Origin of the sequence: Salinisphaera sp. S4-8 (assembly GCF_040361235.1) — a bacterium.
In the GTDB taxonomy this organism is placed as follows: Bacteria; Pseudomonadota; Gammaproteobacteria; order Nevskiales; family Salinisphaeraceae; genus Salinisphaera.
The window spans coordinates 262,725-320,395 of the sequence record NZ_APNF01000003.1 but is presented as its reverse complement, the minus strand read 5'-3'; the positions used below and the strand labels follow the sequence as shown (position 1 = coordinate 320,395).

Here is a 57,671-nt window from a genome sequence, read left to right as displayed (position 1 = left end):
AGGAGGACGAGGCGTCGCCGTCTGCGTTGGCGTCAGACGGCTCGGAAGATTCGGACTGTTCCGGGCTTGCCGGCTCCGAATCAGCCTGTTCCGGATCGGCCTGTTCCGAGCCCGAAACGCTGCCGCTTCCATCCTCGACTTGCGTGTTCGCGTCGTCGCGTGTGACACGCCAGATGGCGTTTGTCAGGTCGTCGGCAACGAGGACTGCGCCATCCGGGGTGACGGTAACGCCGACGGGGCGGCCGCGGGTCTTGTTGTCTTCGGTGAGAAAGCCGGAAACGAAGTCGACCGGGTCGCCCGCGGGCTTCCCGTTCTCGAACGGGATGAACACGACGCGATAGCCCACCGGGTCGCCGCGGTTCCAGCTGCCGTGTTCGCCCACGAACACGCCGTTGGCGAATTCGCCGCCGACCTGCGCATTCGAGAAGTCGACACCCAGCGGTGCGTGGTGCGAGCCAAGGCTGTAATCGGGCGCGATGGCGGCTTTGACCTTGTCCGGGTTTTCGGGTTTGACGCGCGTGTCGACGTGTTGGCCCCAGTAGCTGTACGGCCAGCCATAGAAGCCGCCTTCCTGCACGGTCGTCAGGTAATCGGGCACCAGATTCGGGCCGAGTTCGTCGCGCTCGTTGACCACGGCCCAGAGCTGGTTGCTATCCGGCTGGATGGCCAGATCGGTGGGGTTGCGCAGACCGGTGGCGTAGGCGCGATGGGCGCCGGTTTCGCGGTCGATCTCCCAGATTTCGGCGCGATCGACCTCGGCTTCCATACCGCGCTCGGTGATGTTGCTGTTGGAGCCGATTCCCACATACAGATGCTGGCCATCCGCGCTGGCGGTCATCGCCTTGGTCCAGTGGTGATTGATCTCGGCCGGCAAGGGCGTGATCAGTTCCGGCGCGCCACTGGCCTCAAGCTGGCCCTCCTCGTAGTCGAAACGAACGAGCGCGTCCTGATTGGCCACGTAGAGGTCGTTTCCGACCAGCGCGAGGCCATAGGGCGCGTTGAGGTTGCGGGCGAACACGGTCTGTTTTTCGTAGGTACCGTCGCCGTCGGCGTCGCGCAGCAGGGTCAGCCGGTCGCCGCTGTCGACCGAGGTGGTGCCCTGGGATTTGATGATGCCGGCGATGAAGTCCTTCGGCCGTTTCTTGGGCGCTTTGCCGCCGCCCTTGCCCTCGGCGACCAGAATATCGCCATTGGGCAGCACGATCGTCTGGCGCGGCACCTTGAGATCGGTCGCGATGGCGTTGATCGTGTAGCCGTCCGGCACGGTGGGCTTTTCGTCGCCCCAGGGGGCCGGCTCGGGAATCGTCATGTTGGGCAGCAGGCCGCGCTGCGGTTCGGGCAGGTTCGGGTTGGGGCCGAACTGTTGGGCGGTGTCCGCGGCCTGCATGCTACCGGCGGCCAGCGCCATGGCCACCGCGGTGCTGTAGAGAATGGCTTGCGTTTTCATGAGCGGACTCCGCGACCGAGACGAGAAAAGCCGAGCAGCGTGGCGGCGCAGGAAAGCACGGCGACGGCGATCGACAGCACGAAACCTGTGGGCATCATCGCCCAGGCATCGCGCGCATGGACCAGGGCGTTGATGAAGCCCAGGATCCAGGTCACCAGAAGTAACCCGAAATACAGAAGGTACGTGCCGCGCTTGTCTGCGCGGAACAGGCCGATCAGCGCGCACAGCATGGCGAAGCCTGTGAATACGAGCGCGCCGGCAATCAGCCAGGAGGCGAACGTGCTCCAGGTGATGAGGTAGGACGTGGCGTAGCCGTAGTCGGCCAGCGCGGCGCCGAGAAAGAGCGGGAAGCTCCCGGACAGTATCAGCGCATGAAGCGGATGAATGCCGCTTCGATACGGTTGGTGGGCGGTCGTCAAGACAGACTCCTGTGGGCGCAACCCAGAACGCGCTGCTGCGTCGGGTCTTGGTTACGCAAGTGGTTTCGGACCAGTGTATTAGGCGTGGCAAACCCCGCATAAAGTATTTCTACCTACGAGGGTGGCTGCGATCGCGATGCTGGACGGCTTGGTGTGTGAACGACACGCCCCGTCGTGCGGAGCCCTGGCCGCGAAGCACCGGCTGGGAAATCCGAGCAGGCCGGGGACGCCTCAGTGCATTTAATTCAAGCGGCGGATTGACGCGCTTGGTACGGGGCGCGTTTTAGATGCGGCGTTACATAATACTGTGCCCAAATCGCGAGCCGACTTGGACCGGGCGTCGCTAATACAAGGCTGAGTTGCCACGAAAACGGGGATTTCGATGAGAATTGTATGGGTGGTAGTTACGGCGCTCGTCATGACCGGGTGCGCGAGCCTCGATTCCTTGCCGCAGAGCGCGGACGAGGCGGCGTTCGATGGCGAGCGTGGCAAGACGGGATGGTCCGAATACCAGGATGGTGATGTCTTTCAAGGCTATAACGGCGACCAGGTTTTCGAAGCCGCGAAGGTCGGGCTCAAGCAGACGGGGTTTGCGCTCAAGAAGGTGGATCGTTCGCGGGGTATGGTGTTGGGCGAGCACGGTATTACCCCATTCGACTGGAACGTCGTGGCTGGCGTCTATCTCAAGCAAGTGGGGGCTGATACTCGCGTCCACGTGGTCGCCGAAGGGTCGAAGGATGTCGGTTTCTTCGGCGACACGACATCGGCTGACTGGCCTCGCAATATCTTGAGGAATATGCGCGAGTATCTTTACGCGACGTATTGATCGCCAGGCTCGCGGCGGCATCTGTATATGAGCACGGGGTCCGAGGCGTCTGGCGCGCCGCTCCGGTCTGGGCATCCAGACTCGCTCAGGTCGAATGGATAGGTCGATCCAGCAATTGGGCCGCCATCCGGCCTGCTTCCTGAATCGGCCCGGCGTGGCCTTCCCGCATGGCGGTGACGACAGCGCCGTCGAGTAGCAATATCCACCGGCTTGCCTGCGTTTCGGCATCCGCGTGGCCGGCGGCGCGTAGTGATTCGGCGATTCGTTCGATCAGCGCGTGTTTGTGTTCGACGGCGATCTGGTGCCAGGGGCTGTTCCGGTCTGCGGCTTCCACCATGGCGTTGATGAACGCACAGCCACGAAAATCGTTCTCGGCGTAGCGCGTGGCCATAGCGTCGAACAGCGCCAGCGGCTCGCCGTCGCAGGCCTCGAGGATGTCATCGAACATCTCTAGCCACGCGGCATCACGCCGGGCCAGTACCGCGGTAACCAGCGCATCCTTGCTTTCGAAATGGCGATAGAACGACGCGCGTCCGACGCCGGAGTCTTCCAGCAGGCGATCGATCCCGACCGCCTGAATACCGTGGCGATAAAACAAGGCCTCGGCGGAATCGAGCAGGCGTTCCCTGGCTTGCGTGGGCATGCCAGCCAGATTAGTCCAACAGCGAGCCTGTTGGAACCGATCGGTTCCATCTTGTATAAACGGTACTGAATGGTTCCATTTTGCTTTGGATGGACAACAGCCCATGGCCACGGCGATCGCTTCGCTCGCGCTAACCGCCGCACTCATCCTCGGTTCGCCGGGGCCGGCGCCCATAGCGCTTGCGGCGTCGAGCGCCACGTTCGGCCTGCGCCGTGCGCTGCCGTTTTACCTTGGCATCATGACCGGCCTTGCACTCGTGGCCTTGGCTGCGGCGGCCGGGCTCGGGGCGTTGTTCAGCCAGTTTCCCAACTTTCGGCGTGTTTTGGAGGCGGTCGCTGCGCTTTATATCGTTTATCTCGCCTACCGGATCGCCACGGCTTCGCCACCAGGCGATCCGGCGAATGCCGGCGGTGCGCCGCGCTTTCGAGACGGCGTATTGCTCAACGTGCTCAATCCGAAGAGCTACGCGGCGTTTGTTGCCATCTTTTCGCAGTCGCTACTGCCGATTGAGTCGCCGCTCTGGGCGTACGGCCTGACCGCTGGGACATGCCTTGGAGTGGCGGCATCGACCAACCTCGTGTGGATGGCGAGCGGCCAGCTGCTAACGTCCTGGCTGCGCCGCCCACGCGCGGCACGCGTGATACGTAGCGTGCTCGCCACGGCCATGGTCGCGGCGGTGTTTTGGGCGATGTTCGGTTAATACGAGCGATGAATGGATTGGCGACCGCTTTGCGTCATATGCAGAATACAACGCTTGGCCGCGAACGCCCGTTGGCGCGCTTCGGCCGGTCACGGCGCTTTTAGGGTTCGCACTCAGCGCCTTGCGCTTCACATTGCCTGGTATCTGTGATGTCCATTGCTTTGACCGTATTTCAGGGCCGCGCGGGTGATCGTAATGATCTCGCCATCCCCGGCGCCCAATCGATCGGCGAGGTATTGGCTACAGAACTCGGCATCCGTGCGACCCCCATCGGAACGCCGGAGAAAGCGCTCGGCGCCGATTGGCGTATCGAGCTTGACCAGGCGATGGCGGCCTTGCGAGACATCCAGACTCATTTCGAGCGGGTGATGGTCGAAGGCCGCAGGCCCTTGTCCGCCACAAGTCGGTGCGCGGTGTCGCTGGCGACTATTCCGGTTATTGCAAAGCATCGACCGGACGCCTGCATTGTCTGGTTCGACGCGCATGGCGATCTGAATATCCCGGAGACATCCGACAGCGGCTATTTAGGTGGCCTGGCTTTGGCAGGGCCCGCCGGTTTATGGGATTCGGGCCTCGGTGCGGGGCTGGCGCTTCACAACATCATCCTCGTGGGACAACGAGACCTCGATCCCTATGAGATCGAGTTGATCGATACGGGGCGTGTCACGCATATCAGGCCCGGGCCCGCGTTTGTCGCGCAACTCGAAGCCGCAGTCGCCGGACGCCCGGTTTATATTCATCTGGATTGCGATGTGCTTGAGCCAGGCATTGTTCCAACGGACTATGTGTGTCCGGAAGGGCTATCCCTGCAAGATATTCACGAGACCTGTGTTGCCTTGGCGCGCAGCGAGGTGATTGGCGTCGAGATCGCGGAATTCCAGCATGCGTGGCACCCCGAGCAAAGCCCCGTCTCGCCAGCGCCGTTAATCGAAGCACTCGAGCCGGTGGTCAATGGACTCAAAAGCGAGCCGACGCAGACTCGCTAGCTATTCGTTAATGCCAGCGCTGCTGCGTGACGTGGCCGTGCCGGGCGTTCGGCGAATCAGGCAGTGCCTGGCGCTTGGCGCGTGATGCGGCGAAGATCGGGCTGCCATACGCGGCTACGCAATGGGGTATCTTTGCTATTCGGGCGGGCGGATGTTGGGGGCGGGGATGGTTGGACGGGCGCAATGGGCGGTGGCATTTGCGGTATGGGCGATCGGTGGCTGGATGCCGCTTGGCGCGCAGCAAACGGATGCAGAATTCGAAACCCGTCTCGACGGGGTGATTCGCAGCGCCTGCCATGGCTACATGATCGACGCGTTGCCGGATATGCTTTCGGGCGCACGGGATTGGCTCGACGAGAATTCGCCGTTTTGTCGAGAGGTACGCAGCTTGCCTGACGACCAGCCGCTGGTACCGACGATCGAGGCATACGATGCCCTGGACGATCGGTCTATCAGCGCGTTGCGTCGTTATATGAGTGCGGATAACGAGATCGTGGTCGAATGCGGGGACTGGATGTGTCAACACGTGCGTATCGAGGCGCGTGATGCCGGCCATCCCGTCGATCAGGCTGCCTATCGCCGGGTGGCAGCGTATTGCGATGAAAACTACGAGTGCATCGAGCGCTGGTTCGACAGCTGGCCGCGGGCGTTGCCGGCGCCACAGGATTCGACCCAGGCGCAGGCGCCGATGAGCCTGGAACAGGCACGCGCGGTGGCACAGGAAAAATATATCGTGATCGATATGGCCTGCCAGTGTTCACTCGAGGCCTGGGGCTGTTATGTCGCGCCGGCAGGGCAAGCCTCGCGTATTGCATCCGAAGTGGAAGCGGCCCGCCGTCGCACCTGTATCACGTGGCATAACGAAGAAATGATGGCTGCGGAACCGACAACTGCGGCCCAGGCGCAGGCGAGCGCACAAGGGTACGCACACGCGCTGGCGGCCGTTCGACAACACGACGCGCGTGCGCTGGCCCACGGCGCCTCGATGGCCGGGCAGGGGGGTACACGACGTGGGGCCGCGACCACACAGTCGGCGCCTCAATCGGCCCAGCGCGGCGGCGCCAGCGACAATTCGCTGAGCTGTTACGACCCGCGTGCCGAAGTCTGTGTCGACTACCGTCTTGCCGGCAGCCAGGATGTGGCGCGCTTTCGCGACCAGTGCGTACGCGGCGGCAACCGGGTTCTGCCCGGCGGCTGCGATCAAAGCGGGCCCAGCTGCAGCATGCGCAGTGGCGCGCGTAGCCAAACCACCTACACGTACGCAACAGACCCCGCGCTCGTCCAGCGGGCGTGTATCGCAAACGGTGGCCGGTTTTCGCGATAGCGTGTGAACAAACGGCGGGCGGTTTTGACGCGTTCGCAGAGATTCGTGCACTGACGCCGGACGGGATCGGTCGCGTTTCGATTGCGACTTAGTGATCGGCGGCCGACGGCGCCAGCCGGAAGTGATCGAAAATCCAGTGTTTGACCGTTGTGGCGGCAGCACTTAACGGCGACTGGCGGTTGTGCACCAGAAACAGGTGGCGTCTGGCCGGCAGGGTGGTTTCGAATACCCGGCAAAGACGCCCGGCCCCCAGCGCCGGACCGCCCAGGACCGGGTCCGTAAGCCAGATGCCCAGATCGCTTTCGGCGGCCTGCATGGCGAGCATGGAATGGTCCGAGTACAGATTGTCTGTCGGCTGACCGGTCAGCCCGGCCTGCTGGATCATCCGCTGCCAGTCCGGGTGCAGGTGGTCGTGCAAGAGCGTCGTGCCGGTGAGGTCTGCTTGCGCAAGCCGAGGGAAGCGCTGACGATACGCGGGGCTGCATACGGCCATGACCTGCAGTGTTGCCAGACAGCTGCTGTGGAAAATCGGATCGGCTTCGGGCAGGTAGCGGATGGCCAGATCATGGTCCGTGCCGTCGAGCGTGGACAGCAGCGATGAGGCATGCAGTTGCAGTTCGATGTCCGGGTGGTCCTGGCGAAAGGCGGCCAGTTTGGGCCCGAACCGGATCATGGCGAAGCCCGGCGGCAGGGTGAGCCGGACGGTCCGGCTGCGATTGATACGCTGCATGGACACCGTCACCCCGAGCACCTCCGACAACGGCGGGTAAATACGTCGGTAGAACGAGTTGCCGGCCTCCGTAAGCGTGACCTGACGTGCACTACGCACAAACAGCGGCAAGCCGAGCCATTCTTCCAGCGTCTTGATCTGTTGGCTGACAGCCCCCGGCGTGACGGACAATTCGTCGGCCGCCTGCTTGAAGCTCAGCGAGCGGGCGGCGACGCAGAAGTAATACAGGGCTTTCAGGGGCGGCTGGCTCATGGCTTAGAAAACCTTATTCAAGCAGGTAAAAAATATCGTTTGTCCGTCGATTCGGGCCTGTTGAGAATAGATCAATTGATTCTGGAACGGACAGGAGCCTGGCATGCGTTTCCCCCGCCTGAGCGCATCAGCATGGATCACCCTGGGCGCGGCCTCGCTGCTGCTGATGTTTGCCTTTGGTTTTCGTGCCAGCTTCGGTCTGTTCGTCGAGCCGATCGCGCACGCCAACCAGTGGGGGCGGGATGTGATCAGCCTGGCGCTGGCCATCCAGAACCTCGCCTGGGGCGTGATCGCCGTGCTGGCCGGTGGCCTGGCGGATCGTTTCGGCAATACGAAGGTGCTGGTTAGCGGCGCGCTGCTCTATGCCCTGGGGCTCTGGTTGACCGCGGGCGTGGACTCGGTCTGGACCCTGCAGATGGGGGCGGGCGTACTCGTGGGCGCGGGTATCGCCGGGACCGGTTTCGGCATCGTGCTGCCGTTGATGGCCAAGGCGGTGAGCGAGGACGATCGGCAGTGGGTTCTGGGTGTCGGCACGGCGGCAGGTTCCATGGGGCAGTTTCTGATCGTGCCGATGGCACAGCAGCTGATCGATCTGTTCGGCTGGATCGGGGCGCTGAATGCCATGTCGCTAATGGCCATGGGGATGGTCATCCTGATCATGCCGCTGGCCCGACGGGTACGGCCCGAGCCGACAGCACCGGTGAGCGCGGTCAGCGCACAGGATTCCTTCGCCGCCACCGTGGGCCTGGCTCGCGGGCATCTGTCCTACTGGTTGCTGACGCTGGGATTTTTTGTCTGCGGGTTCCATCTGGCTTTCATCACCGTGCATTTTCCGGGCTACCTCACGGACAACGGTTTCGATCCGGATGTGGCGGCCTGGGCGATCGGGCTGATCGGGCTGTGTAACGTGGTCGGGGCGATGGTGTCGGGTTACATCTCCGGTCGGGTGTCGATGAAACGCCTGCTGATGTTCATCTATATCGCCCGCGGCATCGTGACCGTGGCCCTGCTGGTGTTGCCGCTATCGCTGACCTCCGTGCTCACCTTCAGTTGTCTGACCGGCTTTCTCTGGCTGGCGACCGTGCCACCCACGACCGGACTGGTGGCGACCATGTTCGGCACCCGCTACATGGCCACGCTGTACGGCGTGGTGTTCCTCGGCCACCAGCTGGGCAGCTTTACCGGCGTCTGGCTGGGCGGCTGGATCTACGAACGCACCGGCCATTACGACGCCATCTGGTGGACCAGTGTGGTACTGAGCCTGGTCGCGGTGGCGATGCATTGGCCGATCCGCGAGCACCGGGTGGCCAACCTGGCCCCGACCGCGGCCTGAGGTCTAGCCCGGGCGGCGCGTCCGGTCGCCGTGTTCGGCCGGTCGTGGGATTGCACGATCGCTGACACGAGGGCGCGGATGCCGAGTTGCGCCCGGCCCGCCGTCGAGAACGGTCAATCGGATAACCGATGAGTACGCCGGTTCGTCTTCCCGGTCATGTTCGGCAACGGCCGTTCCACGTTTTGGTTAGCGAACGGCTCGGAGGCTGATCCAGGTCAATTCGATGGATAGCCAGACTTCATACGATAGTTAAGTCTGAGCCCTGGATCGTGCCGCCAAGACAGGAGTGTTCGCGCCATGCCGAAAAAGACAGTGCCCGGTTTCGATATCCCGACGACTGCGCCGGACGGTTTCGAGCACGAGCCGGATGCCACGGCGGGCTACTGGCATCATCGCCCCGACAATACCTTGCCGCCGCCCGATTTCATTGGGCCCTATGCACGACATCGCCCGTTGCCCACGCCGGGCGTCGAGGACAGAAAGGCGTGGATCATAGGCGGCGGGATTGGTGGCCTCGCGGCAGCCTTCTATCTGATCCGCGACGGCCATATGCCGGCTTCCAACATCACGGTGCTGGAAGAGATGGATATCGAAGGCGGCTCCATGGACGGCGCCGGCGATGCGCGGCACGGCTACATCATCCGCGGCGGGCGTGAAATGAACTGGAACTACGACACGCTGTGGGACGTGTTCCAGGACGTGCCGGCAGCGGAACTGCCGGCAGGCTATTCGGTACTCGATGAGTACCGGCTCGTCAACGACAACGATCCGAACTACTCGAAGGCGCGGCTCATGCGCAATCGGGGCGAGATTCTGGACTTTACCGATTTCGGTCTGTCCACCGCGCAGCAGTGGGAAATGATTCGCCTGATGCTCAAGCGCAAGGAAGACCTCGATGACATCACCATCGAGGACTACTTCAGCGCCGGTTTTCTACAGAGCAATTTCTGGGCGCTCTTTCGCACCATGTTCGCCTTCAAGAACTGCCACAGCCTGCTCGAAGTCAAACTCTACATGCACCGGTTCCTGGATTCGGTGGACGGTTTTGGTGATATGTCGGTTCTGGTGTTTCCCAAGTACAACCAGTACGACACCTTCATCAAACCGCTGGCCGATATGCTGCGTGAGAAGGGCGTGCAATTTCAGTTCTCAACGCGCGTGCACGATCTGGAATTCGACATGGCCGGCACGCGCAAGACCGTGACCGGTATTGATTGCCGCGTTGCCGGCGAGCCACGCCGGATTGGTATCGGCGCAAACGATCTCGTTTTCGCCTTGACCGGGTCGATGACCGAAAACACGGCCTATGGCGAGCTCGATACGGTGCCGCAGCTGGATGTCGGCCGACACGAGCCGGGCGAGCACAGTGGCTGGGCGCTGTGGCGTAATCTGGCCAAGAAATCACCGGTTTTCGGCCGTCCCGAGAAATTCTATGGCGACACCGACCGCTCCATCTGGGAATCGGCCACGCTGACCTGCAAGCCCTCGCCGCTGGTCGATAAAATCAAGACGCTTTGTGTCAACGACCCGTGTACGGGGCGCACGGCGACAGGCGGCATCATCACCTTCACGGATTCGAACTGGCTGCTGAGCGTTACCTGTAATCGGCAGCCGCATTTTCCGGATCAGCCCAAGAACACGCTCGTGCTGTGGGTATACGGCCTGTTGATGGACCAGCCCGGTAACTACGTCGAAAAGGCCATGCCGCAATGCACCGGCCGAGAGATTCTCGCCGAGCTGTGCTATCACCTGGGTATCGAAACGCAGCTCGAGGAAATCGTGGCCCACACGAAAGTGCGCACCGCCTTGATGCCCTATATCACCGCGCAGTTCATGCCGCGCGCCGCAGGCGACCGGCCGGCGGTGGTGCCGCAGGGCTGCACGAACCTGGGCCTGATCGGACAATTCGTCGAAACCCGGAACGACATCATCTTCACCATGGAGGCGTCGGTACGCACGGCCAGAATTGGCGTCTACAAGCTGCTCAACATCCCCAAACAGGCGCCGGACATCAGCCCCACCCAGTACGACATCCGCAACCTGATCAAGGGCGCGCGTGCCTTGAACAGTGGTCAGCCATTTCCCGGCGAGCGGCTGTTGCATCGGTTACTCGAGCGGACCTACTACGCCCATATTCTGCCGCCGCTTCCCGAGAAGAATGCATCCAAATACGATGCGGTCGAAGGCGAAATCGACGCGCTGACAGCCAAGGCCGGCGACGCACTCAAGGGCGTGGCGTCGTGGGTGACGAGCTTCCGAAAGCACTTCGACAAAAAACGGGAATGAGCCTGGGGGCGCGTTGAATTGAAACGCACTCGAGGCTGCTCTTGGGCGATGCACTCAAGCGCGATCGCGTGGATAAGGCAATCGAAGACGCTGCCAGCGCCGCCGTGGCGGCGTTGCGGCCCCACGGGCGGCCACTGAATTGCGTGAGTACGAGGCGGGCATCGCCACGCACATCCCGCCGCGCGCCGAGCAGTAGACGCGACACGACACCAACGTCAGTCCGACGGCGACCGGGACGTTCGCTGCACCGCCCGGGTGCGTGACGCATAATTCGCGGCTTTGCTGTGCGTGCGTTGGTCCGTGCCTCGCGTATGGAATCGCGCACTGCAGGGCGGGGATATCGGTTTCAGGTCGGCACACCGGGCCGGCGTGTCGCCCCCGGTATCGATATTGGCCTCGCAATGCCCAACAACTACCGCGGAGAGTCGCTCGTGTCTGCTTCACGTATTCGTCTGCTGTGCTTCGTACTGCTGGCCATCGGCCTGGCGTATTGGTTGCTGCCGATACTGAGTGCCTCGGCTGCCTCGCCAGATATTAAATCGCTGTCCGAAGTGCCCGATGGCAAGCGCCATCCGCAGTGTCTGCCGTTTAAGGACCAGGAGCGTCTGGGCGGGCGGTGTTACAACCTGCACGATGTCGGCGCGCCCACGCGCCAGCAGGCCGAGCGCTTCGACATGCAACTGGACGAAGAGGGCAAAAACATCACTGCCTCCGGCTTTTCCGATATCACCGGTTACTTTCGCGATATTCAGGTGATGCCGTCCGGCGAACTGGTCGCTGTCGGCGGGCGTGGCCTGAAACTGGCGCATAGCGATGCCGAGGCGCGCCATTGGACCGTGGATTCGTTTTCGGGCTTTGCCGATGGCGTGCTCGGTCTGGCGATGCGCCCGGATGGCCACGGCTATGCCGTCGGCCAGAATGGGGGACTGATTTTCGAAACCCGTAACGGCGGTCGCGACTGGGAGCCGTTCAACCGTGTGTTCGACGATCCGCGCGCGCCCGAGATTGAACAGCTGAACGTGCCGATGGGGCTGTTCGACGTCGCCTACGCCGACGATACCACCGTGGTTGCGGTCGGCTACGAAAGCCTGTTGCGCACCACCGACGACGGCCAAGACTGGCAGCGTGTCGAGCTACCCGTGCCCATGGACGACGTCAATCTGCAGGAGGTCTTGTTCACCGGCCCCGAGGTGGGCTGGACCGTCGGCAGCGGCGGTACCGTGTTGCGCAGCGAGGATGCCGGCGCGAGCTGGCAGGCCGTGGATATCGGCGCCGAGGACGCCCACCTGACCACGGTCGACTTCGTCGATGCCCAGCACGGCTGTATCGGCGGCGGGGTGAGCGTGTGGTGTACGCGCGACGCGGGCAAGACCTGGCAGGCCACCAAACTCGAGTTGCCCCGGCCGGTCATGTACGAGCCCGAGGTTGGTGTCTTTCGCCTGCGTTTTCGCGATGCGAAGCGGGGCTGGCTGATTACCAACGATGGGCTGGTCTATCGCAGCGACGACGGCGGCCAGAACTGGACGCTATGGCTGGATCTGACCCGGCCGGGGCGCACCGATACCGGCAGCGTCAAGCTCGCGGGCCTGGCCCTGGGCAAGAAACGCGTCTGGGTGGTGGGCTCGGGCACCCTCAAGCCCGGGCCGGACGCCGATCCGCGATGGGATACGCAACGCTCGCCGATTCTGCTGTCGTGGCCGCTGGATCCCTGAGCTCCGCTTGGGCGTAGCGCCGAGGTGATCAGCCGGCTGGCGATCCGTATGGGCGCATCAGCGATCGGCTAGCCTTGCGCGCCCGGCAGCGGCAGCTCGGCGATGTGTCGGGCCTGCTCGTCGGGTACGCCCAGCGCCTGTAGCACCATCTTTGCGGCGATACGGTCGGCGTGTTCCACCGGGCCTTGTTCGACCAGCAGGTTCATCGCGCCCAGGGTGGCGGAGATGACGATGCTCATGGCCATTTCCTCGTTGGCGTAGTGGAAATCGCCCTGTCGATGGCCGGCCTGGAGGTCGGCGCGCAGATAGCTGCCCAGCGCCGAGCGCATGCCTTCGGCGTAGCGCACCACGCTGATGAGCGCGCGCGTCCAGTCCGGGTCGCTGAGTGCTTTGTTCATGAAGGTGCGTACGGCGATGCACAGGCGTTCGGCGCCGCTGTCCACGGCTTCGCTGGCGACCAGGATCTGTTCCGATAGCTGGATCGCCAGCTCCAGGCCGACCGCTTCGAGCACCTGCTCGCGCGAGCGGAAGTAGTTGTAGATGGTGCCGTTGGACACCCCGGCTTCTTCGGCCAGGGCGTTGAGTGCCAGACCGCCCACGCCGGCCCGGGCATAGATGCGCAGGGCCGCATCGAGCAGTTGTTGCCGGGTGCGGGCTTTTTTCTTGTGGCCGCGGGTCAGCTGCGACTTTTTGCGCGTATTGGAATGGGCGTTAGTGGCCATGAAACGGTTCGGTGAACGGCTCGGAAAACGCCATGATACTGGGAACGTTTCAATATTGAGTAGCCGTCAGCGTCAGCGCTTGCAGGCACTGCTCCACGATACGGTTAGCCTGCGTTGCCGGGCCGTCATGCAGGATGACGCGATCAGGGCGGCAGACGAGCACATGGCCGCGGGCACTGCCCTGGACCAGGCAGTCGGAGAGGTCTTCGGCAAAGGCGATGTCGCTTGTCGCGTGCTGGCCGCGCAGGCCCACATGCACAAAGGCGCCGCCGTGGGCTTGCCAGCGGGCCTGGGTGGCAGCGTCGAGCCCGGCACGGGGGTCGATGCCGAGGCCGATGAGGGTGAGATGGTCGCCGAGCACGTCGTCGCTGAGCCGTACTCACGACCGAAATCGAACGCGCGGGCGATCCGCACGCAGCACAGGCCCTGTCCGAGCTGGATCTCGACGCAGACCAACTGCCCGAACGCACCGCTGCCATGGTGCTGGGCATCCTCGGCATGGACCCCGAAGAAGCGCGACGCCTGTCCCAGCGGCCGCTGCCGCCCATCGACGGCTTTCTGAAGCCTTTTTCCAGCCGCTGATTCGCCGCCGCATCGTGTCTCGCGAGGGCCGCCGCCTCGAAGACGCTGCCGAGCTCGGTACCGGCCTCGCCAACGTCGATGTGCCTGTCGGGTGGGGCGAGCGTGGCAGCGGGGCCGCTGCATCGCTATCGCGTCAACTCGGGTGATTTATGCCCATTGGGCGGCTTGCACGAGATCGCAAGTCGACCGGCACGCCTGGACACGAACTCGGATCGGCGCACGTCCGGATGCGCGTGCTTTTACGCGTGGCTAATCAGTCGCGGGTGAGAATCTTTTCTGCCGGCCGGGACATGAGCTCGTTGAGTAGCGGGTTCTGGAAGCGTCGGTCGGCAGTGATGATGTAGAAATCCTCGTAGAGGCCGGGCAGGGCGTAGTACTCCTGCAGGGTTTCGTTCTTGAGCTCGTCGCGGACTACCACAGGTGGTAGCAGGGCGATCGCGCCGGTATCGCGAGCGAGCAGGCGCATCATCGCCATATCGTCGACTTCGGCGATGATGTCCGGGCGGCGCTGCAGCTGTTCGCAGAGCAGATCGAAGCCGGTGCGGATGCTGCTGCTGGGCCCCGGCACGACCAGCGGGCAGTGATCCAGGTCGGCAGGGAAATCGAATTGCTTGCCATCTCCCAGCGGCGGGCCGACGAGGCTGATCGGCTGACGGGCGATCCGTCGGCAGCGTACCGGGTTGCGGGTATCGCCCTGAATCGCCTGATTGGAAAGAATGGCATCCAGGTCGTGCACATAGAGCCGGCGGGTGAGTTCGTCGAGCGTGCCCGATTGCAGCACCAACTCGACGTCCGCGTTGCCCATCAACGGCTGAATCAGGTTTTCCTGAAAGTTGCGCGACAGGGTGGCGACGCTGCCCAGACGCAGGGCTTGCCGATGGCTGGTCTGGCCGTCGCGCAGCATGGCCTGCATTTCGCTGCCGGTGCGAAAGATGGTTTCTGCATAGTTCATGGCCACGTGGCCGGCCTCGGTGAGTACCAGCTTTCGGCCTTCCCGGGTAAACAGCGGCTGGCCGAGCTGTTCTTCCAGTTGTTTGATCTGCGCGGACAGCGACGACTGCGACACATGCAGACGCTCGGCGGCTCGGGTCAGATGCTGTTCGCGGGCCACGGCCCAGAAGTAGTACAGGTGGTTATAGTTGAGCCGCGACATGACTGTTCGTTTTAAGAGAACGGTTTGTTATCTATTTTGTATTTTACCGAACATCGTCCCGGCGGCAAGATAGCCTGTATTACCGCACAGGAGGATTCATGGACGCGTTCACCGGCTTGTTCGGGCCCGGGCTCGAATGGAGCATTCCGGGCCTCTATGTGCTCGCCGCGCTGATGACCCGCGTTGTGTCTGCGCCGGAACCGGCCTGGCGAATGGCACGGGTGGCGTCGCTTGCGGCCATGCTGATCGCCCTGGTCGCGGCGATCATGGCTGTATTCACGGCCTCTGCCTCGGCCCCGGTGCAGCTCGCCGGTACGGCCGGTCTGGTGCTGGTGACCTTCCTGGGCTGGGTGATCGTTCGCTTCGCCGCGCCGTATCTGGCCGGCGAGCCTTGTCAGAAACGTTTTTTGTGTGGGGTATCGATCACGCTGGCCAGTGCCGCGCTGGTGAGCACCACCGACAATCTCGCCGTGCTCGCCCTGGCCTGGAGTGCGACCAGCCTGGGCCTGCAGCCGTTATTGACGCTCTATCCGCGTCGCCCGCGTGCCGAACGGGCAGCCCACAAGCACTTCATGAGCGCCCGACTGGCCGATATCACCATGCTGGGGGCGGTGGTGTTGATCGCCTGGCAAAGCGGGTCGCTATCGCTGACCGCGCTGTCGGCCGCGCCCGCGCTCACGCCGTTACCAACGGGCCTGACGATCGCGGCCATGCTGCTGGCGATCACCGCGATCGTACGCTGCGCGATGTTGCCCTTGCACGGTTGGGTGCTGCAGGTCATGGAGGCCCCGACGCCGGTATCGGCATTGCTGCACGCGGGCGTGGTCAATCTCGGCGGCCTGGTGCTGATCAAGATGGCCTGGCTGATCAATGAATCGTGGGCCGCACAGTGGCTGTTGCTGCTCGCCGGCGGGCTGTCCACGGCGATTGCCGCGGTGGCGATGATCGCGCAGTCGAACATCAAGGTTCGGCTGGCCTGGTCCACCTGTGCCCAGATGGGCTTCATGCTGGTCGAATGTGCTCTGGGCGCCTGGCATCTGGCCCTGCTGCATCTGCTCGGCCACTCGCTCTACAAGGCCTTTGCGTTTCTCAATGCCGGTGATCGCGTGGTGCGTGCCCGCCGGGCCCGGCTGTGCCCGAATGTGTCGGGGGCGATGTCGCCCTGGCTGGTCGCGCCGCTGGTGGCCGCTGCATTGCTGGTGCCGATACTGCACGGGTTGAACCGGCTCGAAGGCAGCTGGGCGGTGTTTGCCCTGATCAGCCTGATTGCTCTGGCACCCTTGCTGACCGGTATGCGCCCGCAGCATGGTGGGGCCGCGCTGCGCAGCGGCCTGACCGCGGCCGCGATCGTCGCGCTCGGCCTGTTATGGCATCTGCTGTTCGACTCCTTCATGGCGCCGCTGCTGCACAGCGAGCGCACCACGGGCCAGATCCTGTGGATCAGCGGCCTGTTTACGCTTCTGCTGCTGTTCCAGGGTTGGCTGCGCGCGGGCCGGCGTAGCCGCTGGCTGCACCAGGCGCTGGCCAATGGGCTCTATCTCGATGATCTGATCAACCGGCTGCCCGGCCTGCGCCGGCCGCGATTCGGCGAACACCGGCCGGTCGGCCCCACGTTGCAGGAACAGGAACGCACCTCATGAACACGCCCGCCGATTACGCCGAGGACCGGCTGCTGCCGATCGCCGAGGCGGCCTGCGATGCCATCGCTCCGATCTGGCCGCTGGACAGCTTCATCGCGGTCAATCCGTACTGGAGTCATCGCTACCGGCCGATCGCCGACGTTGCCGCGCGGCTGGCTGCGCTGAGTGGCACCTCGTTGCTGATGCGCCCTGATTACTACCGCCAGGCCTGGCAGGCGGGGCGTATCGGCCGGGCCGAGCTGGCGCGCGCCATCGACGCCACCGGTTACGACGGCGACACCGACACCCTGTTGCAGGCGCTGGATGCGCCAGGGGCGCAGCCGGCGTCGCTGCCCACGCTGGCACGTATGGCGTCGATGCGCGGCGAGCCGCTGCCGGCCCGCAGCTGGGAAGCGCATGTGCGCGATCAGATCAGTCTGTTTTGTGCTGCATTCTTCGATGATGCCGAGGCCGAGTGGGGTGTCGACCAGGACGGCGGCCTGTTTGCCCAATGGCGGGCCGACTTTCTCACCCATCCGGGTACCGGCCCATTCGGGCATGCGGCGCTGGGCGAGCGCGCCCAGGCCCTGCCCGAGCAGGCGGCCGCGGTGTTCACGCAAATGCTCGCCGAGCTCGATCTACCCGAAGATCGCGTACCCGCCTATCTGCTGACGTTGTTGCTGGACATCAACGGCTGGGCGTCCTGGTGTGCCGGCGAGCGCTGGCGTGCCCGCCAGGCCGGGGATGACGACGCGCGTATCGTCGATCTGTTGGCCATCCGGCTGGCCTGGGACTGGCTGCTGGATGACGGCCAGCGCGGCCCGGGCAGCTGGCATGAACAATGGTTGCAACAGTGGCAGGCGCTGCCCGAACGCGAGCAGCAGCTACAGGCGCATTTCGACGCGCTGTGGACCTGGCAATACGCCAGCGAACTCGCCTATCAGACGCATCTGGAAGCGGTATTGCGCGAACCCGGCGCGGGCGCGACCGCGCCCACGGTCCAGGCGATTTTCTGTATCGATGTGCGCTCCGAGGTCATCCGGCGGGCGCTGGAAAGCACCGACCCGGATTTCGAAACCCGGGGCTTTGCCGGCTTTTTCGGGCTGCCGATTCAGTACCGGCCCGTCGGTACCGATGCACCACGCGCGCAGCTGCCGGGGTTGCTTGCGCCGGCGCTGGAAGTCTCCGATGCGGGTAGCAATGCCGCGAGTGTGGGTGAGCAGCGGCGCGAGCGTCTGACCGCCGCGGTGCACTGGAAACAATTCGAATATGCGCCCACGTCCATCTTCACGCTGGTGGAAACCCTGGGGTTTTTCTACGCCGGCAAACTGATACGCCGCACCCTCGGCCTGGCGGACGCGGAGCAGCCGGACAAGGCCGGGCTGGGGCCGACCGAGCGCGCCCGCCTGCACCCGGCGCTGACCAACCTGTCGTCAGAACAAGGCGCCGAACTGGCCGCCGGCATTCTTACCGCCATGGGGCTGACCGACAACTTCGCCTCGCTGGTACTACTCACCGGCCACGGCAGTCAGAGCGCCAACAACCCGCACGCGGCCGGGCTCGATTGCGGCGCCTGCTGCGGCCAGACCGGCGAGGTCAACGCCCGCGCGCTGGCCAGCCTGCTCAACGACGACGCGGTGCGCGACGGGCTATGCGCGCACGATATCCATGTGCCGCAGGGCACCTGGTTCATGGCTGCGTTGCACAACACCACCACCGAAGAGATCGAGCTGTTCGATGCCGATCAGGTGCCCGATGCCTTGCAACCGGTGCTCAAAGATCTCTACGTCACGCTGGCGAGCGCCGGTGAGCGCGCCCGGGCCGAGCGGGCACCGGCACTCGGCTTGAATGCATTGACACAAAAGCCCACTGCGCTGCACAAGGCCATGCGCCGGCGCGCCCGCGACTGGGGCCAGGTACGTCCGGAATGGGGGCTGGCCAACAACGCCGCCTTCATTGCCGCGCCCGGCCACTGGACCCGAGGCCGCGACCTGGCCGGCCGGGTGTTTCTGCACAACTACGACTGGCAACAGGACGACGACTTCCAGACCCTGCGCCAGATCATGACCGCCCCGATGGTCGTCGCGCACTGGATCAACATGCAGTACTACGCCTCGGTGGTGGACAACCAGCGCTACGGCAGCGGCAACAAGGTGCTGCACAATGTGGTCGGCGGGCATGTGGGCGTGCTCGAAGGCAATGCCGGCGATCTGCGGATCGGCCTGCCCTGGCAATCCGTGCACGACGGCGAAAAACTCATGCACGAACCGCTGCGCCTGAGCGTATGTCTGGCCGCGCCGGCACACGCCATCGATCGGATACTGGAAACCGAAGCCACCGTGCGCGATCTGGTGGTCAATGGCTGGCTGCATCTGTTTCGCATCGACGACGACTCACGCACGCTGATCCGGCGTGATGGCCAGGGTTGGCACGCCCGTTAGCGACCAGTGGTCGCCACGATGCGCCCGGGCCGCGCGTCAGGACGCCGCGTCCGTGGCCGGGGCGACGAGCGCTTGCAGCAGTATGCGACGCATGATCGGTATTTCGATTTCCACGCGCTGATGGCGGCCGTCCGCGTCGAGCATGGAGTGGTAGCCGATGTCGTGTTCCAGCCGATCGCCGTCGACTTCGATGCCGGCCAGCGCGAGCTGTTCGCTCAGCGGCCCGAGTCGTGCGAGCCGGTCCTGGGGCCAGCGCGACGAGATATAGGCACGACAGACGTACGTTTCGGGCGCGTCTTCGCCCGGCTCGTTCATCTGTTCAATTCGGCTGAGCCGAACGCCGCTGATATCCACCGATTGCGCATTAATGCCGTTGAGGGTGGCCTGCAGATCGGGGCTGCGCTGTTTGCGATACTGGCCGAGCATACGGTCCATATCGCTTTGCGGGGTAGCGCTTTCCTCGAGCTTGAGCGTATAGAGGCGCTTGACCAGATCCTGTGTCTGCGAGGCGTCACAACTATAGTCGGCACTGCTGCAGCCGGCCAGCAACAAAAGCGCGAGCGACCCGACGATCTGTCTCATGGCAACCCTGTCCCTGATTGAGAGCGCGGTAATATAGCAGGGGGCTTGCCGATAAAAATCCTTTCAAGGCATACAGTTGTGCCCAATTTAATGGCTTGGAAAACACCTGCCGGCGCCAGCGCCCCGTGGGGGCGCTGGCATTGGGGCCATGGTTCAGGCAGCCGCGCGTATCAGCGGCGCGGGGGTGGCCTCGTAGCTATCCACGAGTGCCTGCCAGCGCTGTCGTTCGGCGGCCAGGTCACAATCGCCCGTGGCGATGACTGTGTCGACGATCTGACGAAACAGATCGGCAAATGCGGGCAGGCCGGCCGCCATTTCGGGGGTGTCGGGATGCATGAAGTTCAGATTGGTGCCATGGCCCACCCGGTTGACCCAGTAATGTACCGACTTGGCGTTACGCCGGGTACCGATCACGGTATAGGCATGAGCGGACAGATCGCGAAAGGTCGGGATCAGGCGCGTATCGATGAACGACAGGCTGGTCATCTCCGGGGGCATGCTCGATAGCGTGGGATCGATGACCTTCTGTGCCGGATAGATCGGTACACCCACCATGAAACGCACCGCCTTGTTGGCCTGCCGTGCGGCGGCGACGGTATCGGCAAAGCGATCCGCGATCGGAAACTCGAGCGGCACCGGGTGGGCGAACCAGCCCATCGTGTAGTGTTCCGCCGGCGTGCTGCGGGTCGAGCGCGGGGTGCAGATCGTGAATGTGTCCGAGCCCCGCACGAGACGGTCGATGAGGGCCGCCACGGCCATGAAGCCGGCGCTGAGCGATCCATAGCGCGGCGACCACACTCACCATGCAGGCGCCTGCGGCCAATACGACGAAATGCTTTATCGAGGAAAAATGCTTCATGCCCGGCCCGGTCGTTGAATATTGCGATGTGGCATAGCGCCAGGAGGCTTGGGTAAACATCCGATTCGACCCGGCGTATATCCTCAGCTAACGACAGGCGTTGGAATAACTTTAAAAATATCCGTCGGTAAAAATTCGCGGACGGTCTGTCTTCTCATTGCAACAATTTGGTGCAGTGAGATGGCGTGGCTCAATACGGTTATTGCGTGTTTGTTGGCAGAGGTCGGCGTCCGCGTGGCAGGGCAGATGCCCGCGTTGACCAGGGCGCTTGCACGCGGCCGGTTTTGTGCGGGGGCGCGTTTCCAGGCGTTTTTGCACACGTACTAAACAGCACAGAGGCTGCACTTCGCGTGCTGGCGGCTGCCGTGCATTGGCGGCTAAAGCGTGGTGTTCGACCGCCTTTGCGCGGTCGTCGCTGGCAGGCGCGGAAATCGCGATTGTCAGGTGGCGGCCTGCGGATTTGCGGCTGATGCTATCGGGCCAGGCTCACCCACCGGTCATCGCAGAGGGTTTGTGCCAGCCAGTCGGCGACCACGCGCACGCGTGGCAGATAGGCCATGTCCTGATGAACCACGAGCCAGAGCTCGCGGGTGGCGGTCTGGCCGCCCAGACAGACGAGGTCGGGCACGCTATCGCCCACGCAACGTGGCATCAGACAGCAGGCGTCGGCCGCCCGGGTGAGCTGCGCGAGGATACCGTTGCGGTTGGCACGGGCGATGGTGTGTCGGTCGGGAAAATGCGTGGCCAGCCAGCGCTGTTCGGGCTTGTCGATGAATTGCTCGTCCAGATCGACCCAGGGCGCGGTATACGGGTCGGCATCGGGCCGTGTGGAATAGATGCCATAGGTGAGATTGCCCAGCCGCCGGGTATCGAAGGCACCGCTGGTGGGGCAGGCCAGACGCAAGGCGATATCGGCTTCGCGTTGGGCCACGCGCAGGTTGCGATTGCCGCCGATCAGATCCAGTCGCAGGCCGGGATGATCGGCCAGCAGGGCGGGGATACGCGGTGCCACGGCGTGTTCGAGCACGCCGTGTACGCCGGTTAGCCGTACCACGCCCGAGACTTCGCGACGACCCGGCGGGCGCTGGGCATCGACCAGTGCGTCCGCGAGTTGATCTTCCATGGCGCCGGCCGTTGCTAGCAAAGACGCGGCGCCTGCCGTGGCGCGCAGCGTCTGGCCATCGCGGCGCAGCAGGGGATAGCCCAGATAGTCTTCGAGCCGCTGCAGCCGCCGTGCCACGGTGGTTTGATTGACGCCGAGCTCGCGTGCCGCGGCACTCATGGTCCCGCCCCGGCAGACCAGCGCGAATGTTTTCAGGCCTTCCCAGTCGAGTGTGCTGATGGGCATCTTGGTTGGTCGGGTTCTGCGTTTATGCAGAATATACCTGCAAAGTAACCGATTTTAATTGCGAATTGGCAGGCTCATGCTGTGCGCACACTTTCCAAGGAGCGCCGAAATGACCGCCCAGACCATGTTGCAAATTGCCGAGGCCAACCTCCCCACGGGCACGCCCAGGGATGCGGCGCTGATCGTGATCGATGCCCAGGAGGAATATCGCGAGGGCGCCTTGAAGCTGTCGGGGCTTGCGCCCGCACTCGCCAACGTTGCCCGCCTGATCGCCCACTGGCGCGAACAAAACGGCACGATCATTCATATTCGCCATCACGGTGAGCCCGGGGCTGCGATGTTCGATCCGGATGGCCCGTATGTATCGATCATGCCGGAAGTCGCGCCGGGCGAAGGTGAGCCGGTACTGGTCAAACATGTGCCCAGCGCCTTCGGCGGGACCGATCTGCAGGCCCGGCTCGAGGCACAGGGCATCGACCATGTGGTGCTCAGCGGCTTCATGAGCCATGTCTGTGTGTCGACCACTGCCCGCGTGGGCAACGAGCTGGGCTATCGGGTCACGATCGCCGATGACGCGGTCACCACCCGCGATCTGCCCGCCGCCGATGGGCAGGGCGTGATCAAGGCTGCGGATCTGCATCGCGCGGAGATGACCATGCTCTCCGACATCTTCGCCCGGCTCTTGCGCACCGAGACCATCCTCGCGGGCTGAGTCGGTGTGCGCTACGCAACACGCCCCGTGCACGTATGGCTCGTGTGCGGGGTGTTTCGACGCGATAGTGGCCGCGCCGGTAAACCGGCTATGCTCGCTCGACCGGCGCGCCGCGCCGGGCCAAACACGCGGGGTGGGCTATGCCATATCTGAGTTTTCATGTGTCCCAGGATGTGTCGCGGTCACAGGCCCAGGCGGTTCCCGACACGCTCACCGAGCTGACCGCCACGCTGCTCGGCAAAAAGCGTGAGCTGACCGCGGTCGAAATCACCTGTGCAAAAGCCGGGCGCTGGTATGTGGGTGCACAGGATGTGGCCAGCCAGTCGCAGGTGGGCTTTTATCTGGAGATAAAAGTGACCGAAGGCACCAATACCAAGGGCGAAAAAGCGCAGTACATCGATGCCGTATTCGCCGCCGTGGCCGAGATCTTCGGCGACGTGGCCCCGGCCAGCTATATCGTCATCCACGAAGTGCATGCCGATGCCTGGGGTTATGCCGGCCAGACCCAGGAGTATCGCTATATCCGCGGTAAATCGCTATGAATCCTGCCTTCGTATAGGCGATCGGCCGGCCGCGCTCAGCCGCGTTCGCGCCATCGGCGCGGGTCCAGCCGGCCCTCGTACATGGGCAGCTCCAGGGCCGGGTCGTCTTCGCGCCATTGCGACCACAGCCGGTTGAGTCCGGCGGTGCCGAAGCGACGAACGCGGCTGACCTCGTCGAGGTTGAGCACGTCGGTGAGCGTGCCGGCCGTGGCGCCGGGCAGCTGTGCGCGCACACGGCCTTCCGGGTCGATGATGGCGCTTTCGCCCACACCGGCCGGCGTGCTCGCGTTCACGCTCACCATGAACACCTGATTGAAGATCGCATTCGCGCGAATGAGTACCTGCTCCTGGGCCCGGTCGCTGGTGGTGGTGGCCACCGGGTTGATGATCACCTCGGCGCCCAGCCAGGCCAGCTGACGACAGACTTCGGGAAACCAGATGTCGTAACAGATCGCCAGGCCGATACGCCCGACGCCCGGTATTTCGAACACGCTGAATTGCGAGCCGGGGCGATAGGGTTCGAACGGTCGCCAGGGGAAACACTTGCGATACGCGGCCACACATTCGCCCGCGGGCGAGAACACGGGCGCAGTGTTGTAGAGATGACCGTCCGCGCCACGCTCGCACAGGCTGCCCGGCTGCAACCAGATGCCCTGGCGACGCGCGATATCGCCAAGCGCGCGCATACGCGGGCCGTCGATGGGTTCGGCGGCGGCTTCGAGCTGGGCCTGGCGCTGTTCGGGCGTGCCCGCGCTCGGGCAGCAATGCATTTCCGGGTAGACCACCAGACGCGGCGTGTCCTTATCCTCGGGCCCGAAATTGGGGCCGAAGTCGCTCAGATGCACCTGCAGCTGTTGCTCGAAACGGGCGGTATCGTCGGCATCGCGCATCGACTGCGCAGGCGCCTGGATCGCCAGTACGGGAAGAAAACGCGTCATGGATTGCTCCACTGCGGGCTCATTCAGCCTCGCTGAATTGCACTTGCGGCGGTTGCCGGGTAAAGCCGCGGGTGAGATAGGCCAGTTGCGCGACGCCCAGCGCCAGCCAGATCAGGCCCAAAACCACCGCATGGCTGTCGAGCTGGGTCAGCAGGGCGAGGTTGACCAGCGCGCCGATGCCGGGAATCACAAGCCCGCCGATCACGCCGTAACGATCGCGTGTCGGCCGGTCGCGACGGTACATGAACAGCACCGATACGTTGACCATGGTAAAGGCGATGAACGCACCGAAGTTGATGAACGAGGCCGCCGAAAGCACGTCCAGGAATACGGCCACGATGCCGATTGCCCCGGTCAGCACGATATTGAATACCGGCGTATGAAAGTTCGGATGCAAGGCGCCGAACAGCCGCCGCGGCAGCACGGCGTCGCGACCCATGGCATAGAGCAGGCGCGAGGCGCTGGCCTGAGCAGCGATGCCGGAGGTGAACTGGGCCAGGACCATGCCGGCCAGAAAGATCGCCCCGAACAGGTCGGCGCCGATGGTACGCGCGATCTCGAAGGCGGCGGAGTCGGTATCGTTGAAATTCGCGCCCGGGTGGACCAGCTGGGTGGTATAGCCGACGGCCACATAGATACCGCCGCCGATGAGCGCGGTCAGCAGGATCGCGCGCGGGATATTGCGGCGCGGCTCGATGGTTTCCTCGGTGAGCGTGGTGACCGCATCAAACCCGAGAAAGGAATAGGCCGCGATGGCCGCGCCCGCGGCGATGCTCGACATGCTCGACTGGTCGTTGAAAAACGGCGTGGTGCTCAACAGCGCATCGGCACCGTCGACGGCGAATACATGGCGCAGCGACAGCAGCACGAAAAATGCGATGACCAGCACCTGAAACACCATCAGCAGCGAGTTCACCCGCGCGGCGAGCTTGATCCCATAGGCATTGAGCGCGGTGGTCAGACCGATGAAGCCCAGCAGGAACACCCAGCTCGGCACCTCCGGGAAGCGCGCGTTCAGATAGGCGGCGCCGATGAGCCAGATCACCATCGGCAGGAAGAAATAATCCAGCAGTACGCCCCAGCCGACCATGAAGCCCACGCGGTCGTCGATAGCGTTGCGCACGTAGGTGTAGGCCGATCCGGACGCGGGAAAGCGCCGCGACATGATGCCGTAGCTGTAGGCCGTAAACAGCATGGCCAGCGTGGTCAGCAGATAGGCCGTGGGCACCGCGCCGTGGGTGGCATCGGCGACCACACCGAAGGTGCCGAGCACGATCAGCGGTGTCATGTAGGCCAGGCCGAACAGGACGACGGCCTTGAGCGTCAGGGTGCGTTCGAGTTGTGTATCGGTTTGTGACATGTCAGTTGGTATGCGTGATTGTCCGGCGCGGCAACGAAGCGTTAACCTCGCGCGCCGGCGGGCCTGCGGTTGGCAGAACCCGTCCAAACCATGCCCGAGGCGCGATACACCGCTTTTGCAGATGGTCGGCGACGATCGATCCCAGGCCCCCTAAGATTCCTCAATGACCATAGCCACGGCACGCGCTCATCGTATATAACCCCTCGGGGGTACGTAATCGCGGCGCAGAGAGTGTTCAGGCATGCGTGATACGCACACGCGGGCGGCTATCGCCACGGCGATCCGGGCGTTGAATACCCCGCAGTTCATGCCGCGATTTACGGCGCTGCTGCGCTGCGTGGCCGCATTCGACAACCTCATCGTCATCGCCTACTGCGGCGAGCAGCGCCCGGAGGCGCTCTATCGCGAATATGTCGATCCGGTGGTCTATCTGCCGATGGATAGCGAATACCTGCAGGGCGCCTATCTGCTCGACCCGTTCTATCTGCAACACCGTGCCGGCCGCGATGCGGGCGTGGAACGACTGGCCGATATCGCCCCGGATCGGTTCCGGCGCAGCGAGTACTACCGCAGCTACTATCGCCAGACCACGCTGATCGACGAAGTCGCAGTGTTTGCGCGGGTTTCGCCGGGGGTGACGCTGACGGCCTGCCTGGGCAAGGATCGATCGAGCGGTACCCGTTTTCTGCCGCGCGAAATCAATGCGCTTAAGCGCTACGAGGCCACGCTCAGCGCGCTCATGGAAACCCACTGGCGCGACTACCAACCGGCGCCGGGCCAGCCGAAGCAGGCGCTGCCGCTGAGCCGTCGCCTGCAGCACGTACTCTGGCGTGAGCACGGCATCCAGTTGAGTCCGCGCCAGGCCGAGGTCGCGCTGTATATTCTGCGCGGGCATTCCTCGCGCTCCATCGCGCGGGCGCTGGGTATCAGCGCCCAGACGGTGAAGGTGTTTCGACGCCAGCTCTATAGCCGATGTGCCGTGTCTTCCCAGGCGCAGTTGTTTGCCCTGTTGTTGCCCTTGTTGACCCGGCTGACCGACGCCCAGTGAGCGCGTCATCAACGAATGTCCTGGCGTCTGGTATAAAAAACGGGTCGCGATGGTTTCGGGCGGGGGATTACCGCCAGCGGCTAGCCAAAGGGGGAAGGACAATGGTCGACGAGGCGTCGCTCGAACCGGTATGTCGGGTCGGGCAAGCACATCGGGTGAGCGCGGGCCAGGGCGGGGTCTGGTGGCGTGAGGCCATCGAGCTGTTGTCGACGGATACCGAGCACTGGATCTTGGCAACGCTGATTCTGCTGGCCTGTGGCCTGCTGGTTGGTTTGGCGTGTGCCTTCGTGCCTTATATCGGCGACTTGCTGACCGGGCTGTTCGTGCCGGTATTTTCGGTCGGGCTGCTGTATCTGGCCTACCGGGTGACCTATGGCCATGCCCTGGTCTATCGCGATGTGCTCATCGGACTGCGCCAGCGCACCAAGGCACTCCTTCTGGCAGGCGCGGCCCAGGTCGCATTGCAGGTGATCGGGTCGCTGGCGCTGTTGATCGTGATCGGGATGTCGCAATCGAGCGTCAGCATGGCCGATTTCCGCATGCCCGCCGAGCAGGTCGATATTTCCGGATCGCTGGGCGTGATCCTGTTCTTGGTCATGCTGCTGGCCATGTTTTTCTATGTCGCGGCGACCTGGTTTCAGCCGGCGCTGGTGTTTTTCGGCGAGCGCGGGCCGGTACAGGCACTCAAGCAGAGTCTGCATGCGGTTTTGATCAACTGGCGGGCATTCACGCTCTACGGCCTGGTCAGTGCCGGCCTGAGCATCGTGCTTGTCGGGGTCTTCGCGGTCCTGTTCTCGCTCATCAACCTGTGGTTGGGCGGCATGCTCGGTGTGCTGGCGCATATCCTGGTCGGCATTGCCGCGCTCGCCACCTCGCTGTTTTTCATCGCCTTGATGTCGTTGACGATCTATACCTCGTTTCGCGATATCTTCGGCCTGGAAGCCGATACGGGTTACGTGCTCTAGGCAAGTGGGGCGGCGCGGTAGTGCCCCTGGGCATCGCGGGCTAAAGTTTTTCCGTATCGCGGCCGATTGATCGTCATGGCGTATCAGTACCGTCGAGTGGTCGGATGTCGGAAATAACCCCCAGTGCAGCGAGTGGGGCGTTGTCGCATGCGGCGTCTCAGCCCCCAGCTGCGCCCGCGTCGCGTGGCGAAGAATCCGCGGCCGGCGCCACGCCCGCCCCCGTGCGGGTTGAACCCGTGGCCAAGACAGAGGCTTCGGCCGAGCAGGATTCGAAAGTCGGGCGGGTGCGCTCGCAGATCGAGGCGCTCGAACAACGACTGCGTTGGGAAATGCAGGCGCTCGAGGCCGCGCACACGGCTCAAGCGCGCGCGGCCAATGCAGTACTGGCCGGGGAAACCACGGACAAGCACAGCAGTCTGACCGCCGCCGTGCAATCGGCGCGCTCGCGTATCGCCGGTACCGAGGGTGAGCTGCAGGTCGCAAAAACCGAGTTGACCCAGTTGTTGATTGATTCCGGCCGGAATCTCGCCGGCAGCGCGGTCGACGTGCGGGTATAGACCGCCAGCAACCCCAAGTAGGGCCAGGGTTTTCGACAGCTGACGCGCTTACGCGTCCAGCAGTTCGGGCAGCAAGCGCAGCACCTGCTTGGAAAACCCCAGCCCGACATGGCTGCCCGTCACCTGGATATGCTCGACATCGTCGCTGAAGCGATCGATACAGGCCTGCCAGGCCACCACGCCATCGGCTTCGCTATAGATGGCATGGACAGGCCGTTCGATGGGGCGGGTATAGCGTTCCAGGGTGGCGGCTTCGAGTGCGTCCATCGACAGGCCGCGGCGTTCGTAGACATGGCTGACCGCGGTGTACTTGGGCCCGCCGACGACCGGGCTGCCGAGCGTGACGACGCGGCTGACCAGTTCCGGGTGCTCGCGGGCGATTTCGCGTGCGATATAGCCGCCCAGACTCCAGCCGACCAGGGCGATGGGTGTGTTCAGGCGATCGACCAGCGACCGCAGGCACTCGATCACCGATGGCGTCAGTTGGTCGACATCGCCGTGGTTCTTGCCCTGGCCCCAATCCCAGGTACGAAAGCCGCAGCGGCGCAGGTAGCGGCGGATGAGCCACATCGACGCCGGGCCAGCGCCCAGGCCGGGCAGCAGCATGACCGGTCGGTCCCGGCCGTCGATATGGCGCGGCAGGCGTTTGTACTGAGCCGGGTCGAGCGCGAGCCGAAGCGGGGTCAGCAGCTCGCCGGCGAGCAGACGCCGGCTGGGCGGCGTCATGCCGGTGCCGTAACGACGCTGAAATTCGGTAGTGTTCATGCCTGCGTAGGACAATTGTTCGGCCGGATCATGGTCGGAGTGTAACCGCTGCACGGGGCCATGGTGTGGGCTGCGCCTGCCCCGTTTGGGCTATCGCCAGCCGGTCTGCCAGTGCTCGTCGTCGTTCAGATCACGCCAGGCGAGTGTAATGCGTCGCCGGGTGAGCACGGCTTCGAGCACGGCCTGGGCCACATGGTCGTGCTCGTCACGCAGCAGTTCGACGACGATGAAGTGTTTTTCTTTCGCCCTCGGCCGGGTCGCCGTCCACTTGCTGTGATGGAGCTTGTCGGGATTGATGCGATTCATGGCGCTGTTCTACGCAGCGGCGTCGCTCGCCGACGCGTTCACGGTGCGGCTGACGCGCATGCCACCGATAAACCGCCCCGACGCCCACGATGGCGCCGGGATGCCGGCAGCAGCCATGCGATATCAGGTCGCTGCGGAACCCGATTCATCGAATCTACGCTCGAAACCGCCGATACGTTCAGCAATGTATTGCGCGAAGTCGTAGACAGGGCGCTCCAGGTAGCTGATATTGCCGGGGCGTGCCGCGGGCGAGCTCAAGCCTCGGTAGACACGCTCGGTGCAGCAGCGGTCCTCGACATTCACCTCGTCGAGCAGGTTCTTGAGCGTTGTCTGGTATTCCTGGGCCTTCGGGTCGGCCATGAATTCGGGTGACAAGCCGCCGCCGTAGGTGATGTGCACCTGGTCGACACCCCGGGGGTGCAGCGTGAGATACCAGAAATAACCGGGCGTAAGCGTGATGAAATGGTTGGGATAGATCGCGATCAGCGCGGTCGTCTTTCGCCAGTCCCCGGTGAGCCGGTCATTGTCTGGATGGGCGTTGCCGATCGCGAGCGACGCTTCCTTGGTGATCCAGTGATAGTTGAAATGGGCGAAACCTGGCGGGCAGTCCATGTCCTTGATCGCCGAGTGCGGGCCCACGGTCGCCTCGTGACAGGCAGGCAGGTGATAGCTCTCCATGAAGTTCTCGGCCAGTACCTTCCAGTTCGTGTTCCAGACGTGCGTTTCGTAGAAGGTCTGCCGGTAATCTTCGACATGATAATGCGCGATCAGCGATTCCAGATCGCCTAGCCGCTCGCGCACACTGGGGATCTCGTCATTGAGGGTGATATAGATCCAGCCCATCCACTGCTCGCAGCGGATCTCCGGCAGGCGGTATTCGGGTTGCTTGAAGCCCGCTGTTTCCTTCATGAACGGGGCTGCGCGCAGTTCGCCGTTCAGGCTGTAGGTCCAGGCGTGATAAGGGCATTTGATGCGCTGGACGTTGCCGCAGCCTTCGAGCAGTACCGACATGCGGTGCAGGCATACGTTGGATAGCGCGCGCAGTTCCCCGTGCTCGTCACGCAGGATCACGACCGGCTGATCGACCAGGTCGTAGGTTATGAAATCGCCGGGTTCGGCCAACGCTTCGGCGCGACCAACGCAGATCCACTCGCTGCGAAACAGGTCATTGAGCTCGTGTTCCAGAAAGGCATCGCTGGTATAGACACTCGGGGGCATGGCGATCGCATTCGAGAACGGACGCGCAACCGTGTCCATCAGGTTTAGCGTGGCAGTGTCGTGGGCCATGGCGTGCTCTCTCTATCAGTTGGCGTAGGGGCGTAATCGCGCGCGATCTGCGAGACCGCGGCGGCGGGATATCAACTCGACTCGTTATCTGCGGTTTCGTCCAGCGTGATGAGCTGCGCATCGGCCTGTTGCCATCCCAGGCGGATCGATGCCCCGATTTCCGGAATGGCCACCCCGCTGGCATCGGTGAGCGATACCGTTAATTGCTGGCCCAGGCCCTCGACGACGAGTCGGTGGCTGGCGCCGAGATAGGTATGGGATAGAACGGTTGCATCGACGCTGCCCGCACAGAAGGCATTCCCGGATACCGGCAGCAGGCGTTCCGGCCGGATCGAGAGCGCATGTTCGCCTGCAGACGTCAGGTTGCCGCCGACGACCGCACCCGCACGGCTGCCGTCGGCGAGTCGAACGGTGGCTTCGCCTGCGTTGCGCGACTCGATCGCACAGGGCAGCAGATTCGTTTCGCCGAGAAAGGTCGCGATGAAGGAGGTCGCCGGGTGGTTGTAGAGGCTTTCGGGGGTGCCGATCTGGGCGATGCGGCCATGATTCATGATCGCGATACGGTCGGACATCATCATCGCCTCGTCCTGATCATGGGTGACGAACAGAACCGAGACGCCGAGTTTGCGTTGAATGGTCTTGATCTCGGTCTGCAACTGGTCGCGCAAGCGTTTGTCCAGGGCGCCGAGCGGTTCGTCGAGCAGCAATGCGGCCGGGTCGAATACCAGCGCCCGGGCCAGCGCTACCCGCTGTTGCTGGCCGCCGGAGAGCTGGCCCGGACGACGATCGGCGAACGCGGCCAGATCCACGCGTTCGAGCATTTGCATCGCCGCCTGGCGTCGCTGGCTGCGGCCGACCTTGCGCATCCGCAACGGAAAGGCAACGTTGTCCAGAATCGACATATGCGGAAACAGCGAATAATGCTGAAATACGACGCCCAGATCGCGATGTCGGGCGGGCACGCCGGTCACCGGGCGCCCGTGCAGCATGATGTCGCCCGCGCTCGGCTGTTCGAAGCCGGCGATCATCATCAATGTGGAGGTCTTGCCGGAGCCGCTGGGCCCGAGCAGGGTGACGAATTCGCTGGCGCCGACCTCGAAATCGATATGGTCGACCGCCAGCGGTCGCTTGTCGTCATAGCGTTTGCAAAGCGCGCGTACGCCGATCGCCGTTGAATCGGAGGATACGGACTCGCTGGCGGCGGGGGCCGTGGTCGTGTGAACGTTCGCGGTCGCGGCAGATGTCGGCATGGCATTCCTTGGGATAGAGGTCGCTTGGGCGCTCATTCGGTGACCTTCATGCCGCCGGGCAGCAGACTGATACGGGAACGGCGCAGCATCAGCACCATCTGTACGGCCAGCAGCAGGGTGGTGAACATCAGCAGCAGGGTGGATACGGCAGCGATCACCGGCGTGAGGCTGTACTGAAGATCGATGAATATCTTCACCGGCAGGGTGGTCGCGTCCGGGCCCTGCAAAAAGTAGGCGATGACCACTTCGTCGAAGGAAAGCGTGAAGGCCAGCAGCATGCCGCCCAGCAGGCCCGGCAGGATGACGGGCAGATAGACATGGCGAAACACCGCGATCGGGCCACCGCCGAGGCTGCGGGCCGCGCACGAGCGCCGGATTCAGGCCGTTCAGGCTCGAGGCCACCACCAGATAGACATAGGGCAACGCCAGCACGGCATGTGCCAGGCCAATGCCCAGCGGTGTGGCGACAAGATGCAGGCGCGCAAAGAAGTTCAGATAGCCCAGTCCGAGTACGACCAGCGGTGTGGCGATGGGCAGCAAAATCGCGCCGATCACCAGGCTGCGGCCCCGAAAAGTGGCCCGGTGCAGGGCAATGGCCGCCAATGTGCCCATGAGCGCGGAAACCGATATCGCAATGAGCGCGACCTTCAGCGAGGTCAGCGTGGCGTCGAGCCAGGCGGGCGACGAGAAGAAGTCGGCAAACGAATGCAACGAGATGCCGCTGGGCGGAAATTCGAGTATGTCCAGTGGCGTGAGGGCCATCGGCACCACCAGAAGCGATGGCGCGACCAGAAACGCGAATATGGCGCCCACGACAAGCCAGAGCAGGATGCGGCCCCAGGGCCAGGTATCGATTCCCGGCATCGACGTCGCGCGATTGCCGGCAGGCGCGGTCTGCATGTGATGAGCCTCAACCATGCTGGTTCTCGGTCGGTATGCGCTGATAGAGGATCACCAGCACCGTCACTACCAGCGATACACCGAGTGCGAGCAGCGACGCCGTTTCGAAATCCACGAGCTCTTTCTGGTAGTACTCGATGGTGTTCGAAATCATCTGATCGGCCGGCCCGCCCAGCAGTACTGGCGTAATGAAAAAGCCCACCGAGATGATGAAGGCGAGAAGCGCCGACGCGAGAATGCCCGACAGCGTGAGTGGCAGCAGCACGTGGCGTGCCCGCGCAAATACGCTCGCGCCGAGGCTGGCGGCTGCCCGGTCCAGGCGTTTGTCCAGCGGCAGCATCACCGCGAATATGGGAAACACGGCATAAGGCAGGGTGTAGTGCACCATGCCGATGATCACCGCGATCCGGGTGTGCAAAAGCCGTAGCGGCTGGTCGATCAACCCGAGTTGCAACAGCAGCTGATTGAACACGCCGTCGTTACGGAGCAACTCGATCAATGCGAAGTTCTTGACCAGTACGCCGGTCCAGAACGGCAGTAATACGAAGCCGAAAATCACGATACGTGTCGCGGTCCCGGACAACCACGCAAACAGCGCGATCAGATAGGCGAGCACGGTGGTCACGACGGCGGTGACCAGGCTGACTACGATCGTGGTTCGAATCACCAGCCCGAGCGTGACATTGGCCTCGAGCGTGTCGACGCTGGCCGAGCCGCCGGCGATCGCGCCGCGCACGATCTCCAGCAGCGGCCAGAACAGCAGTGCGACGAGAAAGACGAGCACCGGCGCGAGCAGTAACAGGCGCCAACTGCCTTGTCGGTGCCACGGCCAACGGTTTGCGCAATGGTCAGTCACGTCGACGTAGCCCGGTTGGCGATTAAAGCGGTATGCGATCGCATATCAGGCGTGCAGGACCTGCCAGCCGCGAAACTGCTGTGTAACGCGGTCGAGGTTTTCTGCCCACCAGGCATCGTCCTTGCGAAAGATCGTATCCTGCAGCGCCGGGCTGGTCGGCACCTGTTGCGCGAGCTCGTCGTCGAGCAGCGAGATGGCCTTCTTGTTGCTCAGCCCATAGTAGGTCGCGCGCATGAAGGCCGCGGCCGACGGGCCATCGTTGCAAATGAAGTCGATCAGCTTCATCGCCTGCTTGGCGTTCGGGGCCCCTTTGGGGATGACCAGATAGTCGCCGGTCGCGCCGCCCTGATTGGCGGTGTGGCCGATGTCGGCACCGCCCTGGTTGGCAACACGAATCCGGCCCGTGAACGGCATGCCCAGGTCGGACTGACCGCTTTGCATCTGCTGGATGACCTGCTGGTTGGTTTCGTACCAGAGGATCTGCTCGGGCGGCAGCTGGGAAAGCACCGCCAGGGCCCGGTCGACATCGAGGGGATACAGCTGGTCCAGCGCGACGCCGTCCGCAATCAGCGCAAATTCCAGGAGCATGGAATCCGACAGCGTCGTGTAGAGCGAACGGGTTGCCTGGTACGCCTTGGGGTCAAAGAACTCGGCCCAGGTTTTCGGCGGCGTGGCGATCTGCTTTCGATTCCACGCCATGACTTCCAGAAAGAAAGCGTACTTGATGCCGTAATCGTCAATCGCGTAATCCGGTATGTTTTCTGTCCGGATGATGTCGAAGTCGAGCGGCTCCAGCGGTATTTTCTGCTGCTTCGCTATTTGAAATTCGGAGCCCGTGAGTTCTGCAATATCCCACTGGATTGCGTTGGCGTTTATCTGACCCTTGAGCGATGCAAGCGAGGTGTTCGATGCCATTCGGACGTTGATTCCAGTCTCTTTCTGGAATGGCTGTATTATGGTTTTATCTATCGTTTCGTTGTAATATCCGCCGAAAGAGGCGAAATTTACGGGTCGATTCGATGCGCCAAACGCGCGAAAGGGGCTGGCCGCAAAGGGAAGCGCCGCGGCGGCAGCTGCGGAACCCAGCGCGAATTGACGCCGATTCAGCCCCTTGGGCCGAGAAGGATTAGACTTGTCGCGTGTGTCGTTCATAACCAGCGTCTCCTTAAGGCGCTTCGGATCGACAGCTGTTGTCGCCAGGTCAATCCATGATGAGTCCAGGATAAGACTAGACGCAGCGCGACTTTTGCTAAAATATAATTAAATTAATTAGCGCATAATAAAAAACTATGCAAAAGGTCGAAAGTATTTATAAATAATTAAAATTAATTGATTTTCAGAGATTCTGGTTCGAGTGGTGCGTCGTTCGTTTAACACACGCTTTGGGTGCGAAATATCTCGTGGCTTGGCTTGCCGAGTTCATGTGCAAGCGAATAGATCGCTTCAGCACCGGGCGAGAACTGTGCGGTGCGTGAACGCGCCATGCCGGCGGTCAGCGCCTGCGCCTCGTCTTCCAGTGCGAGGGCTTTCAAGGCGCGGCTGCCGGCCGGCTCGAAGGCGGTCAGCGGCGTGTTGAATAACGAAAAACCCAGCCCGTTTGCGACCAGGCCACGCAGCATGTCCATCGACTTCACGCGGTGTGCGATGGTCGGAGTTAAGCCGTGATGCGAGAATATGGACAGGAAGTATTCGCGACTGAGCGACCAGTCGAGCAATACCATGGGAAAGCGCACCAGCTGTTCAAGACGAATGCTGTCGTGGCTGGCCAGCGGATGATCCTTGGCAACCACGGCATAAGGCGGAAAGCGATATAGCGGCGTGAATTCCATATTCGAATGCACGCCCAGATCGTACGTGAAGGCAAGTTCGTAGCTGCCATCGGCCAGACAATCGAATAGATCAGTCTGGGTCATTTCGTCGCAGAACAGCCTCACCGCCGGATAGCGTTGGCTGAATCTGTGCAGCAAGTCGGGCAGGAACAAGGGCGCGAAGCTGGGGAATGCCAGTAGGCGTAACTCGCCGCGAACCTCTTCGCCGAGCGTGGCCGCGAATTTCTCCAGCCGCTCAGCCTCGTCGAGCAGCTGGCGTGCACGGCCGAGCAGCTGCTGCCCCGCCGGCGTCAGCGTGAGCCCTTGGGCGTGGTGTCGCACGAATAGCTGTACGCCCGTTTCTTCCTCGATCTGCTGAATCGCTGCCGAGATCGACGGTTGCGACACATATAGCTGTTTCGATGCCCGCGTTACGCTACAAAGCTGGCCGGCGACGACGAAATAGCGCAACTGCTTAAGGGTAAACTGTCGCATCGGCCGGCGCTGGACGTTCCGTGGTAGGCGTTCATGATCCAAGGCCTGCTGATAAGCAATGAACGTACCACTTGCGCATCGTCGGCAGGCGTTGTGATTGGTTCGCGAGTGGCGAGCTTGGCGGTGCCCTGGTTGGCCATGCCCACGCGGCTTTGGTCTGGCCGAACCGGCCTGTGCCGCCGCGAAGTCAGCCGGCACCGCCCCGCTGGCGCACGATCGCAAGGCAGGGCCCGGCGTACTGGGTCAACTTTGGGCACCGTAGCTAGCGTGGGCGATAGACCGCGTGCGCACTTTTAGTGCGCACGTCGACAGGCTCTGGTCACGGACCCGCGGCAGAGAAGCGGCGCAAACGCGATGTGCGTCTGAGCCGCCGGGCCAGCAGGACAGCAGCGACGCTCAGCCCCGCGATCAGGCCGATCCAGTAGCCATAGACCCCCAATCCGGCAAAGACGCCGTGCACGCCGCGCCCGAGCAGATTGCCCAGCCCCACGCCGACGCCCCAGTAGGAGACAAGCGTTACCGCCATGATGATGCGGGTGTCCTTGTAGCCGCGCAGTGCACCGGCCAGGCTCACCTGCAAGGCATCGGAAAACTGATAGAGCGTGGCGATGAGCAGCAGTTCGATGGCCAGACGCTGGACGGCGGCATTGCCCGTATACAGCGACACGGCGAACGGTCCGGCAAAGACCAGAATCAGGTCGATCACGAACGCGGCAACCAGCGCACAGGCCACGCCGTTGAAGGCCACGAAACGCGCATGGCGCAGCTTGCCGCGCCCCAGCGCCTGGCCAACGCGCACGGTCAGGGCCATGCCCAGCGACAGCGGCAGCATGAACAGTACCGAGCTGAAATTCAGCGCCACGGTATGTGCAGCGATCACGATTTCGCCGTAGCCGGCCAGAAACAGCGCGATCAGCGTGAACAACGACACCTCGGCAAAGATCGCCACCCCCACCGGCAGGCCCACGCGTAGCAGTTCGCCGATCGGTGCCAGTGCCGGCCAGGAGAAAGCCTGGCCAAAGCGTGCGCGCCGATAGGCTGGTGCAAGCTTGGTATAGACAAGCATGGCCAGAAACATCGACCACATGGAAATCGCGGTGGCGATACCACAGCCGGCTGCCCCGCGTGCCGGTATGGCCTGAAGCGCCGCGGGCAGTCCGCTACCGAACAGGGCGGTCAGTCCATCGCCGCCGAAGATCAGTACATAGTTGGCCACGATGTTGACCGCCAGCCCCAGCAATGCGAACTGGAGCGAGGCCCGGGTATGGCCCAGCCCGTCGGAATAGAAGCGCAGCGTTTCATACAGCGCGATCGCGGGCAGGCCGAACGCCACGCCCGCCAGATAGCGCATGGCCAGCGGCAATACGTCGGCCGGTACCGACATCCAACCGAACACGGGCGCGGCGAGCGCGCGAATACCCAATGCACAGCACAGCCCGAGTGCGCCCGCCACCCACAGCGCCTGATGCACGGCCGGGCGGATATGCGCGAAACGGCGCGCGCCGACATGCTGGGCCACGATCGGCGTCAGCCCCATGAGCGTGCCGATCATGAACAGCACCAGCGGCAGCCATACGCTCGAGCCGAGTGACGCCGCCGCCAGGTCGGTCGCGCTGGCGTGGCCGGTCATGGCCACATCGACCGTGCCCATGCCCACCTGGGCGAGCTGGGCGCCCATGATCGGCAGCGCCAGCCGGATCAGGCGCGCGCTTTCGATACGGCGCAGTCTGGCGTGTCGAATCCTGAACAAAACAGCCTACCCCGGCGATACGAACCTGGGCCCGGTATCGGCAGATACCGGCCACGGCCGGCGATTCTAGCCTATCGCCTGCATCGGCCGGTGCTTACGTACGCGCCGATACCGCCGCCGCGTTTTTATTCGGATACAACACGGTTACGTCCTTCGCTTTTACCCCGGTAAAGGCGTTCATCGGCGCGGGCGAGCAGGCTGGACAGGTCGTCGCAAGCGGGGTCGAGTTCGGCAACGCCGAGCGTCACCGTGATCGCAATTTCCTGCCCGTTGTGTTCGCAGCGGGACTCGGCGGCCGCAGCGCGGACACGTTCGGCGGTACGGGTGGCTTCCGCAATATCGGTATGCGGCAGTAACAGCGCGAATTCTTCGCCGCCGAGCCGACAGGCCAGATCGCACTCCCGTAGCCCGTTCTTCAGGCATTGGGCGAACGACACCAGCACCGCGTCGCCGGTTTCGTGGCCGTACTGGTCGTTGACGTGCTTGAAATGGTCGATGTCGATCAGCACCGCCGATAACGGCTTGCCATAGCGTTTGGCCTGGGCCAGCTGGCGAGGGAATATTTCCGCCAGGCCAGCCCGATTGCACAACTCGGTCAACGGGTCGCGCAGCGCGAGTGCGCGCAGCCGTGCTTCGGCCTGTTCGCGGGTGACTTCGTAGGCATGCGACAAGCCGAAGATACACGCGGCACACAGCGCCACGTTGGCGATCCCGGCCAGGGAATAGACGTTTTCGGTTTCCGCGAACTTGAAACCGAATATCACCAAAGCGATGGTCAGAAACGCGCCGGTGAACCAGAAACCGGCGCGACGGCCGAGCAACAGATAGGAAATCACCGGTATCAGAATCGGCCAGACGAACACCGTCGCCTGGGCGCGCCGGTACCAGCAGGCAAACATCATGGTGGTACAGAATGGCAGCAGATAGGCCAGTATCCAGCGCTGCAGATGCACCGTAGACGAACGTGTCACCAGCAGCAAAATGCCGGCGTAGGCAGCCATTGCAAGCTCCGCTACCGCCACCGGAAAGCTGCCGACGGTGATATTCACGCTGGCGAAGAAGATGCCGCAGCTGATGGTCAGCCAGAGCAGTGCGCGCAGTACCGCTTTTCGGTGCGGCGCATCCGTGGCCGGGCGCAAGGCGTTGCCGGGCTCGATCGGCGCCGGTTGAAATCGTTCGTTGTCTGCCGCTCGGTCTGCCATCGTGCTGCGTGTTCTCGGTCCCGGTCCCCGGGGCCGAGTTATAACGCAAACGGGCGGCCCTCGCATCGAAAAGGGGCATGGCCGATGCCCTGCTCAAGCGGGGCGAAAACAAAAACCGATGTCTTTACTTCTTTTGTTTTCAACCGATTAGGGTTGGCCGGCTGCGACGGTCAGCGTGGCTCATCGCACATGGCGCAATAGGTTCGCGATCACGCCTTCGAGCTGGGCCAGCGAGCCACATTCGTTGACCTGATGGCAATGGGCCCGGTAGCGGCCCATGACCGAATCGCCCGTATCCCAGGCAACACGTGGCTCGGGGTTGAGCCAGATTACCCGCTGCGCGCGATCGTAGATCTGGCTCAGCAGATCGGTACGTGCCTCGCCTTCGTTGTTGCGGGCGTCGCCGAGGATGAGCACGGTCGAGCGCCGGTCTACGTCGGCGAGTGCAAGACGCTGGAAATCGGCCCATGCCTGGCCGTAGTCGGTGCTGCCCTGGCCGTGTTCGGCGAGCGTGCGCGCCATGGCCTCGTCCAGATCATATTGCTTGAACAGCTCCGTGACCTCGGCCAATTCCGAGCAGAAGGCAAAGGCCCGTACCTTTGGGAGTACATCGCCCAGGCTGTAGAGAAACATCAGCATGAAGCGCGCATACAGCACGACCGAGCCGGAGACATCGCAGATCGCGAACACGCGTGGGCGTTCGATACGTTTTGTGCGCCAGGCCAGTTCGATGAGCGTGCCGTCGTGGCGCATGTTGCGGCGCACGGTACGCGCGACATCGAGCGTGCCGCGTTGTTTTACACGACGTTTACGTGAATGCGCAGCGGTGAGCTGACGGGCCATGCGCTCGATCGCACGGCGCATGAGCGCATCGTCGCGGCGCGAAATCGCCGCCAGGCGGGCGCGATAGAGCAGGCGTTCGCGCAGGCGCTCGCCCTGGGCATCGGCATGCAGCACGAACTGGTCTTCCACATGATCGCGAACCTGGGCACGCAGTTGCGCGTAGCGACGGCGTAATTCGGCGGCCAGCGCGCGCTCGTTATGCGCCTGTGCGGCCTCACCCGCGAGAACTTCGTCCATCAACGGCCCGCGGCCCATGCTGTCGAGAATCCGGCGCGTGTAGAGGCCCTGCTGGGTGAATACCTTAATATCTTCCAGCGCATGCCTGCGTGCCGCCTGGGCAATCGCCAGGGCCAGGGCGTTGCGGTCGTCGGCCATGAGCTGCTGGCCCAGCGGTGAGCGTGCGGGGGCGAATGACGGGTTGGGCGTGTTCGTGTGCGACTCGGATGACGCCGCGCCGTTGGCCGCGTCGTGCGCATCTTCGACGGGCTCGCCGCCGTTGCCACCGCCGCCGCCTGTGCCCGCTTGGCGGCCCTCGCTCGGGTTGTCGCCCGGCGCGATCTGCTGTTCGGGTTCGCTCGTATTGTCCGGCGCTTGATCGGTTGTCGCTGCGTGTGGGTCGGTGCTGCCGAAGTCGTCGAAGCGAAAGAAGCGCTCGAAACAGGTATCGAAGGCCTCGGCCTCGTCGGCGCTTTTTGCCAGCACCGCAGCCAGGGCGTGTTTGAGCCGCGCGCGCTCGTGCCAGCCAACGATTTCGGCGGCCCGGAATGCATCCAGGGTTTCGGCCGGCGACACACGCACATCGGCGGCACGCAGGGCGCGCACGAAATCGGTGAGCGTGCGCTGCACGGCTAGTCGACCACGGCTTGACGCATGAGCGTGGGCAGCTGCGATGCCACGGCCTCGACATCGTCCTCGAACTTGAGCAGCACGTTCAGGGTGTCGCGGACCCAGGCCTCATCAAGCGAGTCGACATTGAGCAGCAGCAGCGTGCGTGCCCAGTCGATGGTTTCGCTGATCGCCGGGGTCTTGCGCAGCTCCAGCGCGCGCAGGCCCTGCACGAAGGCGACCAGCTGGCGGCGCAGCGCGGCGCTGACCTCGGGTACCCGGGTTGCGACGATCTGTTGTTCCAGCGCCGGTTCGGGGAAGGGGATATACAGATGCAGACAGCGGCGCTTGAGCGCGTCCGATACATCGCGGGTGTTGTTGGAGGTCAGAAACACGATCGGCGGCGTGCCGGCGGCGCGGATCGTGCCGATCTCGGGCACGGTGACCTGATAGTCCGAGAGCATTTCCAGCAGCAGGGCTTCGAATTCCTCGTCGGATTTGTCGATTTCGTCGAGCAGCAGCACGCTGCCTTCGGGCTCGCGCAGGGCCTTGAGCAGCGGCCGGGCTTCCAGGAAGTCTTCGGAAAAGAAGATGTCGTCGTAGCGATGCAGCTGGGCCACCGACTCGCGCAGGCCGCGCGCGCCGCCCAGCGCATCGGCGATCTTGTCCTTGAGCACCTGGATATAGAGCAGCTGCTTGCCGTATTTCCATTCGTAGAGGGCCTTGGCCTCGTCCAGGCCTTCATAGCACTGCAGCCGGATCAACGGCAGTTCGAGCATGGACGCCACGGTCTTGGCCAGTTCGGTCTTGCCCACGCCGGGCGGGCCTTCCACGAGTACCGGTTTTTGCAGTTGCGCGGCGAGATAGACCACGGTCGCGATCCGGCTCGAGCCGATATAGCCGTGTGCGGCGAGCGCGTCGCTGACGGCATCGACGCCGGTCAGGCTGTCGGCAGGCGAAAAAACAGGCGAGTCGGCCACGATGGCTCCGAGAGAAAACACAGGCAGGGCGTCATCATAGCGATGTGGCGCGTGCCGATCAGCGGCGACTGTCCGACGACGCTGCGGCGGGTAGCCTCCAGTGCTTGTCGATGGTGATGTCGCCGGCTTCGACGACTTCGACGGTGGTCGGGCGTCCGGCAATGCGCAGATAGCGCCCGTCGACGAGAAACGGGCCAAGCCGTGTGTTGGCCGGTTGATAATCCCAGAAGTGGTCGAATTTGGCGGGCAGCACGCTCAATGGCTGGTTATCCGCATCCAGGAAACGATAACGGCCGAGCAGCACACCGAGCGGCATCGCGGGGTCCGGCTGTTCGCCGGTCAGGCGTTGCAGGTCGATCAGCCACGGGCGTTCGCCCAGATCGTAGTCGGCTGTGTGCCATTGGCCGGAACGACAACGCAGCCCCAGTTCGACCGCGCCCTCGGTATTGGCGGGGCCGCCGTCGTCGGCGATCAGGCGCCAGCGCAGGGTGGCCAGCATCTGGCGGTCGGCGCCATCCCCGAACGTCGGATATTCCTGGCGTATCACCTGCCAGCGTGCCCTCGCCGGTTTGCCGTTCGGCGTGGTGGCCGAGAGGGTGCACAGCGCGCTTTGTTCGGGCGAGAGCGCGAATATCGGCGCACCGCTGTCCATGGCATGCGGCTTGAGTTTGTCGTCGGCAACGGCAGGCACCTGCTGCGCGCCATGGAGTTCAGTCGAAAGCCGCGACGGCACGAAATACAGGGGAATATGCACGCCCGGGCCGATATCCACTGCGTTGTAGCGCGCCTTGTAGGGGATGAAGCGCACGGGCTTGGTCAAGGCCGGCTGGTCGGCCAGCACCCGCACGGCGACCGTTACGGCACCGGCCTTGGGGGCTATATGCAGGGGCAGCAAACGGGCACTGCCATTGCCGAGGATCGTGGTGAACAGATCGCTTTCGCCGGGTCGTACCCAGTCGGGCCACAGGTCGTTGTTGCGCTCGGCGGCAAACGCGGGCGGTTCGCGTTCGAGCATCAGCGCGCTGAGGTAGTCGCGACGTCCGGAAAGTGTCAGCAGGTAGTTGTGCTCGCCTTGCGGGGTGAGCGTCGCGGTTATGCCGCTTTCGCCGTCGATGCGGACTGGGCCGTGATCGTCGGCTTGCAGGTCCAGGGTCAGGGTGTCGGTTGCGTCGATCGGATAATAGTCGGCCTTTGCGCTGATGGCGGCGATACGCTCGACGCGCTCGGCGACCTGCTCGAAACCCAGCGGCAGGCGGCGGTTGCTCGTGTGCAGGTTGCCGGTATGGGTATCGGAGCCGGTGCGCATATAACCGCCGGCCAGATCCAGGTCGATGGCCTGGTCGTTGTCATCGAGCGGGGTCAGGTCGCGGTATGCCAGTCGTCCAAAGCGGGGCTGCTGATCGCGCCATAGGGCATGGTCGAAATCCAGCTCGACACCCCAGGACCGATTGGCCTTGAAGCCGCCGACCGCGGTGGGGAAAACCTCGGCTTCGGTGAGCGCCGCGGGGGCGCTTGGGTCGTCCTCGTCGAGGGCGACGGCCGTGGTCGGGCTCGTATTGAACGTGATGTAAACCTGGCCCTGCGAAGACGACTCGTAGCGCGGCGCCTCGTAGTGGTGGCGCAGCGACTGCTCGGACCAGTCGGCCGGTGCCAGGGCGATGAGTTGGCGCACCGGTTCTTGTCGGCCGCCCATGGACGCGCTGCTTTCGTAGACAGCGGCCATGCGCTCGATCCAGCCGCTGCGGCGATCGATGACCAGATGCCCGGCCAGATGATCGCCGTCGACCGCGGGGGCGAGCGATACGAAGACATGCGCCGGGGTAACCGTCATCACGGTGAGTACGGGCGGCGGCAGCCCGGCGATGCTATCCAGGGTTTGTGTGCTGCCGGGCGTGGCCTCCAGGCCGGAAAACACGCCGGGTGCAACGAATTGAGGCGGCAGCAGGCGGGCGAGGTCCGGGGCCTCGTCGGCCAGGGCCGAGGCCGCGGCGGTATCGGTCGCACGCGGCCAGTGTGCGCCAGCGCCCGTGGTCGGCAGCTGGAAACCGCTACGGAGCACGGCCAGAAGCTTCGGTGCGCGCTCATCGCTCCAGGCGCTGCAGTAGGTTCTGGTTCGCTTCTGGCCGCTCACGCACAGATTCAATGGCGTGATCGACATCGGCTGATCGGCGCCACCGGCGCGATAGCGCACCAGGCCTTCGGTTTCGACCGCCACATCGTTGGCGGTGGTTGCGCCGCGCATCTGGAATTCGGCGCGCGAGAACAGGCGGTAGGTGCGCGCATCGCCTTTCTCGGGAATAAAGGAAAGCTGTGTTTGTGACGTGCCGCAGCCCGCCATCAGCCATATCGACAGCGCAAGAAACGCCAGGAAACCGTATCGACGCATGGGGCGGGCACTCGTGAAGGGCAACGGGCGGCAAAGAATAACCATCCGCACGCGAATCGCAAGCGTATGTATTTGAAGGGTAGATATGATTTTTCGTGGCAGGTGTGGTCGTTTTTTCGCCCCCGGGCCAGGCGCCTGGCTCGCGGCCGGGGTTGGCCCGCTCGTGTCGATGCACAGGGCTTTCAATCGATTGGTTCTTGGCCCGGCGTCAGTGCGCAAAGAGTGCTTTACGGCGCTATGAACTGTGGATACAGTCCACGACGGGGGTTTGACTAGCCAAAAGTCAAAAAAGAGGGTTTTACAATGAAATGGACTGGTCTTTTTGTCGCCGTCATGGCGCTGGGGGTTTCCGCTTCGTTTTCGTCGCCGGTACAGGCACGGGAATTCGCGGATATCTATACCGATTGTGGTTTGGGCGCGATGATCGCACCGCGTAATGACGCGGTCGCGGCGGTCACCAACGTCACCTGGGATTCCGGTACCACGGCAATCTCTTCGAATATTTCGTCACCGGATACGTGTCGGGGCGGGCAGGAGCAGACCGCTTCGCTGATCTATAACACCTATCCGAGCCTGGAGCGTGAAATCGCCGCCGGTCAGGGCGACAATCTCGACGCGCTGATGACGCTCGCGGGTTGTCCGGCCGCCGACCGCGGCGGGCTGGTACAAGCGCTGCGCCAGCGTTTCGCCACGGAAGTCGGCGCCGAGGCCTATGGCCAGCGCAGCCGTGTGGAAAAATCCGGTCGTCTGTACAGCGTGTTTCATGACACGTTGTCGAATCAGCCTGCCGGCCAGAGCTGCGCCGTCGTCGGCTAACGCTCGCAACCGGTCGAACCCCCGCCCGAATCGCCCGGCTCGCGCCGGGCGTTTTTATGTCTATGTCGTGTTTTTCATCGCCTTGGCCGTTGCTCGGCCTGATTCTTTCGCTGGTCTTTTCGGCTGCGTTGCACGCCCAACCGCAAGCGCCCGGCGGGGAGCGCGAGCGGGCGATAGACGCCGCGCTGACCGCCAATCTCGATCGCCGGCCCACCTGGCGACGCTTGCTTCATATCCCGCCGGGGCGTGAAGAAAGCGAGATCCAGTCACCGGCGTTCTTTCTTTCGCCGGACGGCGCCCACGATGCGCGTGCCGAACTCAGGGCAACGGTGGCGGGTTGGTTCGACACGTCCGCGGCGATCGACGCGCGGCCGCGCTGTCGCTTTCCGGCGCGCTATCACTGGTTACAGTCGCAGCTGGCATTGCCCCCGGCGCCGGGCGGTGATGCGGTGTGCCCGCGTTTCGAGCGGTGGGCGCAGCTGGCGGATTTCACCTCGGTGAGCGTGCTCATGGTCAGCGGCTATCTGGGCAATCCGGCGTCGTCGTTCGGCCATAGCCTGATGACGTTCGATCATGGTGATACGGCCGATCGCAATGCATTGCTGGACAAGAGCTTCAGTTTCGGCGCACTGGTGCCCGAACAGGAAAACATGCTCGCCTACATGATTCGCGGGTTTGGCGGCGGCTACGAAGCCGGTTTTTCCGACAAGCTCTACTACGCCGAAGACCAGGTCTACTCGCACACCGAATTTCGGGATATCTGGCGGTATCGCCTCGATCTCACAGCGGAGCAGCGTTATATGGTCGCTGCCCATATGTACGAGATCGCGGCGAAGAAATTTCGTTATTTCTTTCTGACCAAGAACTGCACCTACCGTATGGCCGAGCTGCTGACACTGGCGACCGGTCACGATTTCACGCCTGAAGCACGGCTTTGGTACGTGCCGATCGAGCTGTTCTATACGCTCACCGATACCCGACTCGACGGGCGCAGGCTCGTCGACAAGATCGACTATATCCCGTCCAGTCAGCGACGCCTTTATGCGCAGTTCGCCGCACTCGACGAAGATGAAGCCCAGGCGGTCAACGCCGTGATCGTCGCCCCGGATACGGCGCTTGCCGATGCCTTCGGCGGGTGGCCCGAGGCGCGCCAGCAGGCCATGGTGGATACGCTGCTGGCTTATTACGAATACCGCGAAGCGCCAGCGAAAGATGAATCGACGACCGGCCTGGAACAGGCCAAGCGGCGGGCGTTGGCGTATCGCTTGCGCCTACCGGTGCGTGAGCGCGACGTGGCCTCGCCGCCCACCGTAGCGGCGCCGACGCGCGCCCATCGCCCACTGCGTACCGGCGTCGGCGTGGCCATCAGCGATACCGCGGCCCATCCGACTTTGCATTGGGCGCCGTACTATCGCGATGATCTGTCGAGCCTGTCGCCCAGTGTGAAGGTGCTGGTGGCGGGCGATATGCAGATCAGCCTGCGCAATGGCGATGATCTGCGCCTCGACCGGCTCGATTTCGTAAGGCTGCGCCAGCTGCGTATCAATACGGCCGATATCGCGGGCGAAAGCAGCCTCTCCTGGCAACTCCAGGCCAGTGTCGATCGCGACCCGCTGGCGGGTGATCGATTGGGCCCGCATGTCGCCGGTGGCATCGGGCGCGCCTGGGCTGGCGGTGGGCACAGCGTTGGCTATGCCCTGCTGAGCAGTAGTGCTCGCGCGAACGATACGGCGTGGGTCACGGGGCCGGAGGCCGGGCTCGTGTGGCGGGGCACTCGGGTCAGAGCCGCGGCGCGGCTTCACTACGGCTATGACCCGATCGCCGACGAAACACATACGACACTGGGGACGCGGGCGGCGTTGCCGATCACGCGCGATCTGGATATGCGGTTCGACCTGAGCAGCAATTTCGATGCCTATCGCGCCGCGGTGAATATCAATCGCTACTGGTGAGGCAACAGGCCGTTCAGTCGGGATAGGGCGAGTCGATCGCCTGGGCGCTGCGCCCGGTCAGAGTGGTGCCCACCGACGCGACAACGACGGCACCGATCGCCAGCCATTGCAGCAGCCCGAGCGCCTGGCCGAGGAACAGCAGGCCGGACAGTGCGCCAAACGCGGGCTCCAGGCTCATGAGCGTGCCGAAGGTCTGGGTCGGCAGGCGCGGCAGGGCCACCATCTCGAGCGTGTAGGGCAGCGCGGTGGATAGAATTGCCACACCAAGCGCGATGAGCAGCAGGCGCTCATCGAAGGCATCGACGGCGATATCGGCGAAACCGATCGGTGCGATCACCACGGCCGCGATGGTAATACCCCAGACCGCGCTCTGAATGCCGTTGACCGCGCCGGCCTTCTGGCCGAACAGGATATAGGCGGCCCAGCAGCCGCCCGCGCCCAGCGCACATAGCACGCCGTAGAGGTCGAGCCCGCCGCGTGCGTTGTCGTGATCCAGGCCCAGCAACACCGCCAGGCCGCTGATCGCGATACCCACCCAGAGCAGATCGAGCCGGCTTTTCGACGACCACAGCGCAACGCTCAGCGGGCCGGTGAATTCCAGGGCGACCGCGATGCCCAGCGGGATATGGTCGATGGCCTGATAGAGCAGGAAGTTCATCGTGCCGAGTGCGACGCCATAGATGGCGAGATTGGGCCAGTCGCGGCGGGCGACGCGCCAACGCCAGGGACGAAACAGTAGCCAGAGCAGTACGGCGGCCATCGACAGGCGCAAGGAGGTCGCGGTAGCCGGCCCCACCGCGGGGAAGAGCACGGTGGCCAGCGACGCGCCTGCCTGGATACAGGCCATGGCAACCAGCAGCAGCCCGATGGGCAGCAGGCGGGACAGGGCAAACGAACGGCTCAACAGCATCGACGACTCGCAACGAGCGCCCTTTGGGCAGCCGTTTGGCGGCCACGAGCGCGCAGGTCAGCCGCCCAGTTTGACGTTTCGTCGATAGCTTGTCAGGTACGCTGGCAAGGGCGCGGCCGGGCACGGCCGCGCCTGTCGAGCAATGGAATCGAGTCGGCGACTCAGGCCATGGCCGGCTCGGGCGCGTGCGCCCGATGCCCAGACATGGATGACGTGAAGCGCGTGCGCGTCTCGCCGGCCGGGCTGGCCGCCATCGGGCCCTCGTCGATACGGAAGATATCGACACTGCGACCGAGTTGGTTGGCCTGGGTGCTCACCGATTGCGCAGAGGCCGCCGACTCTTCGACCAGGGCCGCGTTCTGCTGGGTCATTTCGTCCATGCGCGACACCGCCACGCCGATTTCCTCGATACCGGTACGCTGTTCTTCGGCGGACAGTGCGACCTGTTCCATCATCGTGCTGACTTCGCGAATCGAATCCACGATGCCCTGCATGGTTTCACGGGTCCGTCCGACCTGGGCACTGCCCGCATGCACGCGTTCGTTCGAGGCCTCGATGAGGTTCTTGATCTCGCCGGCGGACTTGGCCGTACGGCTGGAGAGCGTGCGCACTTCGTCGGCGACCACGGCAAAGCCGCGGCCATGTTCGCCGGCCCGCGCGGCTTCCACGGCCGCGTTGAGCGCGAGCAGATTGGTCTGGAAGGCGATATCGTCGATCATGCCGACGATGGCGTTGATCTGGGTCGACGAATCGGTGATCCGGGTCATGGTTTCGACCACGTCGTCGATTTCCTCGCCGCCACGCTGTGCGCTGTTGGCCGCCTGGCGCGCCAGGTCCGTGGCCGATTGCGCGCTTTGTGCGCTCTGGCTGACATTGGCGGTGATCTGTTCCATGCTGCTGGCCGTCTGTTCGAGCGCCGCGGCCTGTTGCTCGGTACGGTTGGACAGATCCGAGTTGCCGGCCGCGATTTCCGCCGTCGCCGGTGCCACGATTCCGATGCCGTTCTTAACGTCCTGTACGATCTTGATCAGGCTACAGCGCATGACGTTGAGCGAGGTCATCAGGCGGCCGACTTCGTCTTGTCGGCTGGTATCGATTTCGGCGGTGAGATTGCCTGCGGCGATCTGGCGACTGAGGGCCAATGCGTCGTTGAGCGGACGTACGATGCGGCGGCCGAGCACGATCCCCCAGCCCAGCAGCAGCACGCCAAACACAACAGCCACTGCGAGCGTGGTCTGCATCATGCGCCCGAACATCGTCTCGGTACGGTTTTCCAGCTCGGTGATGGTGTCCGGTATGGGCGCGCCCGCTGCGGTCAGGGCCGCCTCGCTTTGGGCGCCCAGTTGCTGGATGAGCGTATGCATGGTCTGTAGTTCCTGGGCACAAAGCGCGGCCATGCTCGCGATACCGGCCACGGCCAGCAAGGTCATCAGCCCCAGGCGGAACGTGAAAGAGACATGGCGCCAGCGTGCCAGGCGGGCCTTGAGCGCATGTTCGTGAATGACGCCGTTGACCAGATGGGCGCGCGGCTTTTCGCCGGCCCGTAGGCGGGTATAGACACGCGTGGCCTGGTCTTTTTCGGCCTGTGTGGCACCGCGACGCACCGAGGCATAACCGACCGCCCGGCCCTGCTGGATGATGGGCATGACGGTGGCGTGCACCCAGTAGAAGTCGCCGTTCTTGCGGCGGTTCTTGACGATGCCGGTCCAGGTCTTGCCGGCGCGGATGGTCTCCCAGAAATTCGCGAAAGCCTCGGGCGGTATGTCGGGGTGCCGAATGAGGTTATGCGGTTCGCCGACGAGTTCGTCCCATTCGAACCCGCTGGCCTCGATAAAGGCAGGATTGGCAAACACGATATGGCTATCCAGATCCGTTTGCGAGATCAGATATTGCTGCTCGCCAATCACGTACTCGTTTGATGTTACCGGCGCGTTGTGGCGCATATGGACCCCTGCTTCGTTGTGTTTTTTATATGACGGGGCGCGGCCCCCGTGAACACTGCTTACGGGAAGTAATACGGCCGACAGCACATCCGCTTTAATGCAGAATGCGAATCGATGTGCGCAATATGCGAGTGGCGGCTTTCGCGGCTGCTTTGGCTATCTTTTTGAAGATATGTCGCTTTTTATTTTCCAGTCGGGGCGGTTTGCGGTCTGGGAATGATTAGCTGCCGAAATTGCAATGTTCTTTTGTCTTTGCGTGTTGCGATGTGCGACACCGCGACTCAGGTTCGCGGCGGTCGGCGGGCACGGCAAACGCCGGCTGGCGCGTTATCGATCCGATGGAAAAACAGCGAAGATCTCCAGCCGTTTTCAATGGCGTCGCGCGCGCTTGTCGCCGCGCGTATGCGTTCGCATATGCGCCTTGATCACCCCGGCAAATCATCGACGTTCATGCCCGGCTAATCGTCGGGTCGATAAACCGCTGACACCGGCCAGCGTCGCGCCGCTTGATCATTGCTAGCGCAAAAGCTGACCGCCATCCACGGTGATCGTCTGGCCGGTGATCCATGACGCACGGGGGCTGGCAAGAAAGACCGCCGTATCGGCGATTTCCTCGGGCTTGCCGAAACGCCCGAAGGCGATGGTCGCCCGCGTACCTTCGTACAGGTCGGGGTTGTCACGGCGGCGCTGGTCCCACAGCCCGCCGGGAAAATCGATGGAGCCGGGGGCGATTGCATTCACGCGAATCTCCGCGGCGGCCATTTCCGAGGCCTGAGACTGGGTGTACTGGATCAAGGCAGCCTTGATCGCGCCATAGGCCGCGGTACGTGCGGAGGCCGCCTGACCGGCGATCGAGGCGATATGAATCACGCTGGGTTGTTCACTCGCCTCCAGCCAGGGCCGTGCGGCGCGGGTGGCACGTACCGTACCCAGCAAATCGATATCGATGGCCGCCGCCCAGCCGGCTTCGCTATCGCCCGCGCCAAAGCCGGAGGCATTGTTGATGAGGATATCGATACCGCCGAGTGCTGCGGCTGCGTCCTGGATATAGCCTTCGATCGCGGCCGGGTCGCCGACATCGCAGACGGCCGTGTGCACGCGTACGCCATGTTCGGTCAGCGCGGCACGCGCGTTTTACAGGGCCTGGGCGCTGCGTGCACAGATCGAGATATCCACGCCTTCGCGTGCCAGTGCCGTGGCGATCGCCAGGCCGATACCGCGGCTGGCGCCGGTGATCACCGCGCGCCGGTTTGCCAGTTGCATATCCAAGACAGCTTCTCCATTACCAGGCCAGCGGCGAGCATAACGCGCAATGGCCGCCGGGCGTGGTGGTCAGCGCAGGGAGGCGGGCAGCGGATAACGACGCTGGGCGGTGCCGGCCTTGACCACCTGGCCGGGCACGTCGTGACCGACAATCGCCGGCAGGCGTTCGGAGACGCCAAGCAGGCGATCGAGATCGACACCGGTATGAACGCCCATCTGTTCGAACATATGCACCAGATCTTCGCTGCAGACATTGCCGCTCGCCCCGGGCGCGAAGGGGCAGCCGCCGAGACCGCCCAGCGCCGCATCAAAACGCATCACGCCGGCCTGGTAACCGGCCAGGGCATTGGCCAGGCCCATGCCGCGGGTGTTGTGCAGGTGCAGGGTGAGCGCCATGTCGGGGTGGCGTTTGAGCACGTCGGCACACAGGTCGGCGACCTGGCGCGGATTGGCCATGCCGGTGGTATCGCACAGGGTCACGCCCTGAATACCACGCGCACCCAGGCGGGCGACGATTTCGAGCACGCGCTCGGCGCGGACCACGCCTTCGAACGGGCAGCCGAAGGCGGTGGATATCGACGCGTTGAGGAACACGTCGTGGCCGTCGGCGAGGGCGACCATGGCTTCGAAACGGGCCAACGACTGGTCCGCGGTCATGCGCAGATTGGCACGGCCATGACTGTCGCTGGCCGACATCACGAAATTGAGCTCGTCGACGCCACAGGCCAGGGCGCGTTCCACACCTTTTTCGTTGGGAATGAGGGCGACGTAATCCACGCCGGGCTGGCGGCGAATGCCGTGGAATACATCGGCCGCGTCAGCGAGATTGGGAATCGCCTTCGGCGAGGTGAACGAGCTCGCCTCGATTTTGGCGAAGCCCAGCGGCGAGAGGGCATCAATAAGCGCGATCTTGTCGGCCGTGGGGACGAAATCCCGCTCGATCTGAAAACCGTCGCGCGGGGCGACCTCGTTGATGAAAACCCGTGCGCTCATGTGTCTGCCCCGGTCTGATTATCGTCATAGAGTACGCCCGCGGCCCGCAGTCTGGCCTGGGTGTCGCGGTCGATGCCCAGCTCGTCGAGCACATCCTGGGTATGCGCGCCCAGCCGTGGCCCGCCACCGCTGACACGCCCGGGCGTGCGCGACAGCCGGGGCAGCACCCCCGGCACCTTGAGTTCATAGCCGTCGTCGATGGTGATGGTTTCGAGCATGCGCCGGGCGGCGTAATGCGGGTCTTCGACGATGTCCTTAGCGTTGTAGGGCCGCCCGCACGGTACGCGCGCGGCCTCCAGCGTTTCCAGTACGGCTTCGCGGTCGCGCTCGCCGGTCCAGGCATTGATCGCGCCGTCGATACGCGCGGCCTGGCGGCTGCGGCCGTCGTTGTGTTCCAGATCGGGATCGGCAGCGAGATCGTCACGCCCGATCGCCTGCATGAGCCGTTTGAAGATGGAATCGCCATTGCCGGCGATGAGCACTTCGCGCCCGTCTGCACAGCGATAGGCGTTGGAGGGCGTGATGCCGGGCAGGGCACTGCCACTGGGTTCACGGATCACGCCGGCGCCGTCGTATTCAGGGATCAGCGATTCCATCATCGCGAAAACCGATTCGTAGAGCGCGACATCGATGTACTGGCCCTGACCGGAGCGATGGCGTTCCTGCAGGGCCAGCAGGGCACCGATTACCCCGTACAGGGCAGACAGCGAATCGCCGATGGAAACGCCCACCCGTACGGAGGATTCGCCCGGATGCCCGGACAGATAGCGCAGTCCGCCCATCGCCTCGCCGATCACGCCGAAGCCGGGCAGATCGCGATAGGGCCCGGTCTGGCCATAGCCGGAGATACGCACCATGATCAGTGCCGGGTTGATCGCCGACAGCGTTTCCCAGCCCAGACCCCATTTCTCCAGCCGGCCGGGGCTGAAGTTCTCGACCACGATATCCGCCTCGGCGACCAGACGCTTGACGATGTCCTGACCGTCCTCGGATTTCAGATCCAGCGATAGCGAGCGCTTGTTGCGGGTCTGGACATGCCACCACAGCGAGGTATCGCCGCGCATCACCCGCCAGCGGCGCAGCGGATCGCCCGTGCCGGGCGGCTCGATCTTGATCACGTCAGCGCCGAATTCGCCCAGTAGCTTGGTCGCGAAAGGCCCGGCGATCAGTTGGCCGAGTTCGAGTACCTTCAGGCCTTCCAGGGCCATGGGCGGGGTGTCGGCAGGCGATTGGGCATGTTTCATGGCTGTGTTCTCGTTGCACGGTCGTCGGGCAATGCCATCGAGGCTAGTCAGCGCTGGCTGGCGCGACAATCAATCGATTGTGCATCGAGGTTTCGTGTATGACGTAGGCCCGTTTCAAAGCGGCGGTACTCAGCCGTGTTTGCGAATCAGGTGGTCGACCATCTGGCGGGCGGTCACCGAGAGCGTGTCGTAGTCGCGTACGCCCAGATAGAGGCCGCGCCGGGCCCAGCCATCGTCGAGCTCCACCACGCGTAAGGGCAGGCCGCGCAGGTGGGTCACGGCATTGACCGGCAGAATGCCCACGCCCATGCCGCGGGCGATCATGCGGCAGATGCCTTCGAAACTGCGCACCTGAATACGCATGCGCAGCGCCACGCCGCTCGCGCGGGCGGCCCGCGCGATCAGCCCGTGCAGCGAGGCATCGTGCTGCAGCCCGATGAAGTCGTAGGCCAGGGCATCGGCCAGCGTAACGCGCACGCCGTGGGCCAGTGCATGGCCGTCGGGCACCACCAGCACCAGACGGTCCTCGCGGTAGTCGAAGACCTGCAGGCCATCGATGGCGGTGGTGTTGGCGAACAGCCCGATATCGCTTAGCCCTTCGCGCACCGCATGTACGACTTCGCTGCTCACGCGTTCCTGCAGATCGATCTTTATTTCCGGGTGGCGGTGGGTGAACGAGGCGAGGTCTTCGGGCAGGAATTCGATAATCGCCGAGGTATTGGCATGGATACGCACATGCCCGCGTACGCCGCGGCTGTATTCGCTGAGCTCGGCATGCAGGCTGTCCATATCGGCCAGCACGGTACGGGCGTGGTGCAGCAGCGCGTCGCCAGCCGGGGTGAGCTCGACCCCGCGCGGGCGCCGATAGAGCAGGGCCGTATCCAGCCGGGCTTCCAGATCGCGCACGCGCTTGCTCACCGCGGCCAGGGCCATATGCTCGCGCTCGGCCGCGCCGGTCAGACTGCGGGCGTCAGCGATCGAGACGAACAGCCGCAGGCTGACCAGATCGATACGCTTCATCGCGCCCCGCCATGGGCCGAGGTTTCGTGGATCACGAAGTCACCCTTTCGTATTGCTTGATTGTCGCCGTAGGCGCCGGCCGGTCATGCTGCGGCGCGGGCCATGGCATAAGCATGACAGCGCGACCGCTTCGACAGGTCAAGCCGTGCGCCCGGACAGCGCTGGGCTGTCGCCGCGAAGCAGGAGAAACAAAATGCAACGCAAGCGCAAGGAGCCGGTGAAAAGCCCGCTCGTGTGGATCGTGTTCGTCGTCGTGTTTGCCGCGATCAACCCCTGGTATTTTCCGGCTGGTTCTTTCGAACCGCTGATCTGGGGCGTGCCCTACTGGGCATGGATCATTCTCGGCGCGTCGCTGGCGCTGTCGGTGTTCGTGACCTGGGTGGTGTGCTGCCAGTGGGACATGGGCAGCGACGACGACAACGACAGCGAGGTCTAAACCATGGATCTCGCATTCGGCGGTATTTCCGGCATCGTGGTGCTGCTGGCCTATGGCGCGCTCATGCTGGCGGTGGGCCTGATCACCTATCTGCGCAACCGCGGCATTCACGAAAGCCTGGACGAATATTATCTGGGCGGGCGCGGGCTGGGCGTGATGGTGTTGTTCTTCACCTTTTTCGCCACCCAGTATTCGGGCAATACAGTGGTGGGGTATCCGCCGACCGCCTATCGCATCGGCTATCAGTATCTGGTGTCGGTGCCGTTTTTCATCATGATCATCGCGGTGTATCTGTTTTTCGCCCCCCGTCTGTATGCCCTGGGGCGGCGGTTTTCGCTACTCACGCCGGTGGACTGGATCAATATCCGCTTCAAGTCGAAAGCGGTGACCATTCTGGCCGCCACGCTCATGCTCTATGCGCTGGGCAACTACCTGCTCGAACAGTTCGTGGCCATCGGCCAGGGCGTGTCCGGGCTGACTGGCGGCACCATTCCGTATCAAGTCGGTGTGGTGTTCTTTATCGTGATCATGGTCGCCTACAGCTGGCTGGGTGGCATGCGGTCGGTGGCCTATACCGACACCATCCAGGGTATTGCGCTGTTGTTCGGTGTGTTCATGCTGCTGATCGGCTCGTTGATCTATTTCGGCGGCCCCTCGGCCGCGGCCGAGGTCATGCGTGATCAGGCCCCGGAGAAACTCGGTGCACCGGATGCCGGCGGCATCGCCAACTGGTTCAGCCTGCTGGCGATCGTGGGCATTGGCGCGGCGGTGTATCCGCATGCCGTGCAACGCATCTTTTCGGCGCGTAGCGAGGCCACGCTCAAGCGCTCGTTCATCCGCATGGCCTATATGCCGTTCATCACCGCGGGCGTGGTGTTTCTGGTCGGCATTATCGGCATCGCCGCTTTTCCGGGCTTGAGCACGGCCGAATCCGAGCAGCTGGTCGGGCGTATCGCCAATGCGCTGGCACTCGAGCATCCGCTGTTCTACTGGGCGATGATCCTGCTGTTCGGCGGTGTGATCGCGGCGATCGTGTCCACGGCGGATTCGGTGCTGCTGACGTTTTCATCGATCGTGTCCAACGATCTGTACGGGCGCTATATCGACCCGCACGCCGACGAGCACCGCAAGATACTCATCGGCAAACTTGTGGGTCTGGTCGCGGTCATCGTGCTGGTGATCGTGGCCTGGTATCCGCCGTCCACGCTCTATCAGATCTTCGTGCTCAAGTTCGAGTTGCTCATTCAGGCCGCGCCGGCGCTGATGCTGGGCCTGTACTGGACCCGGCTGAACACCCGCGCGGTGTTTATCGGCATGCTTGCCGGTACCTTGCTGGCCTCGACGATGACCTTTTCCGGCCTGCGCCCGCTGGGCGTGTTCAGCGGTCTGTGGGGTTTGTTGTTGAATACCGCGATCTGCGTGCTGGGCAGTCTGGTTTTCGGCGCCAGTACCGCCGAGCGCAAGCACGCGCGTTCGGTAATCGGCAGCTAACGGCTATCGCGCCAGGGCGGCGCGGCCGGGGCGCGGTTGGCCGGGGCCTCAGCGCGTCGGCGATACCGGCCGGCCGTGCAGACCCTGCGTGTGCGAAGCATCGCTTTCGGCCGCGCTATCGGCACAGACCACGCGATTGCGCCCGTTCTGCTTGGCCTTGTAGAGCGATTGATCGGCAGCGCGCATGAGTTGATCGGGTGTGTCGATGTCGTTGCCCGGGAAGGTGGCGATTCCGGCCGACAGTGTGACCGTGAGTACTTCGCCGTCATCGAGCCGATGCTGCAGTCGGGCAACGCCCTTGCAGATACGCAACAGAATCTTGTGTGCGCTCGCCTTGTCGATACCCGGTAGCAGGAGCACGAATTCCTCGCCGCCATAGCGCGCGAACAGATCGTCCTGGCGCAGCTGGTCGTGAATACTCTTGGCGATCGCGGACAGGATGTTGTCGCCGCAGGGATGGCCATGGCGGTCGTTGATGGCCTTGAAATGGTCGAGATCGAGATAGGCCAGGCTCAACGGATAGGCCTCGACCCGGGCGCGCTCGAAATGGTCCTTGAAGGCTTCGTCGAAATGACGCCGGTTGGAAATACCGGTGAGCGCGTCTTGGCGGGCGATGTATTCCAGGCGGTTGGCCTGTTGCCTGAACTCCTGCTCGCGTTGTTGTAATTCCGTAGCACTGTGCAGCAGTTGCAGGTTGCGGGTGGCCAGCAGTTCGTGGGCCTGGTCGGTCAGCCCCATGGCCTGCGGCGCGGTGAGCACGGTCATGTCGAATAGGGATTCGACCTCGGGCAGGGCTTCGGCCATGCGGCCAAGCACCGCGCCAAGGTCGTCGGGGCCCATGTTCAAGCAGGTACGCGCGCTTTGCGCGGCCGCGGCGGTCGCGGTCTGGGTGTCTTCGGCGAGATAGATTTCGGCGATCCGGCCGGATACCGCGACACAACCCGCGAAGCGTTCCAGATCGTCCGGGATATCCGCCTGTGCTAGGTCGTCACTGGCGTGGGTGGCCAGCACCAGATAATCCGGCAGGCCCCATTCGCGCATCAGCCACGCGCCTGCTTCGCAATGATCGGTGCCCACCAGCTCGCGTTCGTAGGCGGCCAGGGTGTCGTGGTTATGCGCGATATGCTTGAGCTGGCCGTAGGTTTCCGGCATCGCCGCATCCAGCGCGATCATGCCCAGATCCTGTAGCAGTCCGGCCAGGAACAACTCCTCGGGCCCCTGCACATGTTGGTGCTCGCCAAGCAATCGTGCGGCCAGTGCCGACAACAATGCCCGCCTCCAGTAACGATCCAGATCGATGCCCGGCGTGCGTGCGTCGCGCAGCCAGGCGCTCAACGAAAAGCTCAAGGCCGCGTTCACCGTGGCGTTGAGCCCGAGCACCGTGACCGCCTGATGCAGATTGCGTGCCTGTCGGCCGCGTGTATAAAGCGGCGAGTTGGCCATGCGCAGGGTCTTGGATGCCAGCGCCGGGTCGTTGGACAACAGGCTCGCGACCTCTTGCAGGTCGATATCCGGGTGGCGGCCGATCTCGATGATGCGCAGGGCGACGCTGGAAATCGTCGGCAGCGTCGGGCACAGGCGCAGCTGGTTTTCGATCGATTTGTCCATATGCGTTCAACGCGATCCCGGTTATCCAGTATCGGCCGCCCGCGCCAAGTCTTTATCCCGGCGCGGTCGCCGGCGTGGCTGCGTGAACGCGTTCGACGAGTGCCTGGTTGACCGGCATGTCCATTCCGAGTTGCGCGCCCTGTTCGAGCAGCCAGCCGTTGATGGCATCGATTTCAGTGCGTGCGCCGCGCTGCATATCGGCGCGCATGGAGGAACAGTTGTCGGCGCTTGCACGCGCCAGGGCAGCGACCGCGCC

At 63.7% G+C, this 57,671-nt stretch carries 50 protein-coding genes and 2 pseudogenes (2 of these 52 cut by a window edge); 19 read left to right on the top strand and 33 right to left on the bottom strand.

Going from position 1 to position 57,671, the window contains the following annotated elements; translation table 11 throughout:
* A protein-coding gene (locus S4A8_RS06610) for a PQQ-dependent sugar dehydrogenase (protein WP_502950711.1) crosses the window boundary here: on the bottom strand, positions 1-1,408 show its 5' portion. Its footprint begins 2 nt before the window's first position; only the first 1,408 of its 1,410 coding nucleotides appear in the window; the start codon lies at positions 1,406-1,408; its stop codon straddles the left edge of the window (only 1 of its three bases is visible, at position 1).
* A gap of 35 nt (positions 1,409-1,443) precedes the next feature.
* Entirely contained in the window at positions 1,444-1,866 is a 423-nt protein-coding gene (locus S4A8_RS06605; protein WP_353219532.1) for a DUF2231 domain-containing protein, read from the bottom strand.
* Between the two features lie 382 nt (positions 1,867-2,248).
* Between S4A8_RS06605 and S4A8_RS06600 the strand changes: the two genes are divergently transcribed.
* Positions 2,249-2,692 carry a hypothetical protein gene (locus S4A8_RS06600; protein WP_353219531.1) on the top strand — a complete coding sequence of 148 codons (444 nt, stop codon included), beginning with the start codon at positions 2,249-2,251 and terminating at the stop codon, positions 2,690-2,692.
* Positions 2,693-2,777: 85 nt separating this feature from the next.
* On the opposite strand, the gene S4A8_RS06595 is transcribed toward S4A8_RS06600, so the two are convergent.
* A complete protein-coding gene (locus tag S4A8_RS06595) occupies positions 2,778-3,335 on the bottom strand; it encodes a TetR/AcrR family transcriptional regulator (RefSeq protein WP_353219530.1) in 558 nt (185 codons plus the stop codon).
* Here S4A8_RS06595 and S4A8_RS06590 point away from each other — a divergent pair.
* From S4A8_RS06590 to S4A8_RS06580, 3 genes are all read left to right on the top strand, one after another.
* A complete protein-coding gene (locus S4A8_RS06590; protein ID WP_353219529.1) occupies positions 3,334-4,035 on the top strand; it encodes a LysE family translocator in 702 nt (233 codons plus the stop codon). The genes S4A8_RS06595 and S4A8_RS06590 overlap by 2 nt on opposite strands.
* A gap of 149 nt (positions 4,036-4,184) precedes the next feature.
* A complete protein-coding gene (locus tag S4A8_RS06585) occupies positions 4,185-5,021 on the top strand; it encodes an arginase family protein (protein ID WP_353219528.1) in 837 nt (278 codons plus the stop codon).
* 190 nt (positions 5,022-5,211) lie between these two features.
* The gene (locus S4A8_RS06580) at positions 5,212-6,345 is read left to right on the top strand and encodes a hypothetical protein (RefSeq protein WP_353219527.1); all 1,134 of its coding nucleotides are present in this window, start codon (positions 5,212-5,214) and stop codon (positions 6,343-6,345) included.
* 88 nt (positions 6,346-6,433) lie between these two features.
* Here S4A8_RS06580 and S4A8_RS06575 read toward each other — a convergent pair whose 3' ends face one another.
* Complete coding sequence (locus S4A8_RS06575; RefSeq protein ID WP_353219526.1) at positions 6,434-7,327, bottom strand: LysR substrate-binding domain-containing protein; 894 nt, start codon at positions 7,325-7,327, stop codon at positions 6,434-6,436.
* 103 nt (positions 7,328-7,430) lie between these two features.
* On the opposite strand from S4A8_RS06575, the gene S4A8_RS06570 reads away from it, so the two are divergent.
* The 3 genes from S4A8_RS06570 to S4A8_RS06560 all read left to right on the top strand — a co-directional run bounded on the left by S4A8_RS06570 (position 7,431) and on the right by S4A8_RS06560 (position 12,658).
* A complete protein-coding gene (locus S4A8_RS06570) occupies positions 7,431-8,660 on the top strand; it encodes an MFS transporter (RefSeq protein ID WP_353219525.1) in 1,230 nt (409 codons plus the stop codon).
* A gap of 297 nt (positions 8,661-8,957) precedes the next feature.
* A complete protein-coding gene (locus tag S4A8_RS06565; RefSeq protein WP_353219524.1) occupies positions 8,958-10,946 on the top strand; it encodes an oleate hydratase in 1,989 nt (662 codons plus the stop codon).
* A 431-nt stretch (positions 10,947-11,377) separates the two neighbouring features.
* Entirely contained in the window at positions 11,378-12,658 is a 1,281-nt protein-coding gene (locus S4A8_RS06560; RefSeq protein ID WP_353219523.1) for a WD40/YVTN/BNR-like repeat-containing protein, read from the top strand.
* A gap of 68 nt (positions 12,659-12,726) precedes the next feature.
* On the opposite strand, the gene S4A8_RS06555 is transcribed toward S4A8_RS06560, so the two are convergent.
* The 3 genes and pseudogenes from S4A8_RS06555 to S4A8_RS06545 all read right to left on the bottom strand — a co-directional run bounded on the left by S4A8_RS06555 (position 12,727) and on the right by S4A8_RS06545 (position 15,115).
* Positions 12,727-13,380, bottom strand: a complete 654-nt coding sequence (locus S4A8_RS06555) for a TetR/AcrR family transcriptional regulator (RefSeq protein WP_353219522.1) — start codon at positions 13,378-13,380, stop codon at positions 12,727-12,729.
* A 49-nt stretch (positions 13,381-13,429) separates the two neighbouring features.
* Positions 13,430-13,744 (bottom strand): annotated as a pseudogene (locus S4A8_RS06550) (3-(3-hydroxyphenyl)propionate hydroxylase); the annotation flags it as partial.
* 471 nt (positions 13,745-14,215) lie between these two features.
* Complete coding sequence (locus S4A8_RS06545; protein ID WP_353177472.1) at positions 14,216-15,115, bottom strand: LysR family transcriptional regulator; 900 nt, start codon at positions 15,113-15,115, stop codon at positions 14,216-14,218.
* 98 nt (positions 15,116-15,213) lie between these two features.
* Here S4A8_RS06545 and S4A8_RS06540 point away from each other — a divergent pair, with 98 nt between their 5' ends.
* Complete coding sequence (locus tag S4A8_RS06540; protein ID WP_353219520.1) at positions 15,214-16,755, top strand: NADH-quinone oxidoreductase subunit L; 1,542 nt, start codon at positions 15,214-15,216, stop codon at positions 16,753-16,755.
* Positions 16,752-19,175: a YbcC family protein gene (locus S4A8_RS06535; protein WP_353219519.1), complete on the top strand. Its 2,424-nt coding sequence runs from the start codon at positions 16,752-16,754 to the stop codon at positions 19,173-19,175. The genes S4A8_RS06540 and S4A8_RS06535 overlap by 4 nt, the downstream gene beginning before the upstream one ends.
* Before the next feature lie 36 nt (positions 19,176-19,211).
* Here the strand turns inward: S4A8_RS06535 and S4A8_RS06530 are convergent, their stop codons facing one another.
* From S4A8_RS06530 to S4A8_RS06520, 3 genes are all read right to left on the bottom strand, one after another.
* Positions 19,212-19,757: a hypothetical protein gene (locus S4A8_RS06530; RefSeq protein WP_353219518.1), complete on the bottom strand. Its 546-nt coding sequence runs from the start codon at positions 19,755-19,757 to the stop codon at positions 19,212-19,214.
* A gap of 153 nt (positions 19,758-19,910) precedes the next feature.
* On the bottom strand, positions 19,911-20,555 hold the full coding sequence (locus S4A8_RS06525; RefSeq protein ID WP_353219517.1) for a hypothetical protein: 645 nt from the start codon (positions 20,553-20,555) through the stop codon (positions 19,911-19,913).
* Positions 20,556-21,088: 533 nt separating this feature from the next.
* Positions 21,089-21,964 carry a LysR family transcriptional regulator gene (locus S4A8_RS06520; RefSeq protein ID WP_353219516.1) on the bottom strand — a complete coding sequence of 292 codons (876 nt, stop codon included), beginning with the start codon at positions 21,962-21,964 and terminating at the stop codon, positions 21,089-21,091.
* A gap of 109 nt (positions 21,965-22,073) precedes the next feature.
* On the opposite strand from S4A8_RS06520, the gene S4A8_RS06515 reads away from it, so the two are divergent.
* Positions 22,074-22,676, top strand: a complete 603-nt coding sequence (locus S4A8_RS06515) for a cysteine hydrolase family protein (RefSeq protein WP_353219515.1) — start codon at positions 22,074-22,076, stop codon at positions 22,674-22,676.
* 140 nt (positions 22,677-22,816) lie between these two features.
* Positions 22,817-23,218, top strand: a complete 402-nt coding sequence (locus S4A8_RS06510) for a tautomerase family protein (protein WP_353219514.1) — start codon at positions 22,817-22,819, stop codon at positions 23,216-23,218.
* Between the two features lie 35 nt (positions 23,219-23,253).
* Here S4A8_RS06510 and S4A8_RS06505 read toward each other — a convergent pair whose 3' ends face one another.
* Both S4A8_RS06505 and S4A8_RS06500 read right to left on the bottom strand, forming a co-directional pair.
* On the bottom strand, positions 23,254-24,156 hold the full coding sequence (locus S4A8_RS06505) for a carbon-nitrogen hydrolase family protein (RefSeq protein ID WP_353219513.1): 903 nt from the start codon (positions 24,154-24,156) through the stop codon (positions 23,254-23,256).
* Between the two features lie 19 nt (positions 24,157-24,175).
* The gene (locus S4A8_RS06500; RefSeq protein ID WP_353177456.1) at positions 24,176-25,516 is read right to left on the bottom strand and encodes an APC family permease; all 1,341 of its coding nucleotides are present in this window, start codon (positions 25,514-25,516) and stop codon (positions 24,176-24,178) included.
* A 241-nt stretch (positions 25,517-25,757) separates the two neighbouring features.
* Between S4A8_RS06500 and S4A8_RS06495 the strand changes: the two genes are divergently transcribed.
* From S4A8_RS06495 to S4A8_RS06485, 3 genes are all read left to right on the top strand, one after another.
* Positions 25,758-26,564, top strand: coding sequence for a helix-turn-helix transcriptional regulator (locus S4A8_RS06495; protein WP_353219512.1), 807 nt, complete (start codon positions 25,758-25,760; stop codon positions 26,562-26,564).
* 101 nt (positions 26,565-26,665) lie between these two features.
* A complete protein-coding gene (locus S4A8_RS06490; protein ID WP_353219511.1) occupies positions 26,666-27,529 on the top strand; it encodes a BPSS1780 family membrane protein in 864 nt (287 codons plus the stop codon).
* A gap of 236 nt (positions 27,530-27,765) precedes the next feature.
* The gene (locus S4A8_RS06485; RefSeq protein WP_353219510.1) at positions 27,766-28,086 is read left to right on the top strand and encodes a hypothetical protein; all 321 of its coding nucleotides are present in this window, start codon (positions 27,766-27,768) and stop codon (positions 28,084-28,086) included.
* A 48-nt stretch (positions 28,087-28,134) separates the two neighbouring features.
* Here S4A8_RS06485 and S4A8_RS06480 read toward each other — a convergent pair whose 3' ends face one another.
* The 5 genes from S4A8_RS06480 to S4A8_RS06460 all read right to left on the bottom strand — a co-directional run bounded on the left by S4A8_RS06480 (position 28,135) and on the right by S4A8_RS06460 (position 32,071).
* Positions 28,135-28,851 carry an alpha/beta hydrolase gene (locus S4A8_RS06480; protein WP_353219509.1) on the bottom strand — a complete coding sequence of 239 codons (717 nt, stop codon included), beginning with the start codon at positions 28,849-28,851 and terminating at the stop codon, positions 28,135-28,137.
* Positions 28,852-28,941: 90 nt separating this feature from the next.
* Positions 28,942-29,157, bottom strand: coding sequence for a TIGR02450 family Trp-rich protein (locus S4A8_RS06475; RefSeq protein ID WP_353219508.1), 216 nt, complete (start codon positions 29,155-29,157; stop codon positions 28,942-28,944).
* Positions 29,158-29,280: 123 nt separating this feature from the next.
* Positions 29,281-30,444, bottom strand: coding sequence for an aromatic ring-hydroxylating oxygenase subunit alpha (locus S4A8_RS06470; protein WP_353219507.1), 1,164 nt, complete (start codon positions 30,442-30,444; stop codon positions 29,281-29,283).
* A gap of 71 nt (positions 30,445-30,515) precedes the next feature.
* Positions 30,516-31,694 (bottom strand): ABC transporter ATP-binding protein, encoded by a 1,179-nt coding sequence (locus tag S4A8_RS06465; protein ID WP_353219506.1) that lies wholly within the window; start codon positions 31,692-31,694, stop codon positions 30,516-30,518.
* A gap of 32 nt (positions 31,695-31,726) precedes the next feature.
* Entirely contained in the window at positions 31,727-32,071 is a 345-nt protein-coding gene (locus S4A8_RS06460) for an ABC transporter permease (RefSeq protein WP_353219583.1), read from the bottom strand.
* Positions 32,072-32,304: 233 nt separating this feature from the next.
* Here S4A8_RS06460 and S4A8_RS06455 point away from each other — a divergent pair, with 233 nt between their 5' ends.
* The gene (locus S4A8_RS06455; protein ID WP_353219505.1) at positions 32,305-32,598 is read left to right on the top strand and encodes a hypothetical protein; all 294 of its coding nucleotides are present in this window, start codon (positions 32,305-32,307) and stop codon (positions 32,596-32,598) included.
* 6 nt (positions 32,599-32,604) lie between these two features.
* Here the strand turns inward: S4A8_RS06455 and S4A8_RS06450 are convergent, their stop codons facing one another.
* The 8 genes from S4A8_RS06450 to S4A8_RS06415 form a co-directional block, all read right to left on the bottom strand.
* Complete coding sequence (locus S4A8_RS06450) at positions 32,605-33,378, bottom strand: ABC transporter permease (protein ID WP_353219504.1); 774 nt, start codon at positions 33,376-33,378, stop codon at positions 32,605-32,607.
* A 117-nt stretch (positions 33,379-33,495) separates the two neighbouring features.
* Positions 33,496-34,602: an extracellular solute-binding protein gene (locus S4A8_RS06445; protein ID WP_353219503.1), complete on the bottom strand. Its 1,107-nt coding sequence runs from the start codon at positions 34,600-34,602 to the stop codon at positions 33,496-33,498.
* 218 nt (positions 34,603-34,820) lie between these two features.
* Entirely contained in the window at positions 34,821-35,753 is a 933-nt protein-coding gene (locus S4A8_RS06440; protein WP_353219502.1) for a LysR family transcriptional regulator, read from the bottom strand.
* Between the two features lie 319 nt (positions 35,754-36,072).
* Positions 36,073-37,431: an MATE family efflux transporter gene (locus S4A8_RS06435; protein WP_353219582.1), complete on the bottom strand. Its 1,359-nt coding sequence runs from the start codon at positions 37,429-37,431 to the stop codon at positions 36,073-36,075.
* Positions 37,432-37,628: 197 nt separating this feature from the next.
* Entirely contained in the window at positions 37,629-38,705 is a 1,077-nt protein-coding gene (locus tag S4A8_RS06430) for a GGDEF domain-containing protein (protein ID WP_353219501.1), read from the bottom strand.
* Positions 38,706-38,885: 180 nt separating this feature from the next.
* A complete protein-coding gene (locus tag S4A8_RS06425; RefSeq protein WP_353219500.1) occupies positions 38,886-40,394 on the bottom strand; it encodes a VWA domain-containing protein in 1,509 nt (502 codons plus the stop codon).
* Positions 40,395-40,396: 2 nt separating this feature from the next.
* Positions 40,397-41,353 (bottom strand): AAA family ATPase, encoded by a 957-nt coding sequence (locus tag S4A8_RS06420; RefSeq protein ID WP_502950708.1) that lies wholly within the window; start codon positions 41,351-41,353, stop codon positions 40,397-40,399.
* Positions 41,354-41,411: 58 nt separating this feature from the next.
* Positions 41,412-43,739 (bottom strand): hypothetical protein, encoded by a 2,328-nt coding sequence (locus S4A8_RS06415; RefSeq protein WP_353219499.1) that lies wholly within the window; start codon positions 43,737-43,739, stop codon positions 41,412-41,414.
* Between the two features lie 303 nt (positions 43,740-44,042).
* Between S4A8_RS06415 and S4A8_RS06410 the strand changes: the two genes are divergently transcribed.
* Both S4A8_RS06410 and S4A8_RS06405 read left to right on the top strand, forming a co-directional pair.
* Positions 44,043-44,555: a DUF3015 family protein gene (locus tag S4A8_RS06410; RefSeq protein WP_353177440.1), complete on the top strand. Its 513-nt coding sequence runs from the start codon at positions 44,043-44,045 to the stop codon at positions 44,553-44,555.
* Between the two features lie 56 nt (positions 44,556-44,611).
* Positions 44,612-46,507, top strand: a complete 1,896-nt coding sequence (locus S4A8_RS06405; protein ID WP_353219498.1) for an Lnb N-terminal periplasmic domain-containing protein — start codon at positions 44,612-44,614, stop codon at positions 46,505-46,507.
* A gap of 13 nt (positions 46,508-46,520) precedes the next feature.
* On the opposite strand, the gene S4A8_RS06400 is transcribed toward S4A8_RS06405, so the two are convergent.
* The 6 genes and pseudogenes from S4A8_RS06400 to S4A8_RS06375 form a co-directional block, all read right to left on the bottom strand.
* Entirely contained in the window at positions 46,521-47,417 is an 897-nt protein-coding gene (locus S4A8_RS06400) for an EamA family transporter (protein ID WP_353219497.1), read from the bottom strand.
* 161 nt (positions 47,418-47,578) lie between these two features.
* Positions 47,579-49,360: a methyl-accepting chemotaxis protein gene (locus tag S4A8_RS06395; RefSeq protein ID WP_353219496.1), complete on the bottom strand. Its 1,782-nt coding sequence runs from the start codon at positions 49,358-49,360 to the stop codon at positions 47,579-47,581.
* Positions 49,361-49,876: 516 nt separating this feature from the next.
* Positions 49,877-50,623: pseudogene (locus S4A8_RS06390) on the bottom strand (SDR family NAD(P)-dependent oxidoreductase).
* A gap of 69 nt (positions 50,624-50,692) precedes the next feature.
* Positions 50,693-51,616: a hydroxymethylglutaryl-CoA lyase gene (locus S4A8_RS06385; protein WP_353219495.1), complete on the bottom strand. Its 924-nt coding sequence runs from the start codon at positions 51,614-51,616 to the stop codon at positions 50,693-50,695.
* Entirely contained in the window at positions 51,613-52,860 is a 1,248-nt protein-coding gene (locus S4A8_RS06380; protein ID WP_353219494.1) for a CaiB/BaiF CoA transferase family protein, read from the bottom strand. Before S4A8_RS06380 ends, S4A8_RS06385 begins: the two co-directional genes overlap by 4 nt.
* Positions 52,861-52,989: 129 nt before the next feature.
* The gene (locus S4A8_RS06375) at positions 52,990-53,880 is read right to left on the bottom strand and encodes a LysR family transcriptional regulator (RefSeq protein WP_353219493.1); all 891 of its coding nucleotides are present in this window, start codon (positions 53,878-53,880) and stop codon (positions 52,990-52,992) included.
* A 193-nt stretch (positions 53,881-54,073) separates the two neighbouring features.
* Here S4A8_RS06375 and S4A8_RS06370 point away from each other — a divergent pair, with 193 nt between their 5' ends.
* Together S4A8_RS06370 and S4A8_RS06365 are read left to right on the top strand one after the other, a co-directional pair.
* Positions 54,074-54,316: a hypothetical protein gene (locus tag S4A8_RS06370; protein WP_353177427.1), complete on the top strand. Its 243-nt coding sequence runs from the start codon at positions 54,074-54,076 to the stop codon at positions 54,314-54,316.
* Positions 54,317-54,319: 3 nt separating this feature from the next.
* Positions 54,320-55,807, top strand: a complete 1,488-nt coding sequence (locus S4A8_RS06365; protein ID WP_353219492.1) for a sodium:solute symporter family protein — start codon at positions 54,320-54,322, stop codon at positions 55,805-55,807.
* 48 nt (positions 55,808-55,855) lie between these two features.
* Here the strand turns inward: S4A8_RS06365 and S4A8_RS06360 are convergent, their stop codons facing one another.
* Together S4A8_RS06360 and S4A8_RS06355 are read right to left on the bottom strand one after the other, a co-directional pair.
* Complete coding sequence (locus tag S4A8_RS06360) at positions 55,856-57,415, bottom strand: HDOD domain-containing protein (RefSeq protein ID WP_353219491.1); 1,560 nt, start codon at positions 57,413-57,415, stop codon at positions 55,856-55,858.
* A gap of 52 nt (positions 57,416-57,467) precedes the next feature.
* Positions 57,468-57,671, bottom strand: the 3' end of a protein-coding gene (locus S4A8_RS06355; RefSeq protein ID WP_353219490.1) for a ketopantoate reductase family protein. 687 nt of this gene lie beyond the right edge of the window; the window shows 204 of its 891 coding nt (coding positions 688-891); its start codon lies beyond the right edge, outside the window; the stop codon is at positions 57,468-57,470.

Coding starts and splice junctions, on each gene's coding strand:
- S4A8_RS06490 (WP_353219511.1), top strand. CDS start 26,666: ATGGTCGACGAGGCGTCGCTCGAACCGGTATGTCGGGTCGGGCAAGCA.
- S4A8_RS06365 (WP_353219492.1), top strand. CDS start 54,320: ATGGATCTCGCATTCGGCGGTATTTCCGGCATCGTGGTGCTGCTGGCC.
- S4A8_RS06575 (WP_353219526.1), bottom strand. CDS start 7,327: ATGAGCCAGCCGCCCCTGAAAGCCCTGTATTACTTCTGCGTCGCCGCC.
- S4A8_RS06440 (WP_353219502.1), bottom strand. CDS start 35,753: ATGCGACAGTTTACCCTTAAGCAGTTGCGCTATTTCGTCGTCGCCGGC.
- S4A8_RS06600 (WP_353219531.1), top strand. CDS start 2,249: ATGAGAATTGTATGGGTGGTAGTTACGGCGCTCGTCATGACCGGGTGC.
- S4A8_RS06510 (WP_353219514.1), top strand. CDS start 22,817: ATGCCATATCTGAGTTTTCATGTGTCCCAGGATGTGTCGCGGTCACAG.
- S4A8_RS06470 (WP_353219507.1), bottom strand. CDS start 30,444: ATGGCCCACGACACTGCCACGCTAAACCTGATGGACACGGTTGCGCGT.
- S4A8_RS06430 (WP_353219501.1), bottom strand. CDS start 38,705: ATGGCAGACCGAGCGGCAGACAACGAACGATTTCAACCGGCGCCGATC.
- S4A8_RS06405 (WP_353219498.1), top strand. CDS start 44,612: ATGTCTATGTCGTGTTTTTCATCGCCTTGGCCGTTGCTCGGCCTGATT.
- S4A8_RS06585 (WP_353219528.1), top strand. CDS start 4,185: ATGTCCATTGCTTTGACCGTATTTCAGGGCCGCGCGGGTGATCGTAAT.
- S4A8_RS06565 (WP_353219524.1), top strand. CDS start 8,958: ATGCCGAAAAAGACAGTGCCCGGTTTCGATATCCCGACGACTGCGCCG.
- S4A8_RS06410 (WP_353177440.1), top strand. CDS start 44,043: ATGAAATGGACTGGTCTTTTTGTCGCCGTCATGGCGCTGGGGGTTTCC.
- S4A8_RS06360 (WP_353219491.1), bottom strand. CDS start 57,415: ATGGACAAATCGATCGAAAACCAGCTGCGCCTGTGCCCGACGCTGCCG.
- S4A8_RS06370 (WP_353177427.1), top strand. CDS start 54,074: ATGCAACGCAAGCGCAAGGAGCCGGTGAAAAGCCCGCTCGTGTGGATC.
- S4A8_RS06435 (WP_353219582.1), bottom strand. CDS start 37,431: ATGGGCGCCCAGCTCGCCCAGGTGGGCATGGGCACGGTCGATGTGGCC.
- S4A8_RS06570 (WP_353219525.1), top strand. CDS start 7,431: ATGCGTTTCCCCCGCCTGAGCGCATCAGCATGGATCACCCTGGGCGCG.
- S4A8_RS06500 (WP_353177456.1), bottom strand. CDS start 25,516: ATGTCACAAACCGATACACAACTCGAACGCACCCTGACGCTCAAGGCC.
- S4A8_RS06415 (WP_353219499.1), bottom strand. CDS start 43,739: ATGCGTCGATACGGTTTCCTGGCGTTTCTTGCGCTGTCGATATGGCTG.
- S4A8_RS06505 (WP_353219513.1), bottom strand. CDS start 24,156: ATGACGCGTTTTCTTCCCGTACTGGCGATCCAGGCGCCTGCGCAGTCG.
- S4A8_RS06465 (WP_353219506.1), bottom strand. CDS start 31,694: ATGCCGACATCTGCCGCGACCGCGAACGTTCACACGACCACGGCCCCC.
- S4A8_RS06535 (WP_353219519.1), top strand. CDS start 16,752: ATGAACACGCCCGCCGATTACGCCGAGGACCGGCTGCTGCCGATCGCC.
- S4A8_RS06480 (WP_353219509.1), bottom strand. CDS start 28,851: ATGAACACTACCGAATTTCAGCGTCGTTACGGCACCGGCATGACGCCG.
- S4A8_RS06380 (WP_353219494.1), bottom strand. CDS start 52,860: ATGAAACATGCCCAATCGCCTGCCGACACCCCGCCCATGGCCCTGGAA.
- S4A8_RS06400 (WP_353219497.1), bottom strand. CDS start 47,417: ATGCTGTTGAGCCGTTCGTTTGCCCTGTCCCGCCTGCTGCCCATCGGG.
- S4A8_RS06555 (WP_353219522.1), bottom strand. CDS start 13,380: ATGGCCACTAACGCCCATTCCAATACGCGCAAAAAGTCGCAGCTGACC.
- S4A8_RS06375 (WP_353219493.1), bottom strand. CDS start 53,880: ATGAAGCGTATCGATCTGGTCAGCCTGCGGCTGTTCGTCTCGATCGCT.
- S4A8_RS06520 (WP_353219516.1), bottom strand. CDS start 21,964: ATGCCCATCAGCACACTCGACTGGGAAGGCCTGAAAACATTCGCGCTG.
- S4A8_RS06385 (WP_353219495.1), bottom strand. CDS start 51,616: ATGAGCGCACGGGTTTTCATCAACGAGGTCGCCCCGCGCGACGGTTTT.
- S4A8_RS06455 (WP_353219505.1), top strand. CDS start 32,305: ATGAGCGCGGAAACCGATATCGCAATGAGCGCGACCTTCAGCGAGGTC.
- S4A8_RS06540 (WP_353219520.1), top strand. CDS start 15,214: ATGGACGCGTTCACCGGCTTGTTCGGGCCCGGGCTCGAATGGAGCATT.
- S4A8_RS06515 (WP_353219515.1), top strand. CDS start 22,074: ATGACCGCCCAGACCATGTTGCAAATTGCCGAGGCCAACCTCCCCACG.
- S4A8_RS06395 (WP_353219496.1), bottom strand. CDS start 49,360: ATGCGCCACAACGCGCCGGTAACATCAAACGAGTACGTGATTGGCGAG.
- S4A8_RS06475 (WP_353219508.1), bottom strand. CDS start 29,157: ATGAATCGCATCAATCCCGACAAGCTCCATCACAGCAAGTGGACGGCG.
- S4A8_RS06590 (WP_353219529.1), top strand. CDS start 3,334: ATGCCAGCCAGATTAGTCCAACAGCGAGCCTGTTGGAACCGATCGGTT.
- S4A8_RS06495 (WP_353219512.1), top strand. CDS start 25,758: ATGCGTGATACGCACACGCGGGCGGCTATCGCCACGGCGATCCGGGCG.
- S4A8_RS06545 (WP_353177472.1), bottom strand. CDS start 15,115: ATGTCGCGGCTCAACTATAACCACCTGTACTACTTCTGGGCCGTGGCC.
- S4A8_RS06530 (WP_353219518.1), bottom strand. CDS start 19,757: ATGAGACAGATCGTCGGGTCGCTCGCGCTTTTGTTGCTGGCCGGCTGC.
- S4A8_RS06445 (WP_353219503.1), bottom strand. CDS start 34,602: ATGAACGACACACGCGACAAGTCTAATCCTTCTCGGCCCAAGGGGCTG.
- S4A8_RS06595 (WP_353219530.1), bottom strand. CDS start 3,335: ATGCCCACGCAAGCCAGGGAACGCCTGCTCGATTCCGCCGAGGCCTTG.